At 39.1% G+C, this 57,671-nt stretch carries 52 protein-coding genes, 1 pseudogene and 1 riboswitch (2 of these 54 only partly in view); of the genes and pseudogenes, 39 read left to right on the forward strand and 14 right to left on the reverse strand.

Annotation, left to right across the window (positions count from 1 at the left end):
- The 4 genes from IEV27_RS16420 to IEV27_RS16435 form a co-directional block, all read right to left on the reverse strand.
- Positions 1–1,005: the 5' portion of a CDP-glycerol glycerophosphotransferase family protein gene (locus IEV27_RS16420; RefSeq protein ID WP_188378584.1), read on the reverse strand. The gene continues 180 nt to the left of window position 1, outside the view; 1,005 of the gene's 1,185 nt are visible here — the first part of the coding sequence; its start codon is at positions 1,003–1,005; its stop codon lies beyond the left edge, outside the window.
- Positions 998–1,396: a glycerol-3-phosphate cytidylyltransferase gene (gene tagD / locus IEV27_RS16425; RefSeq protein ID WP_188378585.1), complete on the reverse strand. Its 399-nt coding sequence runs from the start codon at positions 1,394–1,396 to the stop codon at positions 998–1,000. Before tagD ends, IEV27_RS16420 begins: the two co-directional genes overlap by 8 nt.
- A 242-nt stretch (positions 1,397–1,638) precedes the next feature.
- Positions 1,639–4,200: an SH3 domain-containing protein gene (locus IEV27_RS16430; protein WP_188378586.1), complete on the reverse strand. Its 2,562-nt coding sequence runs from the start codon at positions 4,198–4,200 to the stop codon at positions 1,639–1,641.
- Positions 4,201–4,423: 223 nt separating this feature from the next.
- Positions 4,424–6,997, reverse strand: coding sequence for an SH3 domain-containing protein (locus IEV27_RS16435; RefSeq protein WP_188378587.1), 2,574 nt, complete (start codon positions 6,995–6,997; stop codon positions 4,424–4,426).
- Positions 6,998–7,494: 497 nt separating this feature from the next.
- Between IEV27_RS16435 and IEV27_RS16440 the strand changes: the two genes are divergently transcribed.
- The 4 genes and pseudogenes from IEV27_RS16440 (at position 7,495) to tagH (ending at position 14,143) form a co-directional block, all read left to right on the forward strand.
- Positions 7,495–10,341, forward strand: a complete 2,847-nt coding sequence (locus IEV27_RS16440) for a CDP-glycerol glycerophosphotransferase family protein (protein ID WP_188378588.1) — start codon at positions 7,495–7,497, stop codon at positions 10,339–10,341.
- A gap of 900 nt (positions 10,342–11,241) precedes the next feature.
- Positions 11,242–12,423, forward strand: a pseudogene (locus IEV27_RS20170) (CDP-glycerol glycerophosphotransferase family protein); the annotation flags it as partial.
- A gap of 80 nt (positions 12,424–12,503) precedes the next feature.
- The gene (locus IEV27_RS16450; protein ID WP_188378590.1) at positions 12,504–13,319 is read left to right on the forward strand and encodes an ABC transporter permease; all 816 of its coding nucleotides are present in this window, start codon (positions 12,504–12,506) and stop codon (positions 13,317–13,319) included.
- Between the two features lie 17 nt (positions 13,320–13,336).
- Positions 13,337–14,143 carry a teichoic acids export ABC transporter ATP-binding subunit TagH gene (gene tagH, locus IEV27_RS16455; protein ID WP_188378591.1) on the forward strand — a complete coding sequence of 269 codons (807 nt, stop codon included), beginning with the start codon at positions 13,337–13,339 and terminating at the stop codon, positions 14,141–14,143.
- A gap of 21 nt (positions 14,144–14,164) precedes the next feature.
- On the opposite strand, the gene IEV27_RS16460 is transcribed toward tagH, so the two are convergent.
- Genes IEV27_RS16460 through IEV27_RS16470 form a run of 3 tightly spaced genes read right to left on the reverse strand, consistent with a single transcriptional unit; the run spans position 14,165 to position 18,307 of the window.
- Positions 14,165–15,349: a glycosyltransferase family 4 protein gene (locus tag IEV27_RS16460; protein WP_188378592.1), complete on the reverse strand. Its 1,185-nt coding sequence runs from the start codon at positions 15,347–15,349 to the stop codon at positions 14,165–14,167.
- The gene (murJ, locus tag IEV27_RS16465) at positions 15,346–16,857 is read right to left on the reverse strand and encodes a murein biosynthesis integral membrane protein MurJ (protein ID WP_188378593.1); all 1,512 of its coding nucleotides are present in this window, start codon (positions 16,855–16,857) and stop codon (positions 15,346–15,348) included. The genes IEV27_RS16460 and murJ overlap by 4 nt, the downstream gene beginning before the upstream one ends.
- Complete coding sequence (locus tag IEV27_RS16470) at positions 16,844–18,307, reverse strand: O-antigen ligase family protein (RefSeq protein ID WP_188378594.1); 1,464 nt, start codon at positions 18,305–18,307, stop codon at positions 16,844–16,846. Before IEV27_RS16470 ends, murJ begins: the two co-directional genes overlap by 14 nt.
- A 133-nt stretch (positions 18,308–18,440) precedes the next feature.
- On the opposite strand from IEV27_RS16470, the gene IEV27_RS16475 reads away from it, so the two are divergent.
- The 8 genes from IEV27_RS16475 (at position 18,441) to IEV27_RS16510 (ending at position 25,510) form a co-directional block, all read left to right on the forward strand.
- On the forward strand, positions 18,441–19,172 hold the full coding sequence (locus tag IEV27_RS16475; protein ID WP_188378595.1) for a WecB/TagA/CpsF family glycosyltransferase: 732 nt from the start codon (positions 18,441–18,443) through the stop codon (positions 19,170–19,172).
- A gap of 41 nt (positions 19,173–19,213) precedes the next feature.
- Entirely contained in the window at positions 19,214–20,332 is a 1,119-nt protein-coding gene (locus IEV27_RS16480) for a glycosyltransferase (RefSeq protein WP_188378596.1), read from the forward strand.
- Positions 20,333–20,380: 48 nt separating this feature from the next.
- Positions 20,381–21,427 carry a glycosyltransferase family 4 protein gene (locus IEV27_RS16485; protein ID WP_188378597.1) on the forward strand — a complete coding sequence of 349 codons (1,047 nt, stop codon included), beginning with the start codon at positions 20,381–20,383 and terminating at the stop codon, positions 21,425–21,427.
- 132 nt (positions 21,428–21,559) lie between these two features.
- Positions 21,560–22,318: a YveK family protein gene (locus IEV27_RS16490; protein ID WP_188378598.1), complete on the forward strand. Its 759-nt coding sequence runs from the start codon at positions 21,560–21,562 to the stop codon at positions 22,316–22,318.
- Positions 22,308–23,009, forward strand: coding sequence for a CpsD/CapB family tyrosine-protein kinase (locus IEV27_RS16495; RefSeq protein WP_373868117.1), 702 nt, complete (start codon positions 22,308–22,310; stop codon positions 23,007–23,009). The genes IEV27_RS16490 and IEV27_RS16495 overlap by 11 nt, the downstream gene beginning before the upstream one ends.
- Before the next feature lie 588 nt (positions 23,010–23,597).
- Complete coding sequence (locus IEV27_RS16500) at positions 23,598–23,804, forward strand: YkvS family protein (protein ID WP_188378599.1); 207 nt, start codon at positions 23,598–23,600, stop codon at positions 23,802–23,804.
- A gap of 62 nt (positions 23,805–23,866) precedes the next feature.
- Positions 23,867–23,953, forward strand: a riboswitch (cyclic di-GMP riboswitch).
- Between the two features lie 24 nt (positions 23,954–23,977).
- Entirely contained in the window at positions 23,978–24,121 is a 144-nt protein-coding gene (locus tag IEV27_RS16505; protein WP_188378600.1) for an anti-repressor SinI family protein, read from the forward strand.
- 129 nt (positions 24,122–24,250) lie between these two features.
- Positions 24,251–25,510, forward strand: a complete 1,260-nt coding sequence (locus tag IEV27_RS16510) for a YvbJ-related protein (protein WP_188378601.1) — start codon at positions 24,251–24,253, stop codon at positions 25,508–25,510.
- Positions 25,511–25,801: 291 nt separating this feature from the next.
- Here the strand turns inward: IEV27_RS16510 and IEV27_RS16515 are convergent, their stop codons facing one another.
- The 3 genes from IEV27_RS16515 to IEV27_RS16525 form a co-directional block, all read right to left on the reverse strand.
- Positions 25,802–27,262 (reverse strand): APC family permease, encoded by a 1,461-nt coding sequence (locus tag IEV27_RS16515; RefSeq protein ID WP_188378602.1) that lies wholly within the window; start codon positions 27,260–27,262, stop codon positions 25,802–25,804.
- Positions 27,263–27,754: 492 nt separating this feature from the next.
- Positions 27,755–28,795 (reverse strand): LCP family protein, encoded by a 1,041-nt coding sequence (locus IEV27_RS16520; RefSeq protein WP_188378603.1) that lies wholly within the window; start codon positions 28,793–28,795, stop codon positions 27,755–27,757.
- Positions 28,796–28,846: 51 nt separating this feature from the next.
- Positions 28,847–29,485 carry a YigZ family protein gene (locus tag IEV27_RS16525; protein ID WP_188378604.1) on the reverse strand — a complete coding sequence of 213 codons (639 nt, stop codon included), beginning with the start codon at positions 29,483–29,485 and terminating at the stop codon, positions 28,847–28,849.
- Positions 29,486–29,645: 160 nt separating this feature from the next.
- On the opposite strand from IEV27_RS16525, the gene IEV27_RS16530 reads away from it, so the two are divergent.
- The 18 genes from IEV27_RS16530 to fliT all read left to right on the forward strand — a co-directional run bounded on the left by IEV27_RS16530 (position 29,646) and on the right by fliT (position 44,103).
- A complete protein-coding gene (locus tag IEV27_RS16530; RefSeq protein ID WP_188378605.1) occupies positions 29,646–30,776 on the forward strand; it encodes a sensor histidine kinase in 1,131 nt (376 codons plus the stop codon).
- A 153-nt stretch (positions 30,777–30,929) separates the two neighbouring features.
- Positions 30,930–31,604: a response regulator gene (locus IEV27_RS16535; protein ID WP_188378606.1), complete on the forward strand. Its 675-nt coding sequence runs from the start codon at positions 30,930–30,932 to the stop codon at positions 31,602–31,604.
- Between the two features lie 284 nt (positions 31,605–31,888).
- A complete protein-coding gene (gene fakB / locus IEV27_RS16540) occupies positions 31,889–32,734 on the forward strand; it encodes a DegV family protein (RefSeq protein WP_188378607.1) in 846 nt (281 codons plus the stop codon).
- A 43-nt stretch (positions 32,735–32,777) separates the two neighbouring features.
- Positions 32,778–34,205 (forward strand): ATP-dependent helicase ComFA, encoded by a 1,428-nt coding sequence (locus IEV27_RS16545; protein ID WP_229735397.1) that lies wholly within the window; start codon positions 32,778–32,780, stop codon positions 34,203–34,205.
- Positions 34,202–34,873, forward strand: coding sequence for a ComF family protein (locus IEV27_RS16550; RefSeq protein ID WP_188378608.1), 672 nt, complete (start codon positions 34,202–34,204; stop codon positions 34,871–34,873). Before IEV27_RS16545 ends, IEV27_RS16550 begins: the two co-directional genes overlap by 4 nt.
- 66 nt (positions 34,874–34,939) lie before the next feature.
- Positions 34,940–35,362: a TIGR03826 family flagellar region protein gene (locus IEV27_RS16555; protein WP_188378609.1), complete on the forward strand. Its 423-nt coding sequence runs from the start codon at positions 34,940–34,942 to the stop codon at positions 35,360–35,362.
- A 63-nt stretch (positions 35,363–35,425) separates the two neighbouring features.
- Positions 35,426–35,701: a flagellar biosynthesis anti-sigma factor FlgM gene (flgM, locus tag IEV27_RS16560; protein ID WP_188378610.1), complete on the forward strand. Its 276-nt coding sequence runs from the start codon at positions 35,426–35,428 to the stop codon at positions 35,699–35,701.
- A complete protein-coding gene (locus tag IEV27_RS16565) occupies positions 35,698–36,192 on the forward strand; it encodes a flagellar protein FlgN (protein WP_229735398.1) in 495 nt (164 codons plus the stop codon). Before flgM ends, IEV27_RS16565 begins: the two co-directional genes overlap by 4 nt.
- A gap of 18 nt (positions 36,193–36,210) precedes the next feature.
- A complete protein-coding gene (flgK, locus tag IEV27_RS16570; RefSeq protein WP_188378612.1) occupies positions 36,211–37,749 on the forward strand; it encodes a flagellar hook-associated protein FlgK in 1,539 nt (512 codons plus the stop codon).
- An 11-nt stretch (positions 37,750–37,760) separates the two neighbouring features.
- On the forward strand, positions 37,761–38,636 hold the full coding sequence (gene flgL / locus IEV27_RS16575) for a flagellar hook-associated protein FlgL (RefSeq protein ID WP_188378613.1): 876 nt from the start codon (positions 37,761–37,763) through the stop codon (positions 38,634–38,636).
- A 59-nt stretch (positions 38,637–38,695) separates the two neighbouring features.
- Entirely contained in the window at positions 38,696–39,247 is a 552-nt protein-coding gene (locus IEV27_RS16580; protein WP_188378614.1) for a DUF6470 family protein, read from the forward strand.
- Positions 39,248–39,262: 15 nt separating this feature from the next.
- On the forward strand, positions 39,263–39,715 hold the full coding sequence (gene fliW, locus IEV27_RS16585; protein ID WP_188378615.1) for a flagellar assembly protein FliW: 453 nt from the start codon (positions 39,263–39,265) through the stop codon (positions 39,713–39,715).
- Positions 39,702–39,929, forward strand: coding sequence for a carbon storage regulator CsrA (gene csrA / locus IEV27_RS16590; RefSeq protein ID WP_188378616.1), 228 nt, complete (start codon positions 39,702–39,704; stop codon positions 39,927–39,929). Before fliW ends, csrA begins: the two co-directional genes overlap by 14 nt.
- A 126-nt stretch (positions 39,930–40,055) precedes the next feature.
- The gene (locus tag IEV27_RS16595) at positions 40,056–41,315 is read left to right on the forward strand and encodes a flagellin N-terminal helical domain-containing protein (RefSeq protein WP_188378617.1); all 1,260 of its coding nucleotides are present in this window, start codon (positions 40,056–40,058) and stop codon (positions 41,313–41,315) included.
- A 165-nt stretch (positions 41,316–41,480) separates the two neighbouring features.
- The gene (gene flaG, locus IEV27_RS16600) at positions 41,481–41,849 is read left to right on the forward strand and encodes a flagellar protein FlaG (protein WP_229735399.1); all 369 of its coding nucleotides are present in this window, start codon (positions 41,481–41,483) and stop codon (positions 41,847–41,849) included.
- Between the two features lie 12 nt (positions 41,850–41,861).
- Positions 41,862–43,337: a flagellar hook-associated protein 2 gene (locus IEV27_RS16605; RefSeq protein ID WP_229735400.1), complete on the forward strand. Its 1,476-nt coding sequence runs from the start codon at positions 41,862–41,864 to the stop codon at positions 43,335–43,337.
- Between the two features lie 23 nt (positions 43,338–43,360).
- A complete protein-coding gene (fliS, locus tag IEV27_RS16610) occupies positions 43,361–43,750 on the forward strand; it encodes a flagellar export chaperone FliS (RefSeq protein ID WP_188378619.1) in 390 nt (129 codons plus the stop codon).
- Complete coding sequence (gene fliT / locus IEV27_RS16615; protein WP_188378620.1) at positions 43,750–44,103, forward strand: flagellar protein FliT; 354 nt, start codon at positions 43,750–43,752, stop codon at positions 44,101–44,103. The genes fliS and fliT overlap by 1 nt, the downstream gene beginning before the upstream one ends.
- Positions 44,104–44,199: 96 nt before the next feature.
- Here fliT and IEV27_RS16620 read toward each other — a convergent pair whose 3' ends face one another.
- The 4 genes from IEV27_RS16620 to IEV27_RS16635 form a co-directional block, all read right to left on the reverse strand.
- Positions 44,200–45,204: an aliphatic sulfonate ABC transporter substrate-binding protein gene (locus tag IEV27_RS16620; RefSeq protein WP_188378621.1), complete on the reverse strand. Its 1,005-nt coding sequence runs from the start codon at positions 45,202–45,204 to the stop codon at positions 44,200–44,202.
- A 20-nt stretch (positions 45,205–45,224) separates the two neighbouring features.
- Complete coding sequence (locus IEV27_RS16625) at positions 45,225–45,983, reverse strand: ABC transporter permease (RefSeq protein WP_188378622.1); 759 nt, start codon at positions 45,981–45,983, stop codon at positions 45,225–45,227.
- A complete protein-coding gene (locus IEV27_RS16630; RefSeq protein WP_188378623.1) occupies positions 45,961–46,755 on the reverse strand; it encodes an ABC transporter ATP-binding protein in 795 nt (264 codons plus the stop codon). Before IEV27_RS16630 ends, IEV27_RS16625 begins: the two co-directional genes overlap by 23 nt.
- Before the next feature lie 396 nt (positions 46,756–47,151).
- Positions 47,152–48,279: an acyltransferase gene (locus tag IEV27_RS16635; RefSeq protein WP_188378624.1), complete on the reverse strand. Its 1,128-nt coding sequence runs from the start codon at positions 48,277–48,279 to the stop codon at positions 47,152–47,154.
- Positions 48,280–48,649: 370 nt separating this feature from the next.
- Between IEV27_RS16635 and hpf the strand changes: the two genes are divergently transcribed.
- The 9 genes from hpf to ftsX all read left to right on the forward strand — a co-directional run.
- Positions 48,650–49,213 carry a ribosome hibernation-promoting factor, HPF/YfiA family gene (gene hpf / locus IEV27_RS16640; RefSeq protein ID WP_188378625.1) on the forward strand — a complete coding sequence of 188 codons (564 nt, stop codon included), beginning with the start codon at positions 48,650–48,652 and terminating at the stop codon, positions 49,211–49,213.
- 229 nt (positions 49,214–49,442) lie between these two features.
- Entirely contained in the window at positions 49,443–49,643 is a 201-nt protein-coding gene (locus IEV27_RS16645; RefSeq protein ID WP_188378626.1) for a hypothetical protein, read from the forward strand.
- A 175-nt stretch (positions 49,644–49,818) separates the two neighbouring features.
- Positions 49,819–52,332, forward strand: coding sequence for a preprotein translocase subunit SecA (gene secA, locus IEV27_RS16650; RefSeq protein ID WP_188378627.1), 2,514 nt, complete (start codon positions 49,819–49,821; stop codon positions 52,330–52,332).
- A gap of 75 nt (positions 52,333–52,407) precedes the next feature.
- A protein-coding gene (gene prfB, locus IEV27_RS16655; RefSeq protein WP_188378628.1) for a peptide chain release factor 2 occupies positions 52,408–53,509 on the forward strand; the annotation gives its coding sequence in 2 pieces (ribosomal slippage) (positions 52,408–52,479 and positions 52,481–53,509; 1,101 coding nt in all).
- A 458-nt stretch (positions 53,510–53,967) separates the two neighbouring features.
- Positions 53,968–54,849, forward strand: coding sequence for a UTP--glucose-1-phosphate uridylyltransferase GalU (gene galU, locus IEV27_RS16660; protein WP_188378629.1), 882 nt, complete (start codon positions 53,968–53,970; stop codon positions 54,847–54,849).
- Positions 54,850–54,984: 135 nt separating this feature from the next.
- Entirely contained in the window at positions 54,985–55,824 is an 840-nt protein-coding gene (locus IEV27_RS16665) for a YitT family protein (protein ID WP_373868122.1), read from the forward strand.
- Between the two features lie 53 nt (positions 55,825–55,877).
- The gene (gene cccB, locus IEV27_RS16670) at positions 55,878–56,243 is read left to right on the forward strand and encodes a cytochrome c551 (protein WP_188378630.1); all 366 of its coding nucleotides are present in this window, start codon (positions 55,878–55,880) and stop codon (positions 56,241–56,243) included.
- Positions 56,244–56,651: 408 nt separating this feature from the next.
- Positions 56,652–57,338: a cell division ATP-binding protein FtsE gene (gene ftsE, locus IEV27_RS16675; protein WP_188378631.1), complete on the forward strand. Its 687-nt coding sequence runs from the start codon at positions 56,652–56,654 to the stop codon at positions 57,336–57,338.
- On the forward strand, positions 57,328–57,671 hold the start of the coding sequence (gene ftsX, locus IEV27_RS16680; protein ID WP_188378632.1) for a permease-like cell division protein FtsX. It continues 550 nt past the right edge of the window; the window shows 344 of its 894 coding nt (coding positions 1–344); it begins with the start codon at positions 57,328–57,330; its stop codon lies beyond the right edge, outside the window. The genes ftsE and ftsX overlap by 11 nt, the downstream gene beginning before the upstream one ends.

Here is a 57,671-nt window from a genome sequence, read left to right on the forward strand (position 1 = left end):
AACAGGACCTGGAGTCATGGAGTGATAATCCTCCCAAAACCCTCTTACTCTCGCATACTCCTCTAAATCAAATGAATAAAAGATCATAGGTTTATTCAATAAAGAGAATTCGTACGGAATAGAAGAGTAATCTGTAATTAATATATCCGAAACAAGCAGCAGATGATTAATTTTTTCTCCTGATGATACATCGATAATGAAATCTGGGTAAGGATTCTTGAAATTCGTCTTCACGGCTGGGTGCAATCGTAATAAGAGAACATAATCTTCGTTTAATGCTTCATACATTTGTTTTAAATCCAATTGAATATCAGGATTCGTTAGCTGGTGATCCCTAAAAGTAGGAGCGTACAAAATTACTTGTTTGTTGTTCATTTCTGGATATTTGTTTTTGAGTTTGTGTACAATTGTTGAATGATCTTCAAAAAAGAAGTCGGTTCTTGGTATACCAGTTTTAAGAATATTTTCTTCTGATAGGTTAAAGCTTTGTTTAAATATCTCGGCCATCTTATCAGAGCCTACGACGACTTTATCAAAACGCTGGTATACTTTACGAAAACGATCGTTAGCTTTTTTTGTCCGATGTTCAATGGAAGGATCCGCTAGTCCAAATTTTTTCACTGCCCCAGAGGCATGCCATAGTTGTATGCATTCTACATTGTCATTAAAGTCCGTGGCTGCCAGAAATCCAAAATAATTATCAACGAATACTTTTTCACATGTGGCAAGGTGATAAATCGATTGGATAAATTCCTTTGGCTTTTTTACGTTGAAAGGAATGACTTGGGTTTGATAATCTTCGGGAAAGAAATACCTGCACTTTTCATCTTTAAGAATGATAATTTCTCCGTCATACTGTTTTTTTAGGGCTTCAACTGTAAACAAAATATTATCCCCAAAAGAAGAGACAAAAACAGTTTTCTTCCGTTGGGGAATAAGTTTAGCAATATTAAAAATGGTTCTAAACATAAGCAGGTAGACGCTTATGATAAAGTCTTTAGCCATTGTTCACATCAAATAAATCATCTTTTATTTTACTAGTTGAAATACCAACAGTACGTGGCAGGTAAACAACTTCACAATATTCTTTCAAAAAGTCAAATTTACCTTCCCAATCATCACCCATAACAAAAACATCAATATCATGCTTCTGCACATCTTCCACTTTCTGTTCCCAGTTATCTTCTGCAATGACTTCATCCACATAACGAATAGCTTCTAAGATCATTTTACGGTTTTCGAAGCTGTGATAAGCTTCTTTGTTTTTAATTGCGTTAAATTCATCAGAAGAGATCGCTACTATTAAATAATCTCCTAAATCTTTTGCTCTTTTTAATAAGTTAATATGACCCCAATGTAACAAGTCAAAGGTTCCATAAGTAATTACTTTTTTCATTTATTATTTCCTCCTTGGATGCTTTAACATTCCATTATAGAGTATATACCTTTTATTTTACAGGAATAAAACATACAATTTACAAATTTATAAAAAAGGGATAGTATACTAGATTTATACGTGCATGTATTAATACTACAAGAAAATACAAATTAAAACAACAAGCTCTTCATTGATAATTTTCCCATAACTACCAAAAAGAGCAGCTCTCTATAAGAGAAAGCTGCTCTTTTATAATAGGATTAATTTTCAACAATGAAATCATTATCTTTGCCACTGCTTGCCCAGGCTTCTTCACCATTAAAAATAATCTGATACCATTCATCTTCAGTTATTAGTTTATTCTCCTCATCTAATTTACCAGCGATTAACTCTTCACGGCTAATAGATCCAACTGGCTCATCTTGAATAGATGGACCGCTTCTAACATTTAAACTATCCGTTGTAACTTCAAGTAAATTTAAATGCTTAATATAGTCGCTGTGAACCCAGCCAGTTTCATCGTGATGCACAATTTCGAGCCATTCTCCGTCTGTCCCTTTAAGATCAACAACAGTTTCATTAGAAAGAGTCTGGATGGTATCTTCATCTTCAGAAGGGCCTTCTCTAAAGTTTAAGTCTGTATCGTTGACGACCACTGTTCCTTTAATACCTTCAGGATATTCGAGGTAACTTCCTTCAGGGTCTGAAGGTTCAGGTTTATCGATAGGAGAAGGTTGATCTTCGTAAGAAGGAACATCAAAGGTAAGAACATAGTTTTCAGTAGTTTCATAGATATCAGAGATAGTCTTTGTTTGAATATCCGCCCAAGCTACGTGTGTAGCATATTGATTCCAAGTAGGTGAATCAGGGTTCCATTTCATCTTATACAACGTATTTTGTCCTCGATTTACATATTGATCGGCCGCAAATTTCGCTCCTCCAACAATGGCTTCTTCAGGAGTAAACCATTCATTATCAAAAGCTGTTTTTGCGCCACCAGAGACTGGTGCTGCATCCACTGCTCCTATACCGTACATATTGTAAACAGTTTGCTCTGCTTCACTTTCATTTACAATTTCTCCTTCTTCATCTACGGGAACTCCCTCAGCTAACTCAGAAGCCCCATAGTTCGTTTCATGAAGAGCGTGTGAAATGAGGTAAGCTTCATTGACGTTGTATTTCTGACCAGCTTCTACAAATGATTCAGCCGTATCCGTAAGTGTGCCGGCATTAAATAGAACATCTTTGTTTATGTTATCCGCATTTAACCCTGCTGGTTGGGATAAAACTAAAAATTGAAAGAAACTGTCCGACTCTTCAGAGAAATTATTTGGGTTTAAATAGTATTCTATTTCTTCTTTACTTGCATCATTAACCCCAGAACCATCCGATTTTGGAGGAGGGTTTGTAGCTGCCTGTTGTTCTAATGTTTCATAAAAATCCACATCATAAGTTGTGTTCTCATAGGCAACATCTTCTAAACTTATGTCATCAGCATGCATATATCCGCTGATTTCTACTTCATTTTGATACGATTGTACTTTATACCAGTTATTTGAAAATGTTTCTAATTTAAGAACGTCATTTTTTTCGAAACTTTTTATCGAAGGAGAATCAGTAGAAGCCAATTCATAAAGTTTTGATTGGTCAGTTGCAGCTAATCCATTGACGGATTCAGTTTCACCTTTTTTATTTTCTACGTGCTCCTTATGGATGTAACCTGTTTCTGCTTCACCATTAAGATAAACTGTTGCTTCATACCAGTTTTCAGAAAAGTTATTATACTTTAAAATGCTTCCTTTACCATAAGACTTTAAAGGAGTGGAGTTTGTTGAAGCAGCTTCATATACGCTTGTTGGATTCTTCAACCCAATTCCTTGAAGTTCATCGTTATTCTCAGCTTCCTTTTCCACGTGATCTTTATGAATATATCCCGTTTCTTTTTCCCCGTTAATATACACTTGGGCAATGTACCAGTCCGATGAATATTCTCTAAACCTTAAATTGGATCCTGTAGGGTAGGACTTTAGGATCCTAGAATCAGTTGAAGCGTCAGAGTACACGTTGGTAGATTTTAATAATCCTATACCGGAAAGCTCTTCGCCATCTCGCTCTCCTGTTTCAACGTCTTCCTTATGAATGTATCCCGTTACTTTTTCTCCGTCAACATAAACGGTAGCTTCATACCAATCATTTAAGTAAGTTTTATATTTCAAGATCGTTCCATTTGAATAAGATTTTAGAATATTGGAGTGACTAGAAGCGGTGGAATACACATTAGTTGAACTTTTTTCTGCAATGCCAGTTAAGTTGTCTTGACTATTAGCAGCCGTTTCAACTTGTTTTTTATGAATATAACCCGTTTTCGCTTCGTAATTAACATAAACTGTCGCTTCATACCAATTTTCAGAGAAGCTCTTATATTTAAGGATGGAACCTTCATTATAAGACTTTAAGTTAGGCGATGAAGTGGCTGCTGTGTCATAAACAGTTACTTTTTCATTCGCTCTTCCCTGTAGAGATTCTTGATGATCGGTTGTCTCTTCAATGTCATCTTTATGTATGTACCCAATATGAGCTTGATGATTTAAATAAACGGTAGCTTTATACCAATTATTATTGTGTTCCTTAAACTTTAAGAGTTTACCTTCCTCATATTGTTTAAGAGAGGGAGAATTTTTATCTGTTTCATTATAAACAGAAGTAGGATTTTTTAAAGCGATGCCTGTTTGTTCTTCATCTGCTAAAACAATATTCGTTAAAAAAAGTAAAGAAGTAAAAATTACAATTGAGAATACAGCTTTTAAGAAGCTGGCTTGCATATACAATCATTCCTCCTATTCAAAAGTTATTGTGATGACTAAGAAAGTACTAGATTCTAAGATTACAAAAATTACGATACGGTTTCAAAGTATAACATCGTATTACGATAAAATGAATAATAGATTACAAAAAATAAACGCAAAATTTTATACGTTTATGTGGTAAAAGTAAAAAAGGATTTCTTCAATGGTGAATTGAAGAAATCCTTTTCAGTTTTATCTCTTATTTTTCAATAATGTAATTATTGTTTGTACCACTGCTGGACCAGGCTTCTGATCCGTCGTAATAGAGCTTATACCATTCATTATCTGTGACAATTTGATCGTCACTATCAAGAACGCCGGCAACGTAGTCTTCATTTTGAAGCTTTCCAATAGATTGATTGTTAATTGATGGACCAGTTCTTACGTTTAAATCAGATACGGTAATCTCAAGCAGGTTGAGTAATTTTAAGAATTCTCCACTTACCCATCCAGTTTCACCATCGTATTGAACTTCATACCAAGAGCCGTTCGTTCCAATCACATCAATCTTAGAACCATTTGGAATTGGTGTAAGGATTGAATCATCAGTTGAAGGACCACTTCTTAAGTTCAAATTAGCCCCAGACTGTACCACAACTTCCCCTTTCACATTATCAGGGTAATCAATGTAAGTACCTTCTGGTTCCTCTGGTTCAGGCTCTGGTGTTGATGAAGGCTGTCCGTCATATGATGGAACATCGAATACTAGCACGTAATTATCAATAGCATCATAGATGTTAGCGATCGTTCTGGTTTGAATATCTGCCCAAGCTACATGTGTAGCATATTGGTGATGTCCTGGACTATCAGGATTCCAGCGCATTTTATACAAAGTGTCTTGTCCTCGATGAACATAATTCACTGACACAAAACGCGCTCCTCCAATGATCGCTTCTTCAGGTGAAAACCAGCCTTCATTAAATGCTCGTTTGGCACCGCCTGACACGGGAGCGTCATCAACAGCCCCTATGCCGTAAATATTATAAACGGTGTGGACCTTATTATTCTCTGAAACAACATTCCCGTTACCATCAACAGGGACACCTTTTGCTAGTGTGGAAGTGCCGTGACCAGTTTCGTGAATAGCATGCGAAATGAGATAAGCTTCATTTATATCGTGAATCTTACCCGCTTCTATAAATGAAGAGGCTGTATCTTGTAATATTCCTGAATTATATAAAACTTTTTGGTTTATCTCAGAGGCATCTAAACCAGCCGGTTGAGATAACTTCAAGAACTGATAAAAGCTACTAGAGTTTTTATCAAAGTTTTCAGGGTTTAAATAATAAGCAACTTGTTCTCTGCTTGCACCTACTTTACCTGCCCCATCTGCTTTAGGAGTTCTAGTCATTTGAATATCAAGAACATCTTCAAAGTGATGGTCATAGCTAGTAGTATCATAGACTAAATTTTCGACACTGACTTGATCTTTATGGATGTAGCCCGTACGCTTTGTGTCGTTAATGTAAGCTTCGGCTTCATACCAATTGGTACTAAAAGTTTTTAAGTCTAAAATGTCGTTTCTATCGAAAGATTCAAGAGTAGTAGAATTTTTGGAAGCATACTGATGCATCGTAGTATTGTTAACAGCTGCTAACCCTCTTACTGCTTCTTGACCGCTAGGGAGGTTCTCTACATGAGATTTATGGATATAACCGGTATGAGCTTTATTATTTAAATAAACGGTAGCTTCATACCAATTTGATGAGAAATCTCTGTACTGCAGGACCTTACCTTCGCTATAGGACTTTAATGCCTTGGAGTTTGTAGATGCTGCTTCATAAACATGGGTAGGGGACTGTAATCCTATCCCGCGATAATTATTATCGGAATCTGCAGCTTGCTCAAGGTGGTCCTCGTGAATGTAACCAATTTCTTCCTTGCCATTGACTGTAACTTCTACAACGTGCCAGTTACTTGAATACCTTTTGTAATTAATAGTTGAACCAGGTGAGTAGGATTTTAGTGCTTTAGAGTTAGTAGTAGCATCAGAGTAAACTTTTGTAGGTTTTAAAAGTGTGACGCCAGTTCCTTTTTGACCATTGGCTTGACCAGTTTCTACATCATCTTTATGTATATAGCCGGTGTGAGCTTCATGGTTCAAGTACACAGTAGCTTCGTACCAATCACCTAAGTAAGACTTATACTTTAAAATCTTCCCGTTAGAGTAGGACTTTAATACTTTGGAATCTTTGGCAGCCTTTGAATACACATTGGTGGATTGATCAAGGGCGATGCCTGATAAGTCCTCTTGATTCTCAACGGCAGTTTCAACATGACTCTTATGTATATAGCCAGTATGCGGTTCGTAATTCAAGTACACAGTAGCTTCATACCAATTCTCAGAAAAGGTTTTATATTTTAGAATAGAACCTTGTCCGTAGGATTTTAATGCTTTCGAACTGGTATTGGCATCTTCATAAACACTTACTATACTGTTATTGGCTCTTCCCTCTAATGAATCCTGGGAAGCTACAGCGTTCTCAACATCATCTTTATGTATATATCCAGTGTGAGCTTTATAATTTAAATAGACGGTTGCAATATACCAATTACTGCTATGCTCACGGTATCTGAGAATAGATCCTTTATCATACTGTTTGAGTGATTTAGAGTTTCTGCTCGTCTCACTAAATACAGTAGTTGAATCCTTCAGTGCAACTCCTCTTATTTCTTCCTCTGCTATCACAGAGTGTTCAACCCCTGGAATATAAACAAGTAAAGGAACTAAGAACAAAAAAGCCAATAATAATCTTGGAAAGCTAGACTGCATTTACATTTGTACCTCCTAATTACTTAATTAATTAAACATTACTTTTAAGAAGATTTCTTCATAGGCCTCACCCTCTCAAAAGTATTTAAAAGCAATGTATAGTAATTAAGGAGATATAACGTAAAAATCTATATCATATAAAACTATTAAAATACTTCTATTATTTTCTTGTTGTTCATTATTATGGACATAGTATAACATCACGTTACAAAAAAATGAACGAAATATGACGAAAAAACATACTATTTACTCAAATAAAATAAATTATTTTATCTATTATTGTAGAACGAGGGAGTATTAACCTAAAAGTTTGCAAGGTTATTTACCTATTACTTGGGAAAATAGCAATTGAAAGTTTTTTGGCTGAAATATTTGTAATATAAAGCTGTTTGATAAAAGCACGACTTAGTTGATGAGCTATTTAATAATGTTTACAATAATCCTTATGGAGTTTTTTATTAAATGGATTGATGGGGATTCTTGGGAGGAAAACAACATTGAAACGCATAAAAACATTCATTCATAAAATCAAAGAAAATGTCTCATCAGAAGAAAGTGAAATAAATAGTAAGGATATTAAAGTAGAAAATGTTCAATTTGAGGGAGATTTTTGGTTTCTAACATTATCAGAAAAAGTTTCTATCAAGAAAGCTCACCCAAAGATAGTAATAAAAAAAATGAAAAATAGCGAAGAAATTGGGGAAGTAGTCGTTACAGGGGAATCTAGAGCAGAAATTAATGTAAAAGACCATTCCTTATTAGACCATGAGAAATGCGCGTTTTACTTGCGTATTGGTGATGAAGAGACGCGATTAAAACCTTCAACTTCATTATCGTCTAATTTAAAGGATTCTTCGTACGCTCACGAACTGGAAGATTACTTAGTCATTCCTTATATTACTGTGAAAGGCAATTTTAGCGTAAAAATTATTGAAAGATTTACATTGAATCAAACGAAAGATCTGCCACATGGACTAAGTGACATACAATACGACACGAATCAACCAATAATAAAAGGGTGGCTGTTTGCAGACGACGAGACTAAATTAAATTGTGAAATAATAATGAAGAAAAGAGGATCAAATTTAATTTATCACTTGCCAACCACTGTATTAAAAAATGAATGGCAGGCAATTGTTGATCTTCCTTCTTTCCAACCTTCTAAAGGAACCTGGGATTATTACTTAAGAGTAAATGAAAAGAAAAACTATCGTATTCAATTAGAAAATAATATCATAACAAACCAAATAGAGGCGCAGACTTATCAGACGAAAAGAGAGTCAAGATGGAATACCTTCTATATGACTAAGAATGGAGCGTTATCTTCTAAAATAAAATCAGCTACAGTACAAATGCTTAATGTTCAAGCAAAAGTTATCGATAAATATACTGTTAATTGCAGTGGTACATTAGATGGAGATTTTTTGAATCAAGATCATGAAATCGATCAAGCGAAAGTGTTCATTGAACAACGAAACACCGGTAAGTCTCATTTACTTTCTATAGATATAAGTAAAGAGGAAGACAGGACTTTGCCATTCAATTTTGTATTAGACTATCGAGAAATCATTTCAAACCTTGACGATGGAAAGTTTAGATGGGATGTTTATTTGCAAATTCCTTACCATGAGGAGGAAGCGGTATATAGATTTAAATTAGATGCAGAAGCGCTTGCCTATCAATCAAGGATAGAAATAGAGAATGAAACGATTAATCAAGTGTATATGTATTCAACTGTAAATCAACAGCTTTCCATAGTAATGAAGGATTTAAGTATAGAACGTAATGTCGAGAGCTTTAGCTTTTCTAACCATCAGTTGAATTTAAGTGGACATGCTTATTTAGACACAGTTGAATGGGTAGCAGAAAAAGAGGTTGTAAGGAATTTAATCCTTAGAGAAAGAGAATCAGAACAGGAATATGTTCTTCCACTAGAAGGCAAATACAATAACCTTGAAAAGTTCGGTTATCGTTATCACTTTAGTGGGTTTGAGGTTCAAATTAACTTAGATGCTTTTCTTCCATTATCCAAAGAGATGAAAAAAGTATTTGACCTCTACGTCCAATTTAATTACAAAGGGATCACAAAAGAGAGAAGACTAGGTTGTGAAGAATTCACTTACTACAAAGATGATGTACTTGATCGATCTATTATATCTAGAGAACGTGATTACGACATTAATTATCTTACTTACACTCCAAGTGGGAATTTAAAGGTCGAAACCAATTGTATCCCTTCAGAAGCCATGAAATATTTATCTTACGAAAATAATGAGACAAATGAAGAGGGAAAGGAAGACATTTGGTTAATAGGAGAGCGATCAAACACAGCGCAAGATACGGGCTATCACTTCTTTAAATTCTGTCGAGAAAACTATCCCGACAAGCAAGTATATTATGCCATTGATTCTAACTCTAAAGATCTCTCTCGTATTAAATCATTAGGAAATGTAGTAGATATTGGTTCGATTGAACACTATAAAATTGCATCCTCAGCTACAGCTTTTATAGGTTCTCATGATTTAGAATATTTTCTTCCTGCAAAAGGAATTGAATTTAATTCATATAAACAAGGAAAAAGGATCTTTTTACAACACGGTGTTTTAGGAAGGAAAAACGTTGAATACCATAAAGACTACTATAAATATCCCTTTCATTTGTTTTGTGTAAGTTCTTTACCGGAAAAGAATTTAGTGGAGAAAAAACTAGGGTATAATAAGGATGAAGTTGAAATTACTGGATTAACTCGATTTGACTCCTTACTTAATAATAAACAGAGTAAAAAATCAATTTTATTTATTCCGACCTGGCGAGACTGGTTATTGAATGAAAATGATTTCCTGGCATCTGATTACTATAAAAGGTACAAAGGGATGCTGCAAAATGAGAGACTCCATGATGTATTAAAAGAGTATAGAGTAGAGCTGAATTTCTTTCCGCACTATCGGATGCAGCCATTTGTTGACCACTTTGAAATTAAAAATGATAATATTAATGTCATCAAATTAGGTGAGAGAACGGTACAAGACCTTTTATTAGAAAATAGCTTAATGATTACAGATTATTCATCGGTTTCTTTTGATTTTAACTATATGTCTAAACCTGTAGTGTTTTATCATTTTGATCGAGATTCTTTTTTTAGAAAAGGAATTTTAAGACCAGTAGAAGAAACTTTTCTAGGTGATATATGCTATTCTGAAGATGAGTTGGTTCAGCGTATTACGGAATATATTAAAGGTGATTTTACTGAAAAGGAAGAGTTTGCAAATAAAAAACATTTGATCTTTTCTGAAATAGACAAAAATAACTGTCAAAGAGTGTACAATCGTATTCAAGAGATTTAGATAATTTTTTGATTAGCTAAAGGGGCCATAATTAAGATGAAAAAACATTTAAAACCAAGCGTAGCAGATATTAAACTACATCAAGATGATCGAATTTCAATTTATATTCCAATTTCTAAAGAAGATGACAGAATTAATAGGCTCATTCTTATTAATCGACAATCATCTGAAGAGATTAACCTGCCGTTGCAAGAGAAAGATGTTAACGATGAGTTGAGGCTCTTATATGGACATTTGGATTATAAGCATTGGGAAAGAAAATTGTTAAACGGAAAGTTTTGGGATCTTTACTTGCAAAATGGGGATGGCAACCACAGACTTCGTACCACTAAACGTTCCATTGAATATGTAAGAATTAAAGAAGAAGAGAGCGGTATAACGTTTCATCCTTATCTGACGAAGAAAGGAAATGTCTCTTTTCGGTATAGTGAAATTGATTTTTTTGCGGGCATTAACCAGGTGAAAGTTGCTGAAGATAGCAGGTTATTAATCGAAGGCTTGTTAGAAAAAGTTGATTTAGAGAATGTTACAGATGCTAACTTGTTAGTAAATGATGCTTTTAATGTGGAGTCTAGGTTTCCTGTGCAGATCAATAGGCAGGAAGAAGCAGGCTTTTATAGCTTCACCTCTGAAATTGAGCTTGGAGAAACTGTAACAGAAGAGCTTCCTAACTATTTGAAAGTTTCTATTGAGCTAGAAACGTTTGACGGGAATCAAACCATGTGGAGGCTAAGCCCTCGGTTGAAATACTATGGAAATGAGCCTTTAGATGAAAGCTTTGTAACAAATGTAAATAACCTTGATATAAAATTTAAAATTTCCACTAGTAAGATAATGAATTATTTAACCATTCATTTCCTAGAGGATAATCTTATTAAAGAATATGCTCATAAAGTTGAGAAGAACATCGTAAAAGCACGAAGAGGGAAACGAGCTTTAAAATTTTATAAAAATGTTTTCCAATTCGTTAGTTACTTGCCAAGAAAACGAAACTTAGTTGTATTTGAAAGTTTTCACGGAAAACAGTATAGCGATAGCCCGAGAGCTATTTACGAATATATGGACGAAAATTATCCGTCTTACAACCTCATTTGGAGTGCCGACCGCAGACATTATGACGAGTTTTTAGAAAGAGGATTGCCAGTTGTTAGACGATTTTCATTTAAGTGGCTGCTCGTTATGACTAGAGCAAAATATTGGGTAACGAACACTCGATTGCCTAATTGGCTGCCTAAACCTAAACAAACAGAATATGTACAAACGTGGCATGGAACGCCTTTAAAACGTTTGGCTGCTGACATGGAAGAAGTTCACATGCCAGGAACTAATACGTTGAAATATAAGAGTAACTTTATAAAGGAAGCAAACAAATGGGATTACTTAGTAGCACCTAATGAGTACTCCAGTAACATATTTAGAAGTGCTTTCTTATTTAGTAAAAACATGATCGAGTCAGGGTATCCGCGTAATGATTATTTATATCAAGAAAATAATCAAGATACCATCGATCAGATTAAAGAAAGTCTGAACCTTCCTTTAGATAAGAAAGTTGTTTTGTATGCACCAACTTGGAGAGATAATCAGTTTTACCAAAGAGGTAAATACAAGTTTGATTTGAGTTTGGATTTGCAGAAAATGAGAGAAGAACTGGGAGAGGACTATGTTGTTGTTCTCCGCATGCACTACTTAATCGCTGAGAATTTTGACTTAGGCCCTTTTGAAGGTTTTGTGTATGACTTCTCTAAACATGAAGATATAAGAGACCTATATTTAATCTCAGATCTATTAATAACGGATTATTCATCTGTCTTTTTTGATTATGCGAATTTAAGAAGACCTATCATTTTCTATGTATATGACATTGATGAGTATCGTGACAGTTTACGAGGATTCTACCTTGATTTGGAGAAGGAAGCTCCAGGTCCTTTAGCTAAAACGACGGATGAAGTCATCGACTCTATTAAAGAGTTTGAACGTAATGACTATGAGTTAGGGGAGTCATTTGAAGCATTCTATGATCGTTTCTGCTCTTGGGAAGAGGGAGAATCGTCTAAACGGGTAGTAGAAACTGTATTTAAATAATCACTTGTTGTTTTTCTAGGGAAACCTTAGTATAATTTGACGGGTGTTACGATCTTTGAAGGATTAAGGAAGGTACCATTATGAAGTCTGCTTTAACCGTAATAAAAGAACAAGTGAATTACTTCTATTTAGTCAGACGGTTATCTTTATACGAAATCAAAAGCTCGAACATGAATAATTATTTAGGTATGCTTTGGGAATTAATAAACCCAGCGATACAAATTTCGATTTACTGGTTTGTATTCGGCTTTGGAATTCGTAACCGTGTGGGCGAGGGGGGAATGGACTTCTTCCCATGGATGCTATCAGGGATAGTCGTATGGTTTATGATAAACCAGGGACTTTTAGAAGCCTCAAAGTCCATCTTTAAAAAAATAAAAATGTTATCTAAAATGAATTTCCCGATGAGTGTAATTCCGAGTTATGTTATTTTCTCGAAGTTTTACCCTCATTTAACTCTTTTAGCGTTAGTGATGATCATCCTTAACGCCATGGGCTTTACAATTAGTATCTATTACATCCAGCTTCCTTTATATATGTTTGGTGTGCTGGCGCTGTTGTATGCTATTTCTTTAATTACCTCAACGCTGGCCACCATCGTTCGGGATGTTCAAATGTTCCTCCAGTCGACGTTAAGGATGCTGCTTTACCTTTCCCCTATTTTGTGGGACGTCAGTCAATTTGGTGAAGACTTAAACTGGTTGAAAATACTAATGAAGATTAATCCTTTTTACTATGTAGTGGAGTCTTACCGTACCTCTTTGCTGGGACAAGGCTGGTATTTTATTGAAGAATGGGAATACACGCTTTATTTTGTTGGTGTGATTGCTGTGCTCTTTATTATAGGAGCGGCTCTTCATGTTAAGTTCCGAAGACATTTCATAGATTTTCTATAAAAAACGGAAGTGATTCTATGGGTAAATCCGTCATCGTACGTGACGTTTCAAAAAAATATAAATTGTTTTCTAATCCACGTGAGCGACTACTTGATTTAGTCGTTCCCGGTAAATCATATGGAGAAGACTTCTATGCGCTTCAAAATATTAGTTTTGATGTGGATGAAGGCGACATCGTTGGATTTATTGGAGTGAATGGCTCAGGTAAGTCAACGTTATCGAATATTATCGCAGGAGTAGTTCCAGAAACCACGGGATCGGTGGAAGTGAAAGGGCAGGCTGCGCTGATTGCTGTAAACTCTGGACTTGATGGTAAGTTATCAGGAAGAGAAAATATTGAGTTGAAACTTCTTATGCTGGGGTTTAGTCAGGCAGAAATAAATGAGCTGGAAGAGGGAATCATTGAATTTGCTGAGCTGGAGAAATTCATCGATCAGCCCGTTAAGTCTTATTCCAGTGGGATGAAATCACGCTTAGGATTTGCGATTTCAGTAAATGTTGACCCTGATGTTCTATTGATTGATGAAGCTCTATCTGTAGGGGATAAAGCTTTTGCAGAGAAAAGTTTAAGCAAAATGTACGAATTTAAAGAAAAAGGAAAGACGATGTTTTTCGTCAGTCATTCCATCGGACAAATGAGAAAGTTTTGTGAAAAGGTTGTCTGGCTGGAATTTGGACAAGTGAAAGAATATGGTCCTTCCTCTGAAGTGCTGGATCATTACGAAGAGTTTCTAAAAGAATACAAGCAGATGTCTAAAAAACAAAAGCAGGAATACCAAGAGAAAGTGATAAAAGAACGCAGCAGCAAACAGGCTGCTACTTAAAATGCTAAGAGCATCTACTCCTTAGGGGGAGTACATGCTCTTTTTTTGTATCGCCTGGGTGTATAAGTTCTCAAACTTTTTGGCGGCGGTTATATGAGAGAAGTTACAAACGACCTTTTGTTTGGCCCGTTTAGCTAACGTTTTCCCTATTTCGGGATTTTCGACTAGGTAACGAATAAAATCGCTTAACATCCTTTCGTCACGATCTCCAAACAATAACCCATCTACATCATGAGTAATAAGTTCTTTTAAACCTCCAATTGATCCGGCAATGACAGGGGTTCCTGACCCCATCGCTTCAATGGCAGAGATTGACGTCGCTTCTTCCACTCCATGGGAATGTACACTTGGGATCAATACAATCTGAGAGGCTTGGTAAAGTTCCACCATATCAGGATGAGGTACGGAACCAAGGAAGAAGACATGGTTCTGCAGGTTATATTCTTCCGTCTTCTTCTTTAAGGCTGGTAGCTGCTCTCCTGTGCCGGCATATACAAGAATGACGTTAGGGTAAAGAGCGTGTAATCGTTTTAAGGCGAGTAATGGGTAGATGACGCCGTTCTTTTCCGTTAGTCTTCTTGGAACGAATAACATGAAAGCGTCCTGAGGGAGGTTGTATTTGGATCGCGTTTGTTCAGGACGAGAATAATGGTTGAATTGTTCAGTATCAATGAAATTACGAATAATTTGAGCATCGACCCCTGATATTTCTTTCACATAATTGCAGATCCTTTTGTCTACGGTTACGTTTAATTGGGCAACTTTATAAGCTTGTTGTTCTAATCTTTTTATTTTCTCTGCTTCATCTGTATTTGGGTGAATGGCTCCTCTGCTAATCGCTTCATAGGCGTAATAACCGTGGACGGTTCCGACTATGGGTAAAGAACTTTCTAAAGACGCGAGCGTGGCAAATATATCTTGTGAATTAATGACATCATAAGAAGAACTCTTTTCAAGAATTACCTTTGAAAGAAGAGCTTTTCTTTTTAAATCATTATGCAGCTGACCTTTTCCGTGTTTAACTTTGTTCATTACGTAACCTGGGCCCTGGGCGAATAATTTTCTTTTCCAATTTGGCAGATCAGAAAAAGAGAGGACATCAACTACATGACCTTCTTCTTCTAAACCTTTTTTTAGTGTTGTTATATGGGAGGAGAGCCCTCCTTCATGGGGATAATTAAAAATGGTTGTTATTAAAATATTCAAGATGATGCCCCTCTCTTTAAAATATTTCTCCATTCCTTTTTAAAAGATTCAACGTTAAATAACCATAATGAGCCTGCATAGAAACTAAATGTGAAGAGGGTAACGAGTGAAAGTTTCATCCAAAGGTTTAAAGGTGCAATGGACTGAGAAAGCATCCATGCCGCAGGAAGGATAAGTAAGGTAATCATCAAGCATTTCTTCCAATCCTTTTTGTAAGCAGCGTTTCTTATTTGTTTTTTATTCATAAGGCTCTTATATAAATAAATGGATTGAACCGCCATAGATACACTCGTAGCAACAGCGACTCCTCCTACACCGAAAAAAGGAGCCAATGTAATACTTAAAATCATATTTAACGTTACGCCAACAATACAGGATTTTAATGCTGTATGATTGGAGTGATAGGCATAGACACTATTCATTAAGTAATCGCGCAGCGCGAAAAACGGCAGGGCCATCGTATAAAATAAAAAAGCTAATGTCGTTAAGGCGGCAGCTTTCTGGTCAAAAGCTCCTCGTTCAAAAGCTAAGGAAACAAGAGTGTCTGCTTCGACAATCATGACGGCCATTAACGGAATTGAAAAGAGAATAATAATTGTCATCCCTCTTTGAACGAGCTCAATAAAAGAATGAAATTGATTGACGGCTTGTTTAGCTAATTGGGGATAAAGAATAGTTGAAATAGGCATTAACAAAATACTAAGAGGCAGCCAAAGTAATCGATTGCCATAATTTAAGGCAGAAACACTTCCGTCTATTAAAAAAGAAGCCACTACTCTGTCTACTACACTGTTGAATTGAACAACTAAAGAAGCAAGAATGATCGGCCAGAAAGGTTGAATGATGGATTTAAGATTTTGCCATTCTTTCCAGGGCCAGTAGAATGTGAAGTCTTTCAAAGGTAGAAAAGGCCATTGAACCATTAGTTGAAGAATACTTCCTGCAAGTACTCCCATGGCTAATCCGTAAATCCCCAGCCATTGATAAAGAAGAAACATACTAACAATGATTCCGACATTGTTCACAATAGGAGCCCAGGCAGGCGGACCAAACGTGTCTTTAGCGTGTAATATACCTTGTGTAAACGATTGTGCGGTCATAAATAGTAAGGATGGCATCATGATTAAAGTAAGACCGACAGCCAAGTTCGATTGTTCAGCACTAAATCCTGGAGCAATTAAGAAAACTAAAGGCTTAATAGCCAACATGGCTAAAACAGTTATACTTAGCGAAACAAGTAAAAACAGGGTAGCCAGTTTGTTTAATAACATGCTCGCTTCATTAGGAGAGCTTTGCTTTTTTTGAATGTACAGAGGGATAATCCCTGCTTGAATCCCTGTTCCTAATGCAGTAAATAAAATGGTGGGGATTAAATAAGCGACAAAGAATACATCCGCAGTTTCACTTGCGCCAAAGAGAGAAGCAATCAATGCCTCTCTGAAAAAACCTAATAGTTTCCCTATACCGGAAAGGATGGTAATCATCCCAAATAATTTAATCCATTTCATAACACTTCTCCAAATTTTGTTTGTTTAATACGTAACCTATTATGAAATAGAAGTAAAGGGTAAACGTCTTATCTTCAAGAATATTGTAAAAAAGCCCGGATACTAATAGCGTGGCTACAGCGCTAAGACTTATACTTCGCCATAAGTTGTTTTTTAACAGCCAAACTTTCTTAATAAATAAGAAGCAAAGTATGAGAAAAAAAAGGCACCCAATTACTCCTGTACTTACTAATAGTGAGATGTATTGATTATCAGCATATAGGTTAGCGGGAATGCCGTACTTTTCGTAAATAGGAGAGGGGTAGCTTTGTGAAGCAGCATCTCCGTAAGTAGCAAAACCGCTGCCCGTCACAGGGTAGTCTTGAAAAATTTCCACACCTTTTAGTACGACATAGATTCGACCCCATTCCGCACTTGCTTGGATGGTTTGATCAGAAAACATCTCTTTAAACCTTTCGATCAGTACATTATTTTCTTTTATAATAGGAGCAGCGGGCTTCTCTTTAACTTGCTCAGGAGGCGTCTCTTCTTCTATTTTGTTAAAATATCCTGATTCATCGATCTTTTCTGCTACACTAACCATTGGGTAATAGATTAGAGAAAAACTGACGAAAGCATAGAGAAACAAAGGTAACGCTTGTTTCCATGCTTTTCTAAGTACGATAAACACTATAGTACCTATGGCAAATGCTAATAGTGCGCCTCTAGAATAAGTAAGTAATGATGTTCCGGCTAGTAAAACACGAATCACAATTAAAGTCTTGCTTCGTGGATAAGATGCTTTTAATAAAAAGGTGCTAAAAAATACAATTAACAAATAAGTAGCAAGGACGTTCGGGTTTGCAAGTAAGCCATAAATGCGCATTTCATTTGCTGAAGCAAGGTTCCAGTCCTGCCATTCAGCAGGCAAAAGCCAGTGACGTAAACTTAATTTTTCTATCCAGCCATGGACACAAATGAAGAGAGATGTGCCAATAGATATAATGATCATTCGGTCTAGTTCGATTCGCTGCCAATGAGATTCTTTTACAAGAATGATGACCAAAAACGTAATCAGTAAAGCACGAATTTGAAATAGGCCGGCGGGTACAGAAATGCCTGTGTGAAGTCCTGATAATAAGCCAACAATTAAGATAGAAAGAAAAAGCCCGACCCATTTATATTCTTTGATCCAATATGAAATAGGTTGAGAACGTTGATAGACGACGATGCATAAAGCTGTTAGAAGAATAAAGTCAGCTAAAAGAGTAAGTCCGCCGTTAATTTCAACTAAAAAAGGTCGAACAGGAAAGACAACAAATAAAAGCAGCAATCCATTTTTGTAGTAAAAAAAAGTAAAGCCTACGATAATGATGGTAATGATATAACCGAACAGCTCGGATGGTAAGATTAGCACGCATGCAATGAGAAATATATGTAAGGTGAACAGCCAATATTTAAAGTCGTTCATTGAACCACTCCTGATAAAAATGTTGCCTTCCTTATATCATACTCCTAATTCGTCTATATAAACCATCTCTATCATGTAAGGGTTTTGTTAATAAATCTTTAATCTTTGTAAAATAATAGGAAGGTGTCTTGAGATGAGAACAAATGAAGCGTATGTTGAAATTAAAGGAATTCCTTTTTTAAACACAACTAGTTACGAATTACTAACCCAGCACTTATATCCTGCCCTGGAGGAAAGAAAAAACATTTTTATGGTCACCGCAAATCCTGAAATTGTTATGGAAGCTGACCGTGATCGTGAATATGCCAAAATATTACGAGAAGCAGATTACGTCATCGCTGATGGCATTGGGGTTGTGATCGGTTCTAAATTAATGAGAAAACCCCTCCCAGAGCGGATCGCCGGCTTTGATGTTATGGAAGATTTGCTGAAAAAAGCGGATCATGAACAATTGCGCTGCTACTTCCTCGGTGCAAAAGAAACTGTGCTCCATGAGGCGATAAATAATATCAAGCAAAAATATCCACAACTGATTGTAGCGGGTCAACATCATGGTTATTTTGATTTAAACGACGCAAATGTTGTCAATAATGTAAAGGAAGCTGCTCCGGATATCGTATTCGTAGGATTAGGATTTCCTAATCAAGAAAAGTGGATACATCAATTTCGTAATGAATTTTCTCATGGACTTTTCATGGGAGTAGGCGGAAGCTTTGATGGATGGGCAGGACACGTAAAACGGGCACCAAAGATTTGGCGGAAACTTAATGTGGAATGGCTTTACCGATTAATAAAACAACCGAGTCGCTGGAAACGAATGCTACAATTGCCAAGATTCATTTGGCATATTTTATTAAAAAAGTAGCAGTCTAAAAGCAACAACGGTAGAAATGAGGGGATCTTCGAATGAAAATTCTTCATTTAAACGCAGGTAATGAAACGGGCGGCGGTATGAGTCACATTCTCTCTTTATTAAATATGCTTGATCATGACGAGGTCGTTTTAGGCGTATTGGAAGATGGTGAAATGTTTCATAAAGCGCGTGAACTATCAATCGACACAGTAAATTTTAAACAGAGTTTCCCTTATGATTTATCCGTTTTATTTCATATCAAGCGATACATTGAGAACGAAAATATTGATATGGTCCATACACATGGTCCTCGTGCTAATGTATTAATGAATATATTAAAGCCTTCCTTATCTATCCCATGGATCCTGACTCTTCATAGTAACCCTGATGATGATTTTATGGGGCATGGAGTCAAAGGAAGTATGTTTGCAAAGCTTCATAAATGTGCTATTCGGCAAGCTGATCATTGCCTGGCTATATCTGAAAGCTTTAAAAAGTTATTGCATACTATCGGTGTAGCTAACGAGAAAATCTCCACCATATATAATGGAATTGATTTCAACGTGCTTCCTAATCAAAATAGCTATAGAGAGGAACTTGGATTTGTAGATTCCGACTTCCTCATTGGAATGGTAGCCAGGTTAGAACCGGTGAAGCAGCATGAGCTTGCTATCGAATCTTTTGCAGAGTTAAACAAAAAGAATCCTAATACACATTTAGTCTTAATTGGAAACGGCTCGAGAGAACATGAGTTAAAACAGTTATGTTCACAAAACAACCTTGAGCGTCATGTTCATTTTTTTGGCCATAGAGAAGATGTTTCTTCGATTTTACCCCTGATGGACGTAACATTGCTTACTTCTAAAAGTGAAAGTTTTCCACTTGTTTTATTAGAATCCGCAAGAGCACGAGTTCCTGTCATTACTACAAATGTAGGCGGTGTTCCACAACTCGTTCCTTCCAATAAATACGGTTGGGTGACCGAGTGCGAGGATCTTACTAAAACGTTACATTTAGCTTATGAGAAAAATAAGGACGAACGTCAAGTAATGGGAGATCGCTTTTATCATTTTGCACGCAGTCGATATTCTTCAAATCACCTTGCCCAACAAGTAACTAAAATTTATGACATCATGTATAAATTACCCATAGAAGTAGAGTCACACGTATAGTGCAGCTTACCCTACACCATAGAGTTGTTAACAGAAAGGAGGTGCACTATGGAACTTCAATCGTTTCTCTTTTGTTTTTTACTCGCTGTTGTTCTTACTCCCTTGATTATTAAATTTGCTGTTTATGTAGGAGCTACAGATCAACCTGATCATCGAAAGGTTCACACGAGACAAATGCCAAGGCTGGGTGGCTTAGCTATTTTTGTAAGCGTTATTTTAGGAATGATCTATTTCACCCCCTATCACCCCTATTTGTACCCTCTGCTTATAGGCGGAATTATTATTGCCGTTACTGGAATTCTAGATGATATCTTTAGTCTTCCTCCATTGTATAAGCTTAGTGGACAATCCCTCGCTGCCCTTGTTGTCATTGCTGGCGGAGTGAAAATTGAATTTATCAACCTGCCTTTTGGCTCCCCTATTGAATTTGGATTCTTAAGTATTCCTATTACGTTGTTCTGGATTATTGGAATTACAAATGCGATTAATTTAGTTGACGGATTGGACGGGCTTGCAGCGGGGATCTCTTCTATTGCTTTATTAACGATAACAAGTATGGCTATTATGATGGGCAATGAATTTGTCATGTATATAGGGTTGATCGTATTAGGAGCTACCTTGGGTTTTTTAGTTTTTAATTTTTATCCCGCTAAAATTTTTATGGGAGATACAGGGGCCATGTTTTTAGGATTTATGATTAGTGTACTTGCCTTGCTCGGGTTTAAAAATGTAACGTTGTTTTCATTTGTTATCCCTATTCTTATATTAGGAGTTCCTATTTCTGACACGATCATTACGATTGTTCGAAGGATGCTGCACGATCAACCGATTATGAAAGCCGACTTTGCTCACTTACACCATAATTTATTAAAGCTTGGATGCAGTCATCCGCAAACGGTTATTATAATCTACACCCTTAGTGCATTATTTAGTTTAGCGGCCGTACTTTTTTCACAAGCTACACTTATTAATTCTTTAATGGTGGTAACGATCCTTATGTTCAGTACCGAAATCATGATTGAGATATCTCAAATTGCGGGGGAGAAATATAGACCTTTATTAAATCGTATGGTATCGCCCCGCAGCAAAGAGTGAGTAATTCGATGTCGAAAATTCTCACTCTTTGTATTTTTATTGGGAAAATTTTGTTTGAACCTACAAAATAAAACAGTTTGTGATATAATGTTGTTATCTTTTTGAATATTTTACATAGTTGGGGGTACATGCATGGAAGAGACTATTTCTCTAAGAGAAATTTTTGAAGTTTTAAAGAAGAGAATTTGGATGATTCTTGCAGTGACAGCTGGCGCTGCAATTATTAGTGCTATTGTAACATTTTTTATTTTGACACCTACTTACGAAGCATCATCGGAATTTATTGTGAATCAATCAGAATCTATGGAGCAAGATTCAGCCTATGATGTCAATGATATTCGTACCAATGTAGAATTAATTAGTACATACAATGTAATTATTAAGAGTCCAGCGATATTAGATGAGGTTATAGATTCATTGAATCTACAACTATCAGCAGAACAGTTAAGTAATAAGATTCAAGTATCAAGTGCCGAAGAATCTCAAGTGGTAAACGTTACGGTTACTGATGAAAGTCAATCAACGGCCGTAGAAATCGCAAACGGTACGGTGGAAACTTTTCAACAAGAAATTCCATCACTAATGAACGTTGATAATGTTAATATCTTATCTCCAGCAGTTGAAAGAGTAGACGCTTCCCCAGTAAGTCCTAAACCATTATTAAACATTGCCATCGCCATTGTAGTTGGTTTAATGGTTGGAGTAGGTTTAGCATTCTTACTTGAATACCTGGATAACACAATTAAAACTGAGCAAGATGTTGAAAAAACCCTTGGTGTTCCTTTGATGGGAGTAATTTCTACGATTTCAGAAGAAGACTTGGGACCTGAAACGATGAATAGACAACCAAGTCGTGCATCGAAAGTAAGAGGTGAATCCGTTGGTACGTAAATCGAGAATGAAGCAAGTCGCTTTGAAAGCTAGAAAAATTATTGCGAATGACAATCCTAAATCACCCATAGCTGAGCAATATCGTACAATTAGAGCTAATTTACAGTTTGCCTCAGTAGATCATGAGTTGCAATCTCTTTTGATTACTTCATCTGGTCCGTCCGAAGGGAAGTCTATGACTTCTGCTAACATGGCTGCTGTTTTTGCTCAACAAGGGAAAAAAGTATTATTAGTCGATGCTGACTTACGAAAACCAACGGTCCATCATACTTTTCGATTAACGAATACAAGAGGTTTGAGTAATTTTCTTGTCGGCAGAGAAGGTCTAAAAGAAATCATTCAACATACAGGCGTTGATAATTTGGAAATATTAACGAGTGGACCTATTCCTCCAAACCCGTCCGAATTATTAGGATCGAAAGCAATGAATAAATTAATGTTAGAAGCCAGACAAAATTACGATCTTGTTATATTTGACACGCCTCCTGTGTTAGCAGTTTCTGATTCCCAAGTGTTAGCTAGTGATGTAGATGGTGTTATGTTGGTCATCAGAAGTGGGCAGACTGAGTTTTCTGCAGCGGAACGTGCAAAGGAGTTACTTGAACAATCAAGAGCTAATTTGCTCGGCGTCGTACTAAACGATAGAGAAAAGAAAAATAGCAATTATTACTATTACTACGGAAATGGATAAAAACAGAGCGATATCGCTCTGTTTTTTTATTTGTTTTTATTTTTCTAAAAGGGACATTATCTCACTTTGAAGCAAGTGAGTAACCAATTGCTGCAATTAATGGGGAGGCTTTGTAGAAAAAGAAGAAGAAGGAATACCCGGTGACCCTGCTCGAATAACAATATTAGAGGAGAGTTGTAAGGCAAGTGAGGCAGCGAACGACATTACTAACAAAGAAGCTCCTATTTGAGGAATTAGAACGGTATCGTAAGAATATTTGGTGCATCCCTATGCACGATTACACTAGTAGGACGAGCATTTCGTTTTACGAGAGGTCAAAATGATAATGCAGTTGAACTTAGTGAGGAAAAGTCAGTTGAGATTCAAGAAGAGGAAGACGTGTTAACAGGTAGAGGTAAGGAAAATTGAAAGAAGGGAGGATTTATAACTTTAATCATACGCCTGATTATGAAAGCGTACGCATAATTAGAAGCTATTCTCATTAAATAATCAAAATTTTCTTTAAAAATCACTGGAAATTACTTGCCTTATCTAGAAAATTCCATTATCCTTTATTTTAAATTGTAAATGTTGAAAGGGGTCATTATTGTGTTTACACCAGATACAAAGGTAGCTAGTCCAGGAAACATTATTGAATTTGAAAGAAATGAAACGATGTTTAAAGGTAAAGTTATCCCGAGTCAGTGCCAAAGATCCGTCATCGTTGACCTTACGATTATGGATAACCTGGATGAAATAGATTTTGAATATGATCGTACAGTTGTTGCTCACGAAAATTATCGTGTTTTGTCATAATTTTCTGAAAAAACTATTGTTAAAATTTAAATAGAGGATTATAATGTCTATAACAACTTCTCCTTGTAAAAAGGCAAACTTATTGAAAAATAAGGACGCAAAACTACGGGTCTAAGGCCAATACAGGTTAGGACCGCCGGGTCGTCTAAGGTGAATGGTGGAGGGATCATTCATTGAAAAAGCTAAATGTTGTGAAGAAGCTGGACGCGGAATGGGTAGCCCTTATGAAAGAAGCAAAGAATCAAGGACTAACAAAAGAAGAGGTCCATCAATTCTTATCCCTCTCAAAGAAAATTAATTTCAAAGAAAGAGCTTGAGCTTCTCAAAAAGTTGAGAAGCTCTTTTTATGTTTAATAATATTGAGAACATTGGAAAATTATGAATGGTTATTTTGTTAAATATGGTAGAATAGATATAGTTTTTGTAGAAAAAGGGGGAAGATTTTTATGGGGGAATGTCAATCATGTGGAAAATCCACTGTAAGTTCACAAACGTATTGTGATGATTGTCAGCCAAACCAAAAGGTTAAACAGCCGGCTGATTTTGCCCGAAGTGATGAATGGTTAAATGCCAGCCGGTATTACGAAGAATATCAAGATGAACAGAATTCTTATAAAAAGAGAAATTGGAGAAAAATTTTTGTATCTCTTGTTACCTTGCTTTTATTATTAGGTTTTTCAGCTACAGGATGGGCATACTTAACTAAGATAACTTCGGCGAAGCATACAGTTCAAGAATTCGAGAAAGCTGTAAAAAAGAGTGATGCTGAGCGACTCGTCCAACTTGTATCGTTCGATCACACTTCAACTGGGTTTAACAAGACACAAGCTAATCATATGATTGATTATTTTGAACAGAGTCCCAGTGAGTTCGTCTCTATGTTAGGTTACTTAAGAGCCTCAGCTGATGGAGCGGAAGAAGATGAGTCACAGAACATGCATGTTCATCATTTAGGAGCTAAATGGCTATTATTCGATCAATATAAAATAAAACTCGATCCAGCTGAGATTAACATTCAAACGTCTCAACAGAACGTGAATTTATATCTTAATGGAGATCAGGTGGGAGAGTTATCAGAAGGTAGATATGAGTTAAATGGTGTAACGCCTGGAGAGCATGTTGTAAAAGGCGAGGTTGAAGTAAACGGAGATCGATATGATCACATTATGTCAGTTAATACATATGAAAACACGGATGATCCAATTGAGATGGAATTTGATGAATTATCACCAGAAGTTCTCCAAGCTTCTTTAGATGAAAGATTAGAGGATGACATAAAAAACGCAGTTGAAAATCATGTTCATGAATACGTTGAAGCCTATGAAGAGAAGGACATCAATGCTTTTCAAGTTATGAAGAATGACTCGTACTTACAGGATACAGACGCTAGCATTCAAGAGATGGACGAATTAGGAAAGAACTTTTCAGGAGGAGTTAAAGCCATCACCTATGATGTAGGGAGCCTGGAGTTGAAACGAGATGAAGTATCGGATTTATTTACCTCTTCGATCGTTGTTTCGTTTGTGTTAGATACAGGTTATTATTTGGATGGAGATGATCCAGACAATATGCTTAGTAACGAAAATACGTATTCTTGGCACTATGAATTCACTTATGATGAGGATGAAAAAGCGTGGGTGATTACATCTGGTAAGCCGATGGCTATGTTTGAAACCGATGAACTTGAAGTAAAAGAATTTGAATAAATTGCACTAAACTAAAAAAACATAAAATCATCCGAACGATTCTTTAGAAACCAGTTCGGATGATTTTTATTATAGAGCATTATTCACCATCGCTCCGTTAAAACACTTCGCTTTCCGTGGGCACGACCTCAGCTTCCTCAAGAAAGCAAAGAGCGCTTTCCTGCGGGATCTTCGACTCGCGCTGTTCCCCCAGGAGTCTTCGTATTTTGACTACGCTAATGATCTACGTTTATACGAATGTTCGTTTTTCGATATCCCTGCTTTATTTATGTCCTAGCCTTGTTTCATATGTTAAATCTTTTCTTTTCCTAAGATCAGGTAGTTCAACTCTTCGTCCGTTAATTTATTGTATCGACCGGAATTTAAGGTATAGAATAATATACCTAACAATGCCCAAATGCCTAAAGCCATTAAAGATTCTTTTCCTAATGCGGCAGGTGAGCCGGGGAGTAATAACAGAACTAAGAAAATGATGGAGCTGATCATACCTAATAACGATAAGAATTTCTTTCCGGGAGCTACAATGCTTGCGTTGTTCGTCGTCTTACTTTGTTCCGACCATTTAAAAATCTTGTAAGCAGTAGCTGTACAGAAAAAGTAGGCAATCGCAACTCCAGTAGAGGACATATCGACTACCCAAAGTAAAGCCTCGCGGCCAAACCACGGAGCAATTAAACAAACAGCCATTGTAAATAGGATCCCTACATAAGGGGTGTGGTATTTACTGTGTAATGCTCTGAAAGCGTTTGGTAAAATTCTAGCACGCCCCATAGCGAAAGTAAGCCGACTCGCTGAAAGGTAAAATCCATTGAGCCCTGTAAAGATCCCCATACAAATGGCAAGAGCGATAATAAATACACCAGCACGTCCCATATAACTTTGAATGGCATCGCCGGTTCCCCAGACGGAGTTTTGCTCATTAATCTGAGTCAGGAGTTCCTGCCATGGCATCGTGCTTGCAGTAATAATAATCATAAAAGAATAAGCAAGGCCTGCTGCGACCAATGACCAAATGATCAATCCAAATGCTTTTCTTGATTCAAATTGAAACTCTTCAGCTGCTTGGGGGATATTATCAAACCCTACATAAGCAAACGGTGCAACGGCTAAAATTGCTAGAATGGAGGCAATCGCTGGTTGAGAGGGTTCAAAAGCCGGTGTGATATTTTGGAAACTCGGCCCTTCAGCAAATATAGCGCCTACAGCAAGCATAAGAATCCCTAATATAAGAATAATACTGAAAATAAATTGCGTCTTTCCAGAAAAACTTGTTCCTCGAATATTTAAAAAGGCAAATAAAATGAGAACAAAACTTGCGATTAAAATTTGGATGATAGACACATCATATCCCGCCACACTATACAAAGTTCCTATAGCTGCGAATTGTGGAAATAGAAACTTAGCTAATAAAGCGAGTGCCGAGGCATTCAATGCAACGATACATATGTATCCTAACGTTAAAAACCAGCCAGCAAAGAATGCATATTTACGTCCGAATCCAATGTAAGCATAGGAAAACTCACCGCCAGTTACGGGGAATTTCTTTATAAGAAAACCATAGCTTACTCCTATGATCATCATCAGGGCTGCCCCTAAGAGGATCCCGATTACAACACCGATTGGACCTGCATCCCCAATCCAATCTGTTGGTAGTACAAACGCTCCCCACCCGATTGCTGAGCCAAATGCAATCGCCCAAACCCAATGAGGTTTTAAAGATTTCTTAAGTTGTCTTCTTTCAAGTTCTGCCATGAACCAATAAAGCCTCCTACTAAAATTGACATGCAAGGACCATTCTACTTATTGTGTGGTTATAGTACAAATATCATCCACCGTAATAAACATAATTATTTCACGGCACTGAATTTTTATAGTCGTTATTTTATGTATGTGAACTACAAAAAAAACTCTTATAGAGCGGTCAGGATGTCGAAAAAGCTTGGACTGACGCGGTTCCTTTTTTGTGTCTAGAGAAAATGAACTTGAAAGAGTAGCTTTCCGCGTCGGCTCTCCTGTCTGCTTGTTCTTCAGGAGTCTCCTCTTTTTCCATTCCTTTTTTAATAATGGGCTCATAAGGGAACGAGGAGGCATACCATTCGCCCATGGAAACTCCAACCCTTTACTCTATCTAACGCAAGAGTTTATACACTTTTTAGGCAAAAAAATGCTTGTAGAGAAACTAAGGCTTCTCTACAAGCTGTCCACTCTTATAAAGTTGTTTTCGAATATTTCCTGGGAAATAGATTAATATCGATATTCTTCGTCATGATCTGTATCTGAAGAGTTTTGTTCTTCTCCAGCGAAGGAACTTGGCTCAGATTGCTCTTCTAAATCTAAGTGAGCACGTAACGTGCTTTGGATATTCATTAGACTATTTTCGTCAATTTGAAAATACCAAATCCCATCGTCCTTATAACCGCCTTCCCCTTCTAACTGCATTTCATCGAAGTTTAATCCTTCTTCACTTAATACGTAGTCTTTATAAGAAGTCATCTGGCTAAACGTTAAATTCGTCTTCATATTATCTCCAATAGAGTCTATGATGTTTCCATAATTTGAAATGGATCCTACTGAAGCTGCCTTGTCCACAATCGCTTCAATCATTTCCATTTGACGTTCTCCCCGGGCGAGGTCGCTGTCGTATTGTCTGGACCGAACTAAAGCTAAAGCTTCTTCCCCATTAACAACTTGACGCCCCTCTTCTAATTCTATAGCGTTCTTTGTATCTTCGCTGTTTTGCTCAGCTAAGTCAAAAGGGACATCAAATTCTACGCCATTAATGGAATTTACCACATCTACAAAGGAGTTGAAGTTTAGACGAACATAATAATCAACAGGCACATCTAACAGGTTTTCTACAGTTTCTATCGTAGCGTCAGTCCCGCCAAATGCGTGAGCATGGGTGATTTTATCGTTGTAGCCCACTTCAGGAATATACGCATAAGAGTCACGGGGAATACTAACGAGCTTAACAGATTTATCTTCGTCGTTGAAGGTGGCTAGTACCAGGGCATCAGATAAGCTGCGTCCTCCAGAGTCCCGGCTATCTCTAGTTTCACTATCATCGACACCAATAAATAAGACGGACGTCGAATTTAAATCAGGAGTCACGATTTCATCTCTTTTATCAGACTTGTCTCCACGATCTAAAGATTCATGAGAAGCATCTGCTGTGTCTCTAGCTTTATCTGTTAAAAACGCAGCATATCCGGCAGTTGCGCCAACCGTCAGCAATAAAACAAATGCTAGGCTCCATAACGCTATTTTTAATTTTCTCCTTTTCATCCGTGTAATCTCCTTGTCGTTTTTCTTGTTTCTCTCTCTTTTTAAGATGATTTAAATTTCAATTTGTGATTCCATATACTCTTGGCTTCCGTGCTTGATCGTAGCTTGACCGCTCGTTAAATTAGTTATCCAACCCTCAAATTCTTCTACTTCATTATTCTTTACATATACTTCTATTTCCACGTTTTCTAAGTAATGAACCTTTTTAATATGATATTTTGAATTCCTAAGTTCATTTTCAAGCTTTCCTAGTAACGTATATTCGACGTGAACAATCACTTCTTGCATCAGTTCACGTTTAACGACCCCGGTGGCTCGAATGGCCTCAGATGTTGCACTTGAATACGCTCGAATCAACCCGCCGCCACCTAACTTAATTCCTCCAAAATATCGTGTCACTACCACGGCCGTGTCTTTTATTTTCATTTTCTTTAATACTTCCAGCATAGGGACACCAGCTGTACCGCTAGGTTCACCATCATCATTAGCTTTTTGAATTAAATCATGCTCGCCAATCATATAAGCTGAACAATTGTGAGCAGCATCATGGTGTTTTTTCTTTATCGATTGAATAAATTCTTGAGCTTCTTCTTCCGTTTCGCAGCGCTTTACGTAACCGATGAAACGGGATTTTTGTATATTTATTTCATTTTTACCTTGTTTTTTTACAGTTGTATAACATTCTAGCATCGACATTTAACCTCCTAAATTTTTATTATATAATGGGTAGTGCAAATGGGGCAACTTAAGGACGAGAAATGTATAAATATTAGTGATTAAAAATTCACCCCCATAAATAGACATGGGTCCGACGAATGATTATCGTGAACATTGATGGAGGAGACTTAGTATGAAATCTGGGAACAAAGCACTTGATTACATTATTAAAGATATGGTGTCTACCGTATCCAATAGTAAAGATGAAATTTTCCAGATTGGTGAAGATTCTAGAGTAGAGTTTGAAAAATTAGATGAAGAGCTCGAATCCATCAAAGAGCAAGTGGGTAACCTGATTGAAGACGGAGACGAATTAGAAAGAAAGGTTCGCTCCTCGAGAATACGGCTATCACAAGTAAGTAAGCAATTTAGACAATATTCTGAAGAGGATATTCGAAAAGTTTATGAGCAGACTCATGAATTGCAGATGGACCTATCCATGACGAGAGAGAAAGAGAAGCAGCTCCGTGAGCGGCGTGATGAAATTGAAATACGCTTGCGGAATTTAGATGCTACGATTGAACGGGCTGAAGCCCTTTCAGGTAAGATTTCTGTCGTTTTGAATTATTTAACAGAGGATTTCAAGAATGTGACACAGACGCTTGAAACCGCTAAAGAAAAACAAGAGTTCGGACTGCAGATTATTGAGGCTCAAGAAGAAGAACGAAGACGTCTTTCTCGCGAAATTCATGATGGACCAGCTCAATCCCTTGCTAATGTTATGTTGCGTTCAGATTTGGTAGAGCGTACCTTTAATGAACGAGGTATTGAAGAAGCTTTACTAGAAATGCGTAACGTGAGAAAACTAGTACGTTCTGCCCTTTATGATGTCAGACGTATTATTTACGACCTGCGTCCTATGGCGCTGGATGATTTAGGATTAGTTCCTACATTAAAAAAATATTTAGCTACTGTGGAAGAGTATAATCAGCTCCACATTCATTTTGCATCGTTGGGTGAGGAAAGAAGACTGGAAAGCAAGTATGAAGTAGCGATCTTCAGACTCATTCAGGAAGCTGTCCAAAACGCGGTTAAGCATTCAGAAGCAAGTTCGATTGATGTAAAGTTTGAATTAAGGAAGGAAATGACAAAGGTTGTCATTAAAGATGATGGAAAAGGATTTGATCCAACGGTAAAGAAAGAAAAGTCGTTCGGATTAATGGGAATGCGAGAGCGAGTCGATATGGTTAATGGTGAACTACATATTCAATCCTCTCCAGGAAAAGGGACCATCGTCACGATTCATATGCCATTAAATGAGTGAAAATAGAGAAAAACTATGTAAAAAGGCATGAATCGTTTATAATAGGAAATAGGATTAGGGTCGATCGACTAAAGTTACAGATAAAGAGATAAACAGATCATCCGAAACAAAATAAATAATCGGATGAAAAAATTTAGGAGGTAGACTCAAAAAATGACCAGAATCGTTTTGATTGATGACCACAAATTATTTCGTGAAGGTGTAAAACGTATCTTAGACTTCGAATCTAGTTTTGAAGTTGTTGCAGAAGGAGACGACGGATCCGCTGCTTTAGACCTTATTGAAACACATAACCCTGATATCGTTCTAATGGATATCAATATGCCTAGTATGAATGGGGTAGAGGCTACGGCAGAAATTACACAACGCTACCCGAACCTAAAAGTAATCATTCTATCCATACATGATGACGAGAACTATGTGACTCATGCTTTAAAAACAGGGGCGCAAGGTTACCTTCTAAAAGAGATGGATTCTGACGCTTTAATTGAAGCGATTAAAGTTGTAGGAAATGGTGGTTCTTATCTCCATCCTAAAGTGACCCACAATCTTGTCGCTGAATATCGTCGTTTATCCGATACAAGCTCTAATGAAGCTTTTCGTACGATTGAATATCGTAAACCGCTGCACCTGCTGACACGTCGTGAATGCGAAGTGCTTCAATTACTAGCGGACGGTCAAAGCAACCGTGGGGTGGCAGAATCTCTGTTTATTAGTGAGAAGACAGTTAAAAACCACGTGAGTAATATTTTACAAAAAATGAATGTTAATGATCGTACTCAAGCTGTTGTAACAGCTATTAAAAACGGATGGGTAGAAGTCATATAATCGTGAATCTCTCTAACTACTAAAAGTTAGGGAGATTTTTTGTGAGGCAGTATGTAAGAATAGCGGCGTAAAAAAAACTGTGCAAATGTTAATAAAATGCTTTAAATGTAAGAAAAATTGCTGTAAATGTAAGCATTATCTGCTCAAATGTTAGAAAAAGCAGTTCTCCTAATCTATAAACTTCAGGTGCAATCTCATGGCCCTTCATGTAAAATAATAACCAAAGCAAAGTAATGAAGCTTGTACATAAAATGTGTAAATGAGAAAACAAGGAGTCTGATCCTATGAAAACAGCGATACTTACGGATAGCACAGCCTATATCCCTAAAAAAGTACGCCAATCTAAATCTATACATATGGTTCCTTTAAATGTTGTTTTTGGAGAGGAATCTTACCAAGAAGAAATGGACGTCACAGTTGATGATTTTTACGATATGGTTAAAGAAAATAAAGAGTTGCCAAAGACGTCACAGCCCTCGATTGGTTTAATGACCGAGAAGCTGGAAGAGCTGGCCAAAGATTACGACGCCGTTGTGGCCATTCATTTATCCAGCGGCATTAGTGGAACGTATCAAGGAATGATCACCGCTGGAGAAATGATAGAGGATATCGACGTCCACGTCTTTGATTCCGAAATCAGCTGCCTGATGCAAGGCTTCTATGCACTTGAAGCTTCTGAACTTGCCAGCAATGGAGCGCTCCCTGAGCAAATACTAACGAGACTTGAAGAGATGAAACAATCGATGCAAGCCTATTTCATGGTGGATGATTTGTCTCACCTTCAGCGCGGCGGCCGCTTGAATGGCGCTCAAGCCTTTGTCGGCAGCCTGCTGCAAGTAAAGCCTGTGCTTCATTTTGTAAATACAAAAATTGTTCCCTTTGAAAAGATCCGTACACGAAAGAAGGCTTTGAAGCGAATACTTACTTTATTTGAAGAGTCTATTAAGGAAGACGGGCGCTACAAAGCGAGTGTTATTCATGCGAATCAACCTGAGGAAGCGGAACAAATTAAGCGTGAAATCGAGTCACAGTTTTCAAATGTTGAAGTGACGGTCAGCTACTTCGGTCCTGTTATCGGTACACACCTGGGGGAAGGTGCGATGGGGCTGGGATGGTATCGCCAATCGTAATGCATGAGCGCCTGTCTGTGAGACTCAAGCAGGCGCTCAATTTATGAAAGCAGGTGATGCTATGCTGAAACGATTTAAGAAAAACCCTTCGAGCAACTTTCCTCCATTTCAATCTTTCCCTGAGGATTCCCCCTATCAATTCCTTTCTGGAAAAATTCTTACTCAAACTGAACTCCCTTTACCTGTTGAAGAGCTGCAGCTATTGGAAGAGCAATCACTCGTGATGAAGCTGCCTTCTCTAACGAATACTCGAAGTACTTGGCAATGTCACCGTTGTGGCACGGATAAGCCTTATTTCTTCGCGCGGTTTCCGCATGCTGGATGCCGGAAAAAATGCACATACTGCCGGAACTGCATTATGATGGGGCGCGTTATGGAATGTGAGCCGTTATATTGGTTTAGTCCTTTGGCAGTGTGGAAGAAACATCATTCTCCCTGTCAGTGGGAAGGAGAGTTGACGAATGCTCAATCAAACGCAGCTGAACACATTGTTTTAGCCATCGAGAAACGAGAAGAGCTGCTCGTATGGGCGGTGTGTGGAGCAGGGAAGACAGAGATGCTGTTTCCCGGGCTAACCTATGCACTCAGGCAGGGAATGAGGGTATGTTTAGCTACACCGCGGACAGATGTTGTTCGTGAACTGTTTCCTCGTTTAACGTCATCGTTTCCAGAGGTGGAAATTCAAGCGTTGTATGGTGACAGTGAAGAGAAGAGCGGCTCTGCCCAGCTTTTAATGGCTACGACCCATCAGCTTTATCGATACTCCCAAGCGTTTGACGTTATGATTATCGATGAAATTGACGCTTTTCCTTTTCACAATGACGACTCTCTGAAATGGGCGGCTAAACGAGCTGCTAAAGATCATGCTTCACAGATTTATTTAACGGCCACACCTCGCAAAAAAGAAAAGCGCCGCATACGGCAGAAGCAGTTACCCACTGTCTTTATTCCCTCCCGTTTCCACGGCTATCCTCTCCCAGTTCCTACTTTAAAGTTAGTCACTACTTTACGTTCACGACTATCAAAAGGCACGCTTCCAAAATCCATCCTCCAACGCATTTTCAACCAACAAACAGGAAAACGCCAATTATTAATTTTCGCTTCTACGATCCAATATGCGGAGAACATCAAAGGGATTTTGTCCAGCCGCTTGTTGGTTTCTTCGGTGCATGCAGAAGATCCAGCTCGAGCGGATAAAATTTTGGCTTTTCGGAACCGTGAACTGGATGTATTAGTGACAACCACCATTTTGGAGCGGGGCGTTACGTTTCCTTCGGTTGATGTGTTCGTCATTGATGCGGGTCACCAAGTCTTTGATGAAGCAGCTCTCGTGCAAATTGCAGGGAGGGCTGGTAGAAGCCATAAAGACCCGGATGGAGAAGTGATCTTTTTTCATAGTGGAAAAACAAATGCCATGTTTGAAGCCCAAGAAGCGATCCATCAAATGAATATAAAGGCGAAAAACCAATGAGGTGCGTCATTTGTTTTGAATCTGTCCTGCCTGAGGTCAATTGGACGAACTTTCTGCTCGTGCAAAAGGAAGTAAAGCTTTGTACCACTTGCTTTGAAAAGTTTGACGTGATTACGGAGCCGGGGTGTCCTTTGTGTGGACGAGCAGACAGCAGCGGAGTTTGTTACGACTGCGAACGGTGGGAGGGCTCGTCTTACCAGGGTGTCTTAACGAAGAATGTATCTGTGTTTTCTTACAATGATTTCGCCAGGGAGCTTGTCGCACGGTGGAAGTACCGGGGGGACTTTACGCTTATTGAGGCGTTTGCTGAAGCTGCCCAGACGAAGTATAAAAACTACTTTCAAATGATGGAAGCCGACCTTGTCGCAATACCATTAAGTAAGGAGCGATTATTGGAGCGGGGATTTAATCAATCGGATGCGCTGATTACTCTGCTCGGTGTGTCTCCTCATCGCTTTTTGAAAAGGAGGGGGAGTGAGAAGCAGTCGAAGAAAGGTCGAAGTGAACGGCTGCTTGGAGAGAATCCATTTATCCTGGTTAAGCCCACGGAGCGGCCGGTCGTGCTGGTGGATGATATTTATACGACGGGCATGACGGTGAGGCATTTGGCTTTGCTTTTACGAGAAGCGGGGTGTCCAGAGGTTTATTCGTTTACACTTTTTCGCTAGGTTCTCTTTTGATTTCGTTCGTATTGCCGATATAATAGAAAAAGAGTAGTAATGGAGGATTTCATGATGGCTGAATTAGCGAATTGTCCGAGGTGCAATGCTTTATTTATGAGGGGGCCAGCGACGGTTTGTCGGGATTGTGTGAAGCAGGAGGAAAAAGAGTTTCAAACGGTATATGCGTTTGTGAGACAGAAGAAAAATCGAACGGCGACGGTTCTTGAGATTGTTCGGGAGACGGGCGTGGAAGAATATAAGATTCGTGATTTTGTAAAGGCGAAGCGGCTGCACCCTGCACAGTTTCCTGCGCTAGCGTATAGCTGTGAAAAATGTGGGGCGGATATCCAGGAGGGACGCTTATGTGAAAGCTGTGCTCGAGAGATTCATCAGGGAGTTCGTGAGCAGGAAGAGCTTAAGAGCGTAACGGAGAGAAATAAGAAAGAAGACGCAGGACCTGTGACTTATTATTCTGTTAAGGGTAAAGAACGCTAAAAGATTAACGAAATTAACCGATATATAAAGTAAAGGTAGACAGTGTAGAAAGAGGTGATGGCTGTGAAAATTCATGGACCGAATCATACGAATTTTAATCCATATCAAAAGCAAATCAATCAACAGAATGGTTTGAAAAATAGTTCTAAGCAGCAGCAGGATAAGGTGGAGATTTCCGATCAAGGAAAAGCGCTTCAAGATGCTGGTAAGACGAGTGAGGAACGCCAAAAGTATATTGATGAGATTAAAGCTCAAGTGGATGATGGAAGCTATAAGGTAGATTCTAAGCAGGCGGCGAAAAATCTAGTCGATTTCTTTACGGATGATAGAGGAGAATGAGTGTGGCGATCAGACAAATTATTGACTACTTGGAGAGATTGAAGCAGTTGCATGAAAGTCTTCTGACGTTATCGAAAAACAAGACTGAGGCTTTGAAGAAAAATAATATCGACTCCCTTCGTGATTGCTTAAATCAGGAGCGCAAGCATGTGTCGGCTATTGAAGCATTGGAGAAGAAGCGGATTAAGGCTGTCAGCGAGTGGGCGGCGAGGGAACCTGATTTTAATGGTGAACATCCGACGGTGTCTGAAATCATTGAATGGGTGGCCTGGTCTGATCGAAAGCAGCTTGAGAGTGTATATGAATCTTTTATTCTAGTGCTAGCTGAATTAAAGCAGCAGGAAGTGTTGAACGGGGACTTAACGAGGCAGTCGCTGCAGTTTGTGAACATGTCGTTGGATTTATTGCAGCCATCGCTGGAAAACGTAAACTATGGGGGCTCTTTGCAGACAAGTGGACCCAAGCGTTCCGTATTTGATTCACATGCTTAAGGAAAGAGGGGGAGTACGATGGGTTCAACTTTTGGAGGATTAGAAATTGCAAAGAGCGGTCTGTTTGCTCAACAATCGGCGCTGAAAACAACGGGTCATAATATTTCAAATGCAAATACAGAAGGCTACACAAGGCAGCGCGTCAATTTTGAACAAGCCGGTCCTTATCCGCCATCCTCCCGCAATCGACCGGAGATTCCAGGGCAGATTGGCGGAGGCGTTACGGCAGGAGCGATTGAGCGGATCCGTGAAGGCTACTTAGACGACCAATATCGAGCGGAGAATAACAAAACAGGTTATTATGATTCAAGGTCAGATGCTTTAGGACGTCTTGAAGATATTATGAATGAGCCTTCGGAGGATGGCTTATCAAAAACGATGGACCGCTTCTGGGAGTCGCTTCAAGATTTATCGGTAGATCCTGAAGATTCAGGAGCCCGATCGGTGGTAAGGCAGCGTGGACAGGCTGTTGCGGAGACGTTTAATTATTTGTCCAATAAGTTACAAAGTGTGCAGGGAGATCTTGCCAAGGAAGTTGATGTCACAACGAAGGATATTAACTCTATGGCTACGCAAATAAATAGTTTGAATGAGCAGATAGCCGAGGTCGAGCCTCATGGGCAGGTGCCGAACGATTTATATGATGCCCGTGACAATTTAATGGATAAGCTGTCTGAGCAGGTAAACATTGAAGTTTCTTATGAAGACCCGCCTTCCTCTGCTGATGCGATGGCGACGGGGAAAGCAAATATTTCGTTAGTTAATGAAAATGGAAATGCGATGGAGCCGCGGCTTGTTGATGGTTCAACGAATTCAACGAATGAGCTGCAGGTGAATTATAATGATGACTCTCTGGCTGAAAGTGTGAGCTTAGGCGATGAGGAATTTACAATGTCAGCATTCTCTTCAAGCGGGAAGTTAAAAGGACTTCTTGATTCCGGTGGCTTTGTGAATGGAAATGGCAATCCGGATGGAACGTTTGAAAATATGCTTGCTGATTTAGATAAAATGGCTACTGGCTTTGCTGAAGCTTTTAACGAGTTACATAGGAGCGGCCAGTCATTGAACAGTATGGCAGACGGCGATGACGTGCCAGCTTTCTTTATGGTCGAAGGAGATGCCAATGAAGATGGTGTTGTTGAAGGACTTGCTGGTTCAATTGACCTTATTGATGAAATTAAAGAGGATTCAGATCATATTGCAGCCGCCAAAGATCCTTATGCAGGAGACGGAGATAATGCAAGTGAGTTGGCAGGCGTACAATATCAGGCGAACGATTTACTAGGTGAGGAAACGTCACTCGATGATTACTACGAATCGTTAGTCGGCTCAATGGCTGTTGAAGCACAGGAAGCGAATCGTATGAAGGGGAATGCAGAGACGCTGAAGGATTCTGCTCAAAAACAGCGAGATTCTGTCAGTGCTGTTTCATTGGATGAGGAAATGACAAATATGATTAAGTTTCAACATGCTTACAACGCGTCCGCTCGAAATATTACGGTGGTGGACGAAATGCTTGATCGCATTATTAATCAAATGGGTGTAGTCGGAAGGTAGGTGAGTGAGTTATGCGCGTAACACAAGGAATGCTTTCAAATAACATGCTTCGGAACTTAAGCAACAGCTACGGGGAAATGGGGAAGTTTCAGGAGCAGCTGTCTACGGGTAAAAAGATCAGCAAGCCGTCTCAGGATCCAGTTGTTGCGATGAAGGGGATGAATTATCGTTCCCAGGTCGGTCAAGTTGAGCAGTTTCAGCGTAACATTGGTGAAGTTCATAACTGGATGGATAACAGTGATTCGGCTTTAGATGAAGGCACACAGGCGATTCAGCGGATTCGTGAGCTGAATGTTCAGGCGAGTAACGGTACATATAGTGACAATGAACGGGCTGATGTAGCAAAAGAAGTGCGGCAGTTGAAGGAGCACTTAGGTGAAATTGCCAATACCGAGGTCAATGGAAAGTACATTTTCAACGGAGAAAATACGACCGAAAAACCTGTGAATATGGATGACTTTACGATTAATTCGAATGATTCTCCTGTGGAGCTGGAAGTCTCCTCTGGAGTCAAGCTGCAGGCAAATGTAACGCCGAGTGCTGTATTTAATGAGGATTTGTTTTCCGATATCGAAAAGTTTGCTTCTGATCTGGAAAATGGAGCAGGTGAAGACGAGCTGGGAAGCAGCCTCAGTCAATTTGATGATCACGTTAATAGCTTTGTCGGTGAGCGAGCGGACTTAGGTGCACGAATGAACCGCGTCGAGCTGATTGAAGATCGGTTAGGTTCTCAAGAAGAAAGTGCAAAACGTATGATGTCGGATAACGAAGATGCTGAAATTGAAAAAGTCATCACTGATTTAAAAACGCAGGAAAGCGTCCACCGAGCAGCAATGGGAGTTGGAGCACGTGTGATGCAGCCATCCTTAATGGACTTTCTGAAGTAATAAAGTGAACAGGGGAATCCAGTGCAAGCTGGATTTTTTCCTTTTAGGGGGTTTTTCTAATGAAGGTACCTCAACTACACATTCAATCGACGCCGGCCAGGCTCGGGTTAACTATTAACAAAGGTCAGCAAACAATCCACCAGCCTCAAGCAGAACAGTCGATTCAGCAGCCGCAGGCAGAGATGACGATTAACCAGCGGCCCGGCCAGCTGACGATTGATCAAACGAAGGCATGGCACAATATTAATTTAAAAAGTAGTGCTGTTCGGACAAAAGAAACGGCTCAAGTCGGAGAACAGAAGTGGATGGAAGGTTTGGCACGAGTAGCGTCGGAAGGAGATGAGCTGATGCGGATTGAAAATGGCGGCAATCCAATAGCAGTTCAAGCTGAACGGAATGCAGGTTTTGACTTTGACATTCAGCCTGGAGGACGCCCGAGCTACGATCTTGTTGATCTTTCCTATCAGCCTGGGGAAGCTGACATCTCAGTAGAGCCACAGCAGCCTATGATTCATACAGTAAGGCAGGAGCCTGAAACTTCTTTTACACCTGGAAGTGTAAGCAGCTATATGGAGCAATATCCTGACTTGAAAATTGATTGGAAAGTGTAATGAAAGGAGCTAGTAATGAACATACATACGAAATATTTTGGTGTGATTGATGTGAATGAAGAGGATTTTTTACACTTTGAGCAGGGCCTGCCAGGGTTTGAAAACTATCATTCTTTTGTGTTTTTACCGGTTGATGAAGACGGTATTTATCTAGCATTGCAGTCGGTCGATGAAGCGGCAGTGGCTTTAATTGTAACGAATCCTTACCTTTTTTATAAAGACTATGCATTTGATTTAGATAAGAAATCACTTTCTGATGTAGAAATTAACAAGCTTGAAGAAGTCGCTGTTTATAGTGTAATTACGTTAAAAGAACCATTTGCGAACTCAACGCTTAATTTACAGGCGCCGATTGTAGTAAATGTTGAGAAGAAACTAGGAAAGCAAGTGATTTTACACGATACAGACTACCAAACGAAGCATCCTCTATTGCAAGCGCAAGGCGGTGAAGTTAATGCTCGTCCTTAACCGCAAGTCTGGAGAATCTGTACGGATCGGCGATGAAATTTCAGTGAAAGTTGTTTCTGTAGAAGGCGGACAAGTGAAGCTCGGAATTGAAGCACCAAAGCATGTGGATATTCATCGGCAGGAAGTGTATGTATCAATTAAAGAAGAAAATGCGGAAGCAGCAGTTTTTAACGAAAATATACTGGATATGCTAAAAAATACAAAAAACAATTAAACTATCATCCTAGTCGGTCGATATAAGTAATGTAACGCATTACAAAAGTCGGCCGGCTATTGTTTTGTACTTAAGAATTTCACAAGGACGTGAAATGACTTACACATTCAAGGAGGAATTTAAAAAATGAGAATTAATCACAACATTGCGGCGTTAAACACACACCGTCAAATGGGCGAAGCAAACAAAGGGCAACAGAACTCTATGGAGAAGCTTTCATCAGGTCTTCGTATTAACAAAGCCGGAGACGATGCTGCGGGTCTTGCAATCTCTGAAAAAATGCGCGGTCAGATTCGTGGGCTAGATCAAGCATCTCGTAACTCGCAGGATGGTATTTCTATGATTCAGACGGCTGAAGGGGCTTTAAATGAAAGTCACGATATCCTACAGCGTATGCGTGAACTAGCGACTCAATCTGCGAACGATACGAATACTGATGCTGATCGTCAAGAAATTCAAAAGGAAGTAGATCAATTATCCGAAGAATTGTCTCGTATTGGTGACAACACCGAATTCAATACACAAAATCTTTTAGACGGCAGTTTCGAAGGGACCTTCCAAATCGGTGCCAATGAAGGCCAAAACCTTTCTCTAGAAGTAAACGATATGCGCGGTTTCGAACTGGGAATGGCTGGAGATGCTGAGTTTGAATTAGAAGGCACATATGCAGCTGGTAGTGGGTCTGAAACCATTGTTGACGGTGAATACACGGTTCAAGAAAATGAAGACGGCGAGCATGATTTGATCAATAGTGATGGCGAAGTAGCCGCCACTAGTACTGATGGTGGTGAAACATTTACCGGAGATGATTCTGAAACATTAACATTTACAGATGGTGTTACATCAGGATCAGTATCAGTCGATACATCTGGTACCTCCACGGGAACGGCATCGGTTGCTAACGATGGGTTGGAAGCTGGCACCTATGAAATTGATAAGTCAAACGGTGTGTTAATGGACTCGAATGGAAACACGATCGCTAAAGACGATGGGAATGGCGTTTATTCCAATGATGGAGGGGACGTGCTTGATATCAGCGGTTCATATGCAGACTTAGCTGATGGAGACACAGTTGAAATCGGAGGTACTGACGTCTCATCTCAAGAAGCGGCTGATTCTTCAATTACAAATATTAATAATGCGATCGAATCTGTATCAGCCGAGCGTTCTAAACTGGGTGCTTTACAAAACCGTTTAGATCACACAATCAACAACCTTGGCACATCTTCTGAAAACCTAACAGCTGCGGAATCACGAATTCGCGATGTCGACATGGCTGAAGAAATGATGAGTCAAACGAAGAATTCAATTCTTGGACAAGCGTCTCAAGCGATGTTGGCTCAAGCCAATCAACAACCACAAGGAGTTCTACAACTTCTACAATAAGTACAAAAACCAAAGGATGGCACTAAGTGTCATCCTTTGGTTTTTAATTAATATTCCCTCTTTTTAAATCCCACGTTTTATCCTGCTAATTTTATAAATTCCTCAACATTTAATAATAAAAACCGATATAAAAAGAAAACCGAATAGTATGGGGAGTTGTTGAAGGTGGATGTCAAGAAGAGCATGGCCCAATCACAGCTTCTGCAGAGAAATACTACACAACTTAATGATATCGCAGCCGTTCAGGAGAATTTGAAAGAATTACAGAGAGAGACAAATAAGGCGAAACCTCATCTTGGAGGGGCACCGGATAAATTACATGCAACTGAAATCATAGATAAAATGAATGCACTGCTGGACTATGAACCTACTTCGCTGCGTTTTCAGCTTCATGATAAGCTTGATAAATATTACGTGACGGTCGTAGATATGAAAACAAACGAGGTAGTAAAAGAGATTCCGCCGAAGAAAATGCTGGATTACTATGGAGCGATGGCTGAATTTCTTGGCTTTATTGTCGATGACAAAATATAAGAGGTGATCGGAATGCGCGTAGCTGGGAATGCGACGGGAATGGATATAGATCAAATCGTAAGTGACCTTATGGACGCGGAACGTCAGCCGCTGAATAAGATGGAACAGGATAAAACGAAAATTGAATGGGAACGGGATGCTTATCGTGATGTGAATAAGCAGTTTCTTGAGCTTGATAATTTAGCTCTGGATATGAAGCTTGATCGTACATACCAATCAAAGGAAGCTTCTGCTACAGGTTCAGCTGTTACGGCTGAAGCCAGTTCGAGTGCCGGGGAGGGCAGATATAATGTCGAAGTTACTCAGCTCGCTTCAGCTGCATATAACATTAGTGAGACTAAGCTGTCCGCTGATCGAGATGAAAAATTAGACCCTGATGATGATATCGGTAATCAGTTTGCAGAGTGGGCTGACGGTGGTTCTTTTACGATTACTACGAGTGAGGGAGAGCATGAGTTTACGTTTGAGAGTGATGATTCGTTAAACGATGTGTTAAAAGATATTAGTGGCGCTGGCGTTGGTGTTCGAGCTTTTTATGATGGAAGCGCGGATAAGGTGATGATGGAGCGTTCAGAGACTGGGAATCGTATGGACGGCGATGAAATGGCGTTTACAGGTGACGGAGCAACTTTTCTAACCGATACTCTTGGACTGAATAATGAAAGAGGGGGAGCAGACGCTGCGTTTAATTATGGAGACAGCGATTTTGAAATCACTTCCCACGAAAACAACTATTCTGTTAATGGAGTAGATTTTACCTTTAGCGAAGTAGGTTCTTCTACGGTAAACGTAACGAACAACGTCGATGGCGCTGTAGAAAAGATTACCGACTTCGTTGATAAATACAATGAAATCATTGAAGGACTTGGTGATAAATTAAGTGAAAGAAAAAATCGCGACTACGATCCATTAACAGAAGAGCAAAAAGAGGCAATGGAAGACGATGAAATCGAGAAATGGGAAGAGGAAGCGAAAAAAGGTCTGCTTCAAGGAGATTCCGTTATATCGGGTGCTCTCTCTCAAATGAGAGGAAGCTGGTACAACAAAGTAGAGAATGATGGTGCATTTAATCATTTATCTCAAATTGGAATTGAAACATCATCCAATTACCGCGATCGTGGAAAATTAGAAGTTGACGAAGATAAGCTTCGTGAGGCTTTAACAGAAGATGCTGATTCTGTTAAACAGTTATTTTCTAATAATGGTGAAGGTGAGAGTACAGGGATTGTGCGTCAGATTGAGGATACAATCTCAAATACTCGTCAGTCGATTGAGAGAAAAGCAGGCAAAGATACGAGCTTAAACCAGTCATTTACGTTAGGAAGAGAACTAGTTAATTTGGATGATCGCATGCTTAAGTTTCAGGATCGTTTAACTCAAATTGAGGACCGCTACTGGTCTGAGTTCGGAGCAATGGAGAAAGCCATACAGGATATGAATTCCCAGTCCTCCTATATTCAGCAGAACTTTGGCGGAGGCATGATGTAATTTTAAAAGGAGTGTTTGGTTAAATGTCTATTCAAGCCTATCAAAATAATTCAGTAGAAACGGCTTCACCAGGCGAGCTTACGCTAATGCTTTACAACGGCTGTATTAAGTTCATCCGCGGTGGTAAGAAAGCTTTGGAACAGAAGGATTATGCGAAGAAAAATGAAGTAATCCAAAAAGCGCAGGCGATTATACGTGAGCTTATGGTGACGATGAACCAGGATTACGCCGTAGCGAATGATGTGTTGCCGTTGTATGAGTATATGATGAACCGCCTTATTGAGGCAAATACGAAAAACGACGCAGCGATTCTTGATGAAGTTGAAGGGCTTGTGACGGAGTTCCGTGATACTTGGAAACAAGTGCTGCTGCAGGCTAGGAAAGCACAATATGGAACGGGTGGCACGGCTTAATGAGCAGCTGGTCCGTGTTTTTGCAGCATACAGAGGAACTATCGCAACAGGTTCACCAACGGGTAACGGATGACAACCGAGCACGGGTCATCCAAAACGTTCAACGACTGCTTGCGGTACGCTCTGAACTTCTTCCAGAGCTGTCTCAGCCTGAGGACGAAGAGGAAAAAGCAAGAGTGGAAAGAGTGAAGTCCTTAGATAAGGATATTCAACAAATGCTTGACCTTCTTTTTGGTGGATTAAAAAGAGAAATGCGTAACGTGAAGAGGCAGAAATCCAGCAATCAAAAATATACAAATCCTTATCAGAGCTTATCCGCCTATGATGGGATGTTTATGGATCGAAAAAAGTAAGCGGCAGAGAAGTTGTCTGTCGCTTACTTTTTTATTAATTGTTAGTTTTTTAGAAAGCATAAAAAGAGCCTTCCGATGCTGGAAGGCTCTCTTACTTTATTCTTCAATAAAAGTGGTATCCACTAAACCATTTAAGTTTGGTTTTTCTTCAAGGAACTGCAGCTCATAAGAAGAGTCTGCAAACATTTGGATTTCTTTTTCGTCAACTTCGTATGTGAAGTTCATGCGCTCCCAGGAGCTGTCGACCACTTCTTTTGAAAGCTTCTGATCTGTAATTTCTTCAATCTTTTCAATCGCAATTTCTTTAGATTCTTCAGGGTTCTCATTTACAAAGTCTGTAGCATTTTTGTGTGCATCGACTAAGTTTTGAATAAGTCCCGGATCTTTCTCTTTTAACTTCTCAGACGTTACAAAAACAGAAGCCGGCATGTCAGCGTTGTGAGCCACTTCATCGTTCTGGAACATCACTTCCCCTGTGCCTTCTGCTTCAATATAAGCGGCCCATGGCTCTGGAACTGCTGCGACGTCTACTTTTCCAGATTCAAACATGCTGCTGTATGTGGCTGGTTTCCCCGTTACGTGCTTCATTTCTCCGTCGAGACGATCAGAGGTAATGCCGAATTCATCTTTCATCATTGCTTCAAACTGTACGTCGTGCGTGCAGCCTACGCGAGGGGAGATGAATGTTTTTCCTTTAATATCTTCAGCTGATTCAATGTCTGCCCCATTTCGCTTCATAATTACTGTTCCGCCTGTAGCACCGGCTGCTACGATGTTAATATCAGCACCGCTTGTGAAGTGGTTCATTGCCGGTCCTGGTCCTACGATTCCGCCTTCAATTTCTCCCGTTTCAATGGCTGTCATAAAGGCTGAACCGTCTGGAAAGTATTGATAGTTCACTTCTGTGCCATCTGGTAATGTATCTTCATAGAATCCTTTTTCCTCTGCAACCATTCCTGCAGCGTGGTCTACATTTGGAAAGTATCCAATCGTTACCGAATCATCAGAACCTGAGCCGCTGCTTGCTCCTGAATCGCTGCCACATGCAGCTAATATACCTGCTAATACGACTAAACTAAATATAGAAATAATTTTCTTCAATATAATCTCCCTTTCATCATTTAAGCTAATCCCCAACGACTTCTTACGTTTTTCTCTAGTTTAGAAAAGACTAATTGATCGGCAAATGCTCCAATCACGCCAATAATGACAATGATCGCAACCACTTGGTCCATACGTGCGTAGTCTTGAGCGTAGGCTAATGAGTAGCCTAGACCAGGACCGTTACTTAACAATTCACCCGCCATAAGAGCTCTCCAGCTAAATGCCCAAGCAAGACGCAGCCCCGTCATAAAGTAAGGGACGCTCGAAGGAACTTCGACTCTAAAAAACATTCGAAATCCGCTTGTGCCCATGGTTTTAGCAGCACGCAAAAATTGTGGTGGCACACTTTGAATGGCTGTTCTGACGTTGAGCGCCATGACGAATGTACCGCCAAGAACGACCACAAAAATAACAGCAAACTCAGAGAAGCCAAACAGCATGATCGCTAATGGTACCCAAACGATACTTGGAATACTTTGCATTGCGATTAGGTACATGCCGGCTGTTTCATCCGCTTGTTTGGATTTCCCTAAAATCACGCCGAGAATGGTTCCGAAGGCAATCGCCATAAATAATCCTATAAATAAGTGCTTAAAGCTGGCTCCTAAAGCGCCGACGAAATCACCGCGGGTAAACCCGTTATAAAGGGCTTCTCCTACACTAGTAGGAGAGGGAAAGATAATTTCTTCAAGAATACCTAGTGTGAATATCAGCTGCCAGATGCCGAGAACCGCCACTAGAAATAAGATACGTTTAATAAGAATATTCAATTTCATTAGTTAATTCTTCCTTTAATACTTTATTGATTTCTCCCTTAAGCAGGTTCATAACCTCATCTTCAAACTGGATGACTCTTTCATCTGAACGACTGCGTGGGCGAGGTATATCTACATTAAAATCAGCGATAATCCTGCCTGGGCGCGTTCCCATCACGATAATTCGGTCACTCAGTTTAATGGCTTCTTGAATACTGTGAGTCACAAATAAGATGGTCTTTTGGGTTTCCTGCCACACTTTAATGAGCTCGTCGTGGAGAATATGACGGGTCTGCTCATCCAAAGCACCAAACGGTTCATCCATGAGGAGAACCTTGGGATCCATAGCGAGAGCACGCGCAATGGCCACGCGCTGCTGCATACCTCCTGAAAGCTCATACGTATAATGTTTCTTAAATCGGCTTAAGTGCACCATTTTTAAGAAGTGATCCGCCCGTTCTTCCGCTTCCTTCTTACTCATTGTGGATTTCAGCGGGAACATCACATTATCTTTTACGTTCAGCCAAGGGAATAAAGAAGCTTGCTGAAAGACCATGCCGCGGTCTGGGCCAGCTTGTTTAATCTCGTGTCCTTCTAGCGACATTGAGCCGGTCGTCGCATGCTCAAGACCGGCAACCATGGAAAGAAGGGTGGATTTCCCACAGCCTGAGGGACCTAGTAATGAAACAAATTCCTTTTTCTCGATCGATAAATCGATGTCTGAAAAAACTTCGAACTCCCCTTGTTCTTTATCTTTGAAAGTTTTTCCGACATTGTTTAGTTCAAGAAACATGTAAATCCCTCCTTTTTTTATAATTCCTATTGATTTAGTTGGTTTTGATATAGTTTATGATTATACAGTTGTTTCATGTCCTGTGCAATACTTTTTAAAATATTTAAAAAATGAGACCGGAACATAAGTAAATCAGGGATGACAAAAAACGAATATTCGTATAATCGCAGCTCATTAGCGTAGTCAAAATGCGAAGACTCCTGTGGGAACAGCGCGAGTCGAAGCTCCCGCAGGAAAGCGCTCTTTGCTTTCTGAGGAAGCTGAGGCCGTGCCCACGGAAAGCGAAGTATTTTGACGGAGCGATGTGTAAATTCTCTTTAACATAAATAATCCGAACTGATTTCTACAGAATCGTTCGGATTGTTTTATGCTTTATTCAGTTTTGTCCCTGCCTAATTAATTGGAAGAACGAATTAAATTTCGGCTTTCCGCCATGTTATATTGTATGTTTTTCCGATTCGATTTAACTAAAGTTACAATGTATTGACTAAACGGTAAAAATGAAATGATTTTTAGAAGAACAATACAGATGAAGACAACCATAATATGAAAAGGGATGATATAGATCGGCTCAGCAAAAACATCATAAGGGGCATACCACTGATACAAGGTAATCACAAATGGGTGGATAAGATAAATTCCCATTGACATATTTCCTAACTTTATAAAACCTTCCATAATAAAATCTTTCCAGAAGATTAACTGATAGTACAAGCTAATAAGAACAATAAAAGCGATCGGAATGGTAATAAAATGCAATAAGTTCTCATTTGAATTTATAATTTGCTGGTGTGAGTGATAATCTAACACACTAAAAATAAGGACGAATAATCCTGTGATTAATGTAAACATTTGATTTGATTTTTTTAATAAAAATTGATGAATGTAAGGCCAGAGTTTAACTAATAATGCACCGAGCATAAAGTAGTAAATCCACTGCAGTAAAAATGTCCGGCTATTAATGAAAGAGTTTACGTACTCGTTATTCACCTCGAAATTATTAGTTACAAATAGATAGTTTACGTAAATTGAAAGGATCGTTGCGAATGTAATGGTTTTTAAATTCATCCACTTTCGAATGATAAGAAATAAAAAATAAAATTGAATGACTAAGCTGATAAAGTAAAGGTGAAAATACGATTCTCCAGTAATAAATTGGTATGTAAAGTCAGCAACTTCTGATGAATTGGACCAATCAGGAAAGACTTCTATCCCGTTGAAGTAATCGAAAGCTAAATAAAATAAACTCCAAACGACAAAGGGCGAAATAATTTTAACCATACGGCTTTTTAGAAAGTGAGAAACTTTAAAATGTTTCTTAGCCATTTGATTATAGAGCAAAAATCCGCTCATTACAGCAAAAAGAGGCGTTCCAATCCGCGATATTTGGTTAAAGAAATTGGTGAGTGTCGTATGACTTTCATCATAAGCGCCGTAGAATCGAGCGCCTACGTGTACCATTACCACTAATAAGCATGCGATCGCACGAACAAAGTTAATTTCGTATAAATATTTTTTCTCCAAATCCAATCATCCTCATGTGTATTCTAGTTGTCCATTATAATGTTAGGTTTTTTTCAATTTCTTTGTCCGTTCCTCATCACTTTTCAAAATGGTATTTTAATAAATTGAAAATGAAGAGAAGGTTTTATGAAAGTGGCCAAAACGCATCTCTCTCGTTATTTTCCTAATTTAATGGAATAAAAACCTGATTTTATATTTATTTTGGGATTTGGATTAGTTTGTGCGTCATTTCCCCTAATAACGCCTTTTAAATAACAATTCCAGCAATTACCGACACAATATAGTCAAAAGATTCCGTAAGTTTATGCAGGAATAGGCAAGGGTATGGTAGAATATAAACTACATAAGGATGAAAGGAGGACACTTCTAAATGTTAACTTACAACATTCGTGGTGAAAACTTAGAGGTGACGGATCCAATAAAGGATTATGTGGAGAAAAAGGTGGGCAAACTGGAGCGCTACTTTGAAACTCCCCCGTCATCAGAAGTACACGTTAATTTAAGTGTCTACAATGATGAGCAGACAATCGAGGTCACAATTCCTATGAAGAATCTACTTCTTCGTGCAGAAGAACACAATACAGACTTATACGCTGCCATCGACCTTGTGGTAGATAAATTGGAAAGACAAATTCGAAAGTACAAAACGAAAGTGAATCGCAGATCCCGCCAGGAAGGCGCACCTAAATATGTGTTTGCTGAACTGGAACGAGAAGCTCAAGAACAGCGAGAAGAGAACTATAATAATGATGAGTCTGATATCGAAATTGTAAGAACAAAGCGTTTTGACTTAAAGCCAATGGATAGTGAAGAAGCTGCCTTGCAGATGGATTTACTAGGTCACGCGTTTTACGTATTTACGAATGCGGATACCGACGAAACAAACATTGTCTACAAGCGTCGTGACGGACGTTACGGTTTGATTGAAACGTGATAACTAAAAAAAAGAGCAGTCCCTTCCAAGGAGCTGTTCTTTTTTTGTCCTAAACTATGAAACGTAGATAGAGCGCTCATTCATGTTCATTAAACCTTTATTTATGGCTAGGCAAACGCTGATTTTCTATTAATATTTTATTCGGAAAATTGAAAAACTGCGCTTTTCTTTCCTTCTCATATTCATGGTATAAAGAAATAGCAAGATTCCTACCATGGGAGGCGAAATCATGACCTATACTTATACTTGTTCTGACTGTCTTCATCTTTATCAAAGGATGAAACAGCAGGAAGAAACGATTGCTCAACTCGTAGAGATTATTGGTGCTGCCAACCGTCGTATTTATGATGTGGATCAACGTCAATTGAAGATGGAGCATCAGCTCGTACGTGAGCACCAACCTCGTTTGGCCCCTTCCTTATCCCCATAATCGCCTCCATCGAATGAGCAGCTCATCCTCGGGCTGCTGGTTCGTCTTTTTTCTTCCCTTATAGCGTGCTTCTCATACGGTGATTTGTTGTCACGTCGCTCTCTTTAGTGTTATGATAATGGTTGGATTAAACTATATTCAACCGAAGATAGGAAATAAAAGAGGAGCGGTTGCAATGATTGGAACGCTTAAAAAGATATTTGGTGATGGAAACTCTCGCCAACTTAAAAGTTTAGAAAAAATCACTGAAAAAGTGAATGAATTAGAGACAGATATAGCGAAGCTGTCAGATGATGGCTTACGTAAAAAGACGGATGAATTTAAGGAACGCTACGAAAACGGTGAAAAGCTGGATGATATGATGCTGGAAGCTTTTGCCGTCGTTCGAGAAGCTTCAAAACGTGTATTAGGCATGCGTCCGTTTGATGTGCAGGTGATGGGTGCTGTAGCCCTTCATGAAGGTAACATTGCTGAAATGAAAACCGGGGAAGGTAAAACACTGGCTTCTACCATGCCAGCTTATCTTAATGCCATTACAGGTAAAGGTGTTCACATCATCACAGTCAATGACTATTTAGCAAGCCGTGACTCCACAGAGATGGGAGAGCTTTTCCAATTTCTTGGACTGACTGTTGGTTTGAACCTTAACGGCATGTCTAAGGATGAAAAACGTGAAGCCTACCTGGCCGACATCACGTATGGAACGAATAATGAGTTCGGTTTCGATTATTTACGTGACAACATGGTCTTATACAAAGAACAAATGGTGCAGCGTCCGCTTCATTACGCGATCATTGATGAGGTAGACTCGATCTTAATTGATGAGGCTCGTACACCGTTAATTATTTCGGGGACTGCGTCAAAATCAGCTGATTTATATCAATCAGCTAACGCATTCGTTCGCCTGCTTCGACAAGACGACGAGTTTACGTTTGACGAGAAAACGAAAAATGTTCAATTAACAGAAGAAGGCATCAATAAAGCTGAAAAATACTTTAAAATAGAAAACCTTTTCGATCTTGCCAATGTATCGTTAATTCACCATATTAACCAGGCATTAAAAGCTCATACAACGATGCAGCGGGATACAGATTATGTAGTCGAAGAAGATGAAGTTGTGATTGTCGACCAATTTACAGGTCGCCTAATGAAAGGCCGCCGTTACAGCGATGGTCTTCACCAGGCGATTGAAGCCAAAGAAGGTTTACGTATTCAAAACGAAAGCATGACGCTGGCTTCCATTACATTTCAGAACTTATTCCGCATGTATGAAAAGCTCTCTGGAATGACAGGTACCGCTAAGACGGAAGAAGAAGAATTTCTTAACATTTACAATATGCGCGTCATCTCAATTCCAACAAACAAACCGATCGTTCGTGACGATCGACCAGACCTCGTCTATAAAACAATGGATGGTAAGTTTAAAGCTGTAGTTGAGGATATTAAAGAGCGTTACCAAAAAGGGCAACCTGTTTTGGTAGGTACTGTAGCAGTGGAAACTTCAGAAATCATTTCGCGGTATTTAAATAAGGCGAAAGTGCCTCATAACGTATTGAACGCGAAAAACCATTTTCGCGAAGCAGAGATTATTGAAAATGCCGGTCAAAAAGGCGCGGTTACGATTGCAACGAACATGGCTGGTCGTGGTACCGACATCAAACTTGGTGATGGCGTCCGCGATCTTGGAGGACTAGCCGTATTAGGAACAGAACGTCACGAGTCCCGTCGTATTGATAATCAGCTGCGTGGTCGTTCCGGCCGTCAAGGTGATCCGGGTATGTCTCAATTTTATCTAGCAACGGATGATGAGTTAATGCGCCGCTTCGCTTCTGATAACATGCGTAACATGATGGAACGTTTAGGGATGGATGATTCACAGCCGATTGAAAGTAAAATGATTTCCCGCGCTGTTGAGTCTGCTCAAAAACGTGTGGAAGGGAATAACTTCGATGCGCGTAAAACGATCCTTTCTTACGATGATGTATTACGTCAGCAGCGTGAAGTTATTTACCAGCAGCGTTACGATGTTCTTACTTCAGAAAACTTACGTGAAATCATTGAACAAATGATTGAAAGAGTTGTTCAACAAACGGTTCAAGCTCATACAACAGAAGAGTTGGATGAAGATTGGGACCTTGAAGCGATCGTTGAATATTGCAGAGCGAACTTGCTGCAAGAAGGCGATGTTAAAGTTGAAGACTTAAAAGGTAAAGATCCTGAAGAAATGGTAGAGCTGATTTTACAAAAAGTGAAGCAGCGATATGATGAAAAAGAAGCAGAGATGGAAGAAGGGCAAATGCGTGAATTTGAAAAAGTCATTCTGCTTCGTACCGTCGACCAAAAATGGATGGATCACATTGACCAAATGGATCAATTGCGACAAGGGATTCACCTACGTGCCTACGGTCAAAACGATCCTCTGCGCGAGTATCAATTTGAAGGTTTCAGCATGTTTGAAAAAATGGTTCAAACCATTGATGAAGAAGTCGCTAAATATGTTATGAAAGCACAAATCCGTAATAACCTGCAGCGCCAAGAAGTAGCTCAAGGAGCAAAGGCGGTTTCAGGAAGCGGAGAGGAAAGTAAAGAAAGCAAGAAAAAGACACCTTATGTGAAAAAAGATACGATAGGGCGAAATGATCCTTGCCCTTGCGGCAGTGGTAAAAAGTATAAGAACTGCCACGGGTGATAAAAGAAGAGACACTTCCTTAATGGAAGTGTCTTACCTTGTGTTTCGTACCATTTTATTAGGAGTGATGGAATCATGGATATGGCAGAAATTCGCCACCAACTAGATAATACAGCTAAACGTTTAGCGGACTTCAGGGGGTCTCTTTGACGTCGATCAAAAGAAAACTCGAATAGCAGAATTAGAAGAAGAAATGACAGAGCCAGGATTTTGGGACGACCAAGATACCGCTCAAAAAGTAATTAATGAAGTAAATGGTCTTAAGGGACTCGTTAACACTCTAGAAAAGCACGAAGAAACTCATGAAAACTTAGAAGTATCCTATGAGCTTGTCAAAGAGGAAGAGGATGAAGATCTTCGTACGGAGCTCGAGGAAGAAGTTACACAATTAGTAGAAGATCTAAACGAATTCGAACTAAACATCTTACTTAGCGAGCCTTATGATAAAAATAATGCGATCTTAGAGCTTCACCCAGGAGCGGGCGGAACAGAATCTCAAGACTGGGCGAGCATGCTGCTTCGTATGTACACGCGCTGGGCGGAGAAAAAAGGTTTTTCTGTCCAAACCATGGATTACTTGCCAGGAGAAGAAGCCGGGGTTAAAAGTGTTACCCTTCTCATTAAAGGTCACAATGCATATGGGTACTTAAAAGCGGAAAAAGGAGTACACCGTCTTGTAAGAATCTCACCATTTGATTCCTCAGGGCGTCGTCATACGTCATTCGTATCATGCGAAACGATGCCCGAATTTAACGATGAAGTAGAAATTGACGTAAAGACGGAAGATCTTAAAATTGATACCTATCGTTCAAGCGGGGCAGGGGGACAGCACGTAAACACAACGGATTCGGCTGTGCGAATTACTCACGTGCCAACGAAAACGGTGGTTACATGCCAGTCTGAACGTTCACAGTTAAAAAACCGTGACCAAGCGATGAAAATGTTAAAATCAAAGCTGTATCAACAAGAAATCGAGCGTCAGCAAGCCGAACTCGATGAGATTCGCGGGGAACAAAAAGAAATTGGCTGGGGCAGCCAGATTCGTTCTTACGTGTTCCACCCGTACTCAATGGTAAAAGATCACCGTACCAATATGGAAAACGGAAATACTCAAGCTGTTATGGACGGCGAACTTGATAAATTTATTAATGCTTACTTGCGTTCACAAATGGATTAATGAAATCAGCTTCTCTCTATTTTTAGAGGGAAGCTTTTTTATAGGAAAATTTCACAGGAAACAGAAGACCTTTATGAGTCAGGGATAGAACATACAGAGACTCGAAGAATACGCAGAAAGCGCAGTAAGGAATTAACGAAAATGATTGGATTAGAAAAACCACGGGAAAAAGGAAAGATTGAGAATGAATACTATGTTAGCGGGGTTAAATGATATATACAGAGCCATAGAAGGCTTGGAAGAACTAAAGCTGTAGCATACAGAACTCTGTGAACAGCTGGACCATGTGGTTAGTTTAACGAGACAGTGGCAAATCAAGTACGGTTACATGGGTTCTTTATTAAGAGATGATGACCTTCAACCTTAAGGTGCTGCTTTTTCCTTTTCTCCTCATCCTATCCATATACTTGTAATTCTGCTATTCTTAAGTTAAACCACAATTAAGTGAGGCGATCGTAATGACAGTTAAAAAAGCAATCATTCCTGCGGCAGGTTTAGGTACTCGATTTTTACCAGCTACAAAAGCTATGCCTAAAGAAATGCTTCCCATAGTGGATAAGCCTACCATTCAATACATAGTGGAGGAAGCGATTGCTTCAGGTATTGAAGATATTATTATCGTCACAGGTAAAGGTAAACGAGCGATTGAAGATCATTTTGACCATTCCTTTGAGTTAGAAGATAACTTATATAAAAAGGAAAAGTTTGATCTCTTAGAAAAGGTGAAGCAGCCTGGCTCCGTTGATATTCATTATATTCGACAAAAAGAACCAAAAGGGTTAGGGCATGCGGTCTGGTGTGCACGGAAATTCATTGGTGATGAACCATTTGCGGTTTTATTAGGGGATGATATTGTTGAATCAGAAACTCCATGCTTAAAACAGCTGATACAGCAGCATGAGGAAACCAAGGCCTCGATCATTGGAGTAAAGCAAGTTCCGGAAGATGAAACATCTCGTTACGGTATTATTTCGCCCACTGATCAACAAGGCAGACGATATCAAGTAGACCACTTCGTTGAAAAACCTAAGCAAGGAGAAGCACCATCGAATTTAGCGATCATGGGCCGATATATCTTAACACCGGAAATTATGGATTTACTAAATGATCAATCAGAAGGAGCAGGCGGTGAGATCCAGCTTACTGATGCCATTGAACGTCTGAATCAAACACAATCTGTGTATGGTTATGAGTTTGAAGGAGATCGCTATGATGTAGGGGATCAATTAGGGTTTATTGAAACGACGATTTCGATGGCGTTAAAGCGAGAAGATATGCGGGAAGATGTGTTACAAGTGATTCGCGCTATTGTTCATGAGGAAACAACGAAAAATCAGTAACTCTTTAGTGTGTTAATACGTTATCTAAGCCGCGTTTACAGAGGGTAAGAGCAGTGTTATACTCCTACGGTAGTTTACTGACGCAGGAGGAAACCGCTTATGATGATGATGGCAAAAAAATATCGTCGAGAACCCATGCCCCCGTTAATCAAACATATTATTGAATATAGTCTTGTTATTTTGGGGTCTTTCTTTGTAGCTTTAGCATTTAATATCTTTTTACTTCCTAATAATATTGCCTCAGGCGGTGTCGCTGGCATAAGTACGATCACCAAAGGAGTTTTTGGCTGGGAACCTGGAATTGTGCAGGCTATTCTTAACGTACCTTTATTTATTATGGGAATCGTTCTCTTAGGAAAGAACTTTGGTCTAAAATCTTTTGTAGGAACCATGGTTCTTCCTTTATTTGTACTTCTTACGAATAACTTCGACCCTGCTACACCTAATCCCTTACTTGGTGCTATTTTTGGTGGAATGGGAGTTGGTTTAGGACTTGGCATCGTCTTTCGAGGACGTGCTTCAACCGGTGGCATTGACTTAGCTGCTCAAGTTCTCCATAAGTTCACTCATCTTCCGCTGGGAATTAGTGTAGCCATACTAGACGGAATGATTGTCCTTACTTCCGCACTTGTATTTTCAGTAGAAGAAGGGCTCTATGCTTTGATTGGGTTATTTGCTACTAGTCGTACCATTGATTTTGTTCAAGTTGGCCTGAATACATCGAAAAACGTGATGATCATAACAGAGAATGTGGAAGAAGTAAGAGCTGCAATATTAAATGAAATCGATCGTGGGGTTACCGTGCTGCAAGGATCTGGCGGTTACACAGAGCGGGAACGTCAAGTCATTATGTGTGTGGTTCAGCAGAATGAATTCATTAAATTGACACAAACCGTGAAAACGATTGATCCTGGTGCATTTGTTGTAGCTATGAACGCTACTGAGGTCCTTGGAGAGGGTTTTAAAACGACATAGTTGGGTTATACTAATTTATATCTTTTAAAATGAAATGATTTGAGGGATGTTGAATGAAAAAGTTATTATGGGCTGCTTTACTTAGTCTCGTGTTCATCCTAGGCGCCTGTGGAGGCGGTGGAGATGAAGAAGGAGAAAACGGCGGGGATACTGAGACTGAAGAATCAGCTAACGAAGAAAATGGTTCTGGTGATGTTGATGTAGCAGCTGCTGAACAGGTGTATGAGCAGAGCTGTGCCAGCTGTCATGGCGGAGATTTAGAAGGGAACGTAGGTCCTGCTCTTAATGAAATTGGATCTAAATATTCCGCAGAAGAAATCCAGGATATTATCCATAATGGTAAAGGCTCTATGCAAGCACAAAATGTTGAAGAAGGCGACGCTGAGCTCGTAGCAAACTGGCTCTCCTCCATGGAATAATTGAACACTTTTAAAACCTGACGATGAAACGTCAGGTTTTTTTATGTTTATAAAAAGTTACAGGTCTTTTTTACTATTTTCATAAAAGCATGTTAATAAAATATTGTTTTTATATGGTATTTACATACAAAAAATTAACGTTTTTCTTAAATTAAATTCAAGTATAGTTGCTTGATATCATACCGTTTATCAGCTTTTGTATAATCACAAATCATTGAAGGAGATTTGAGAATTTTGTCGAATATTATCTATACGTCAAATAGTTTGAAACAAAAATGTAATAATTTTTTGTCTTAAAAACTCGAAACTAGATGTTATAATGTACGAGGACTTAAGACGATAGATTAATAAATTGCTTATTATAGCAGCATAGAAGAACTACAACAAAGGAGTTAAGGTGATTACTTTATGATAGAGATGAAGGGAGTCTACAAGACTTACCCGAACGGTGTCACTGCGTTAAATGGAATCGATGTACATATTGATCAAGGTGAGTTTGTATATGTAGTAGGTCCAAGTGGCGCTGGTAAGTCAACGTTCACGAAGCTGATGTTTAGGGAAGAAAAAGCGACCAAAGGTTCGGTTAAAGTAAATGATTATAATTTGTCGACCATTAAAGAACGTCACGTACCATACATGCGTCGACACGTCGGGGTCGTTTATCAAGATTTTCGTTTACTTCCGAGACTAACGGTGTATGAGAACGTCGCATTTGCATTAGAGGTTATAGAAGAATCTCCAAACCAAATACGACGCCGTGTAATGGATGTTTTAGACCAGGTGCGTTTAAAAAATAAAGCCCGTTTTATTCCGGATGAACTCTCAGGAGGAGAACAGCAGAGGGTTTCTATCGCACGTGCCATTGTGAACCATCCTAAGCTGTTAATTGCGGATGAGCCTACTGGTAACCTCGATCCGGATACTTCATGGGAAATTATGCATATCCTCGAGGAGATAAACGCTAGTGGTACTACCGTATTAATGGCTACCCATAGTCAAGAGATTGTAAACACGATTCGCAGGCGAGTGATTGCTATAGAAGATGGCCAAATCGCACGTGATGAGGCACGGGGGGAATATGGTTATGAAATTTAGAACCCTCGGAAGGCATACTCGTGAAGGTGGAAAAAGTGTTTGGCGTAACGGTTGGATGACCGTTTCAGCTGTAGGGGCGGTAACAACCACATTATTACTTGTCGGTGTTTTTCTAGCGCTGATGTTGAATTTAAATGAAATTGCAGGAAACATAGAAGATGATGTCGAAGTAAAAGTTCTAGTGGAGTTAACAGCGGATGAAGAGCAGGTGTCTGCTTTAGAAAATGAACTAGAATCGATCCCCGAAGTGGGAGATTTAAGTTATTCTTCTAAGGAAGAAGAGTTAGATGAATTGATTGATAGTTTAGGTGATCAAGGGAAAGCCTTTGAATT

It is taken from the genome of Halobacillus andaensis, from assembly GCF_014636475.1.
GTDB classification, from domain to species: Bacteria; Bacillota; Bacilli; order Bacillales; family Halobacillaceae; genus Halobacillus_A; species Halobacillus_A andaensis.

What these genes read in the sequence shown, in the direction of transcription:
- tagD (WP_188378585.1), bottom strand. Translation starts at nt 1,396, where the DNA reads ATGAAAAAAGTAATTACTTATGGAACCTTTGACTTGTTACATTGGGGT.
- IEV27_RS16430 (WP_188378586.1), bottom strand. Translation starts at nt 4,200, where the DNA reads ATGCAAGCCAGCTTCTTAAAAGCTGTATTCTCAATTGTAATTTTTACT.
- IEV27_RS16435 (WP_188378587.1), bottom strand. Translation starts at nt 6,997, where the DNA reads ATGCAGTCTAGCTTTCCAAGATTATTATTGGCTTTTTTGTTCTTAGTT.
- IEV27_RS16450 (WP_188378590.1), top strand. Translation starts at nt 12,504, where the DNA reads ATGAAGTCTGCTTTAACCGTAATAAAAGAACAAGTGAATTACTTCTAT.
- tagH (WP_188378591.1), top strand. Translation starts at nt 13,337, where the DNA reads ATGGGTAAATCCGTCATCGTACGTGACGTTTCAAAAAAATATAAATTG.
- murJ (WP_188378593.1), bottom strand. Translation starts at nt 16,857, where the DNA reads ATGAAATGGATTAAATTATTTGGGATGATTACCATCCTTTCCGGTATA.
- IEV27_RS16470 (WP_188378594.1), bottom strand. Translation starts at nt 18,307, where the DNA reads ATGAACGACTTTAAATATTGGCTGTTCACCTTACATATATTTCTCATT.
- IEV27_RS16475 (WP_188378595.1), top strand. Translation starts at nt 18,441, where the DNA reads ATGAGAACAAATGAAGCGTATGTTGAAATTAAAGGAATTCCTTTTTTA.
- IEV27_RS16480 (WP_188378596.1), top strand. Translation starts at nt 19,214, where the DNA reads ATGAAAATTCTTCATTTAAACGCAGGTAATGAAACGGGCGGCGGTATG.
- IEV27_RS16485 (WP_188378597.1), top strand. Translation starts at nt 20,381, where the DNA reads ATGGAACTTCAATCGTTTCTCTTTTGTTTTTTACTCGCTGTTGTTCTT.
- IEV27_RS16490 (WP_188378598.1), top strand. Translation starts at nt 21,560, where the DNA reads ATGGAAGAGACTATTTCTCTAAGAGAAATTTTTGAAGTTTTAAAGAAG.
- IEV27_RS16510 (WP_188378601.1), top strand. Translation starts at nt 24,251, where the DNA reads ATGGGGGAATGTCAATCATGTGGAAAATCCACTGTAAGTTCACAAACG.
- IEV27_RS16515 (WP_188378602.1), bottom strand. Translation starts at nt 27,262, where the DNA reads ATGGCAGAACTTGAAAGAAGACAACTTAAGAAATCTTTAAAACCTCAT.
- IEV27_RS16520 (WP_188378603.1), bottom strand. Translation starts at nt 28,795, where the DNA reads ATGAAAAGGAGAAAATTAAAAATAGCGTTATGGAGCCTAGCATTTGTT.
- IEV27_RS16525 (WP_188378604.1), bottom strand. Translation starts at nt 29,485, where the DNA reads ATGCTAGAATGTTATACAACTGTAAAAAAACAAGGTAAAAATGAAATA.
- IEV27_RS16530 (WP_188378605.1), top strand. Translation starts at nt 29,646, where the DNA reads ATGAAATCTGGGAACAAAGCACTTGATTACATTATTAAAGATATGGTG.
- IEV27_RS16535 (WP_188378606.1), top strand. Translation starts at nt 30,930, where the DNA reads ATGACCAGAATCGTTTTGATTGATGACCACAAATTATTTCGTGAAGGT.
- fakB (WP_188378607.1), top strand. Translation starts at nt 31,889, where the DNA reads ATGAAAACAGCGATACTTACGGATAGCACAGCCTATATCCCTAAAAAA.
- IEV27_RS16545 (WP_229735397.1), top strand. Translation starts at nt 32,778, where the DNA reads ATGAAAGCAGGTGATGCTATGCTGAAACGATTTAAGAAAAACCCTTCG.
- IEV27_RS16550 (WP_188378608.1), top strand. Translation starts at nt 34,202, where the DNA reads ATGAGGTGCGTCATTTGTTTTGAATCTGTCCTGCCTGAGGTCAATTGG.
- IEV27_RS16555 (WP_188378609.1), top strand. Translation starts at nt 34,940, where the DNA reads ATGGCTGAATTAGCGAATTGTCCGAGGTGCAATGCTTTATTTATGAGG.
- IEV27_RS16565 (WP_229735398.1), top strand. Translation starts at nt 35,698, where the DNA reads ATGAGTGTGGCGATCAGACAAATTATTGACTACTTGGAGAGATTGAAG.
- flgK (WP_188378612.1), top strand. Translation starts at nt 36,211, where the DNA reads ATGGGTTCAACTTTTGGAGGATTAGAAATTGCAAAGAGCGGTCTGTTT.
- flgL (WP_188378613.1), top strand. Translation starts at nt 37,761, where the DNA reads ATGCGCGTAACACAAGGAATGCTTTCAAATAACATGCTTCGGAACTTA.
- IEV27_RS16580 (WP_188378614.1), top strand. Translation starts at nt 38,696, where the DNA reads ATGAAGGTACCTCAACTACACATTCAATCGACGCCGGCCAGGCTCGGG.
- fliW (WP_188378615.1), top strand. Translation starts at nt 39,263, where the DNA reads ATGAACATACATACGAAATATTTTGGTGTGATTGATGTGAATGAAGAG.
- csrA (WP_188378616.1), top strand. Translation starts at nt 39,702, where the DNA reads ATGCTCGTCCTTAACCGCAAGTCTGGAGAATCTGTACGGATCGGCGAT.
- IEV27_RS16595 (WP_188378617.1), top strand. Translation starts at nt 40,056, where the DNA reads ATGAGAATTAATCACAACATTGCGGCGTTAAACACACACCGTCAAATG.
- IEV27_RS16605 (WP_229735400.1), top strand. Translation starts at nt 41,862, where the DNA reads ATGCGCGTAGCTGGGAATGCGACGGGAATGGATATAGATCAAATCGTA.
- fliS (WP_188378619.1), top strand. Translation starts at nt 43,361, where the DNA reads ATGTCTATTCAAGCCTATCAAAATAATTCAGTAGAAACGGCTTCACCA.
- fliT (WP_188378620.1), top strand. Translation starts at nt 43,750, where the DNA reads ATGAGCAGCTGGTCCGTGTTTTTGCAGCATACAGAGGAACTATCGCAA.
- IEV27_RS16625 (WP_188378622.1), bottom strand. Translation starts at nt 45,983, where the DNA reads ATGAAATTGAATATTCTTATTAAACGTATCTTATTTCTAGTGGCGGTT.
- IEV27_RS16630 (WP_188378623.1), bottom strand. Translation starts at nt 46,755, where the DNA reads ATGTTTCTTGAACTAAACAATGTCGGAAAAACTTTCAAAGATAAAGAA.
- hpf (WP_188378625.1), top strand. Translation starts at nt 48,650, where the DNA reads ATGTTAACTTACAACATTCGTGGTGAAAACTTAGAGGTGACGGATCCA.
- IEV27_RS16645 (WP_188378626.1), top strand. Translation starts at nt 49,443, where the DNA reads ATGACCTATACTTATACTTGTTCTGACTGTCTTCATCTTTATCAAAGG.
- secA (WP_188378627.1), top strand. Translation starts at nt 49,819, where the DNA reads ATGATTGGAACGCTTAAAAAGATATTTGGTGATGGAAACTCTCGCCAA.
- galU (WP_188378629.1), top strand. Translation starts at nt 53,968, where the DNA reads ATGACAGTTAAAAAAGCAATCATTCCTGCGGCAGGTTTAGGTACTCGA.
- IEV27_RS16665 (WP_373868122.1), top strand. Translation starts at nt 54,985, where the DNA reads ATGCCCCCGTTAATCAAACATATTATTGAATATAGTCTTGTTATTTTG.
- cccB (WP_188378630.1), top strand. Translation starts at nt 55,878, where the DNA reads ATGAAAAAGTTATTATGGGCTGCTTTACTTAGTCTCGTGTTCATCCTA.
- ftsE (WP_188378631.1), top strand. Translation starts at nt 56,652, where the DNA reads ATGATAGAGATGAAGGGAGTCTACAAGACTTACCCGAACGGTGTCACT.